Origin of the sequence: Pseudoalteromonas sp. Ld20 (assembly GCF_045064175.1) — a bacterium.
Lineage (GTDB): Bacteria > Pseudomonadota > Gammaproteobacteria > Enterobacterales > Alteromonadaceae > Pseudoalteromonas > Pseudoalteromonas neustonica.
In genome coordinates this window covers 230,687-288,357 of record NZ_JBISHB010000043.1, presented here as the reverse complement: position 1 = coordinate 288,357, position 57,671 = coordinate 230,687, and the positions used below count along the sequence as shown (strand labels likewise).

The following is a 57,671-nucleotide window of genomic DNA, read 5'->3' as shown; positions in this document are numbered from 1 at the left end:
ATAAACGTAAAAGCTTGCTTTTGACGATAAAGACATCAGCGCAGACCGGTAATATCGTTGATTCTCAAGTTCGTATCGAAGCTAGTAATGAAGATGCTGGCAAACTCTTAAATAACAGTGAAACGCAAAATACATCTATTGTTGCAGGTGTAGATGTTGCCATAACAAATTTAGTTTCGTTACCTACCACTGTGTATGTGGATGAGAACTACAAATACCAAATCACGATACAGAATAATGGCCCGGATATAGCTAAAGGGGTTGAGTTTACCCATGTTTTACCTAGTACAGCACGTTGGGTTAATCAGTCTGTTAATGCCCAAAAAGGTTGGGCGTGTTCTGGCACGCAAACGATTCGCTGTTTAAAAGATGAGCTTGAACCTAATGAACGCCAAAATCTTGAAATTCATGCTCGACTTTCAGGAGTAGGTAGCGGCACGGTAACTGCTACATCAAGCGTTAAGAGTTTGACCGCAGAAATCAAGCCTGAAAATAACCAGCGAGCAGTCAATACCAGCGTCAGTGAGCATGCAGATTTGACTGGGTCAATTGTGTCATACCATAAAGACGGATACGAATCGCGATGGTTAACTGTCAGTGATAGTTTTAGTTACAGAGTAAACGTTGTTAATAATGGCCCAAATAAGGCGGTTAACCCTGCATTTACTATTAGGCTACCGGCTGGCGTGACAGATATTGCTGCTGTACAAATCCCTAATTGGAATTGTTCTGCATTTAATAACCAAAATGAAATGAGATGTAGTTCAACAAGTGAGTTGGCGAGTAATGCGAGCGTTCCATTTACTATTTCAGCAACGACTCCATCGATTGCTGCTGCTTATCAGTCTACTTTGAGTGTTGAATCATCTACGATAGATAGAAATACCAATAATAATACGATTACACATACGTTTACTGCGCAACAAGGTAATCAAACTAATCTTGTTAGTTTTTCAAAAACGCTAGAGGGAAGAGCTACACAATTTAAAATCGGTGATGAGATCACTTTTAATCTGAGCGCGATTAACAATGGTGATGAAGTACAAATTACTCGAATCTCTGATGACTTACCAACAGGCCTTGATTTTGTCAGTGCTGTATCTAGTGACTTCAACTGTACTTTTAAGTCGCCAACGGTAACGTGTTTACCAGTAAATGGATCTTTTAAGAAAGATCAAGAAGTTAAAATCACCCTAAAAACAAAGGCAAAGCAGGCTGGTCCTTATACGAATACCGCTACACTTACCCTTGATACAGGTTCACCAATATCTAATTCAGCTAGTTTTACAATTTTATCTTCTGAGGCCGATGTTCGAATTACAAAAACGTCAGACTTAGCTTGGAATAATAAAAATGAGATGGGCAAAGTCTTTAACTTTATTATTAGCGTAAGTAATGTAGGTTTAGGTGCGGCTAATAATGTAGTTATTTCTGACACATTAATAAACGGTTACACCATTGCTGGACCTGTTACCGTAAACCGAGGGAGTGCGAGCGCCTCAGACTGGTCCTGTACTGTAAGTGGGAATACCCAAGTTGTTTGTGAAAGCGCTAGCATGGCAAGTAGGGATGCGATAAGTGTAATAATCCCAGCGAAAACGCCATTCAGTGAAGCAATGCCAAGGAATACCGCATCAGTCACATATGATGGTTTGACTAACGCAAATTCATTTACATATGAAGGATGGGGGTTTCAACCTAGTAATCCTGTTAGATTAAGTTTAACGAAAGTTAAAAAGTCTCGCTTAACAGATAATACTCAGTTAGTGACACAAAATGCTGAAATATTAAATGAATTCACCGTTGCAAATAATGGCGAAAGAGCAACGGGAGGTACTATCAGGGTTGATGATGTGTTACCTCAAGGTGAGCAATTTATTGCTAATAATCAATATGGTACAGATTGGCAATGCTCACTCTCTGAAGCGTTGAGTGACGGTACTGGAGGTAAGGTAAGTTGTTTATATACCCCCAATCCAGTAGAGGGGCTATCTGGCGTTGCACCTTTGTTGGTTATAACGACTCGTGCCGTAGGTTTAGGGGGGTTAACTAATAATGCAACATTGATTGATGAGGGTGGCTTCCCTGGTATTGCACGGGCATCAGCGACAATTAATTCAGTGTTAAGTGCTGATTTAAAAGTAACAAAAGCAGCTCAACTCAGTGCCGATCAACGTTTAATTACATATACAATAAAAGCAGAACATCTATCTGGTAGCACAATTATTGGCGATGGCGCTAATACATTAGTGATCACTGATACTTTTGCGGGTACTTTTATCGCGAGAAAAGGTGTAATTGCCACCACGATAGATTTCCCTACTACAATCACTAGTAATCGCAATAGTCAATTTACTTGTTCACGAAGCGATAGTGGCTTATATGAGCAAACGGTATCCACTATTAAATGCGTATTGGCATCGGGTGAAATTTTTCAAGTAGGTGATTTTGTTGAGCTTGATATAACAGCAAGTCGTCCATTTACAACGGTTAATAATCAGCTTACAAACAGGGTAAATGTAAGCTCGTCTTCGTTTGCAGATACAGATCCTAGTAATAACCAATCAGCGGTAACAACGACCTTACAGCCTAGGTTTGATGTGGCGGTTAACGCAGTAACTTATGCTGCTAATCCAGTTTTAACAGGTGACGAATCATTATTGACTATTGAGATCCATAATCCCGCGTCGAGTGAAGCCAATGGGGTTGTCTTAGAGCATCAATTTAAACCAAATATTAGCCGTAAAATACAGTTTTTAAGCAGTAATTTTTCGCGCCTGGGTCAGCGTAATGTGTGTGTCTTTAATGACGTTACCTTACAGTTACGATGCGAAATAGGTGTACTTGCAAGTAATGAAGTACAAACAGTGACTTTACGTTTTATACCAAAAAGTGATATTAGCGGACAGGATTGGAGATTACCAAGTATTAGCACCATTTATGCAGATAATATGGCGCAAGATCTTAACTCATCTAACAATACTCAAACAGCAGAACTACTTGTTGAAGCACGAGATGCAAATTTAAAAATAGAAAATAATGATGTGCTAGATCCAATTGCATGGGTGCCATCTCCTCGTGATTTCCCCGTATCACTTGATAATGTTGTAGTTTATAAGGTTGATCTAGAGTATTTATTTGATAATAAAGGTGATTTGTCAGTAGCCAGCGGTGTGCGTTATGACTTTAACATGACTCCATCCGGTGCGAATAGACGTATCCAATTTTTATGTGATAGCGATAATGATAAATCATGTACGGCGCAAACAGCACGTTGTGACAGTATTAATGCGGTTATTACTCAAAAGTACACAATAAAATGTGATGGCCCAGAAAATGAAAATAATAATCTTGAGCCGCTTGAGTTAAAAGAAAACCCCAATGGTAGTACAGAAAACATATATACCCGTTATTTGTTTTTTAAAGTCTTATCTCGTCCAAGTACAGCAGGTGAAGTAAGTGCAACAAACGTAGTTATTTATTCAAATGAGCGCGATCCTGTCTTGGGTAATAACGAGGAGAGAGAGCAAACATCAATTCGCGTAGCCGTTGATTTAGCGTTAACAAAAACGGCATCTCAAGCGAGTGTAGCGCTTGGTAGTGAATTTGATTTTTATATTGATGTATTTAATGCGGGTCCAGGTGACAGTGCTGAAAATGTTATTTATGACTTTTTACCAACAGAGGTAGAAGTTAACGGTACACCAACAGTCGAAAATGGCCTGTGCTTGGTTGATAACGCTGTAAAAAGCGGCGAATCAGTATCTAAACAACGCGTAATATGCCTAGTTGATGAAATTGCTTTGGGTGACTCTGTGCGAGTTACAATCCCTGTGAAAGTAGTTGAAATTCCGACTTCTAAGCTAATAACTAACCATGCTTGGGTTGAGACAAAAGGTTTTGATATTGATAAAACTAATAACGAAGATACAGAGACAGTTAGAGCCGTTGATTCAGCGTTATCAGGTAAAGTGTTTTTTGACTTAAATAACGATGGTGTTCAACAAGCTGCAACTGATGCAGGGCTTAGCGGTATTACTATTGCGCTTTCAGGTGTACGTAGTGATAACTCTATTATAGGTACTCAAACAGTAAAAACGACAGCCAGCGGTGAGTTTACTTTCATTGATCTTGAACCGGGTGTTTATCAGTTGTCGCAAGTAGATCAAAGCGAACTGATCAACTTTAAAGATGGTAAAGATAGTCGTGCAGGTGTGTTGATTGTTAACAGTGAGCAGTCAGATATTATCGCAGGTATTACTATTTCAGGCCAAGGAAACTCAGATAATCACTTATTTGCTGAGATCGGTTCGAGTGAAGTTGCTGGCCTTGTTTGGTCTGATTTAAATGACAATGGCGTGCAAGAGGTTACAGAGGTAGTAGGTCTTGAAGGTGTTGAATTTGAATTAGTTGGTACAGATGAAGCCGGTTTAGACGTTTCTTTAAACACGCTAAGTAATAAGCAAGGTCTTTATTCATTTAATGGCTTACGTGCTGGTATCTACACGTTAAGGCAACCAGTTCAACCCGTTGATTTTAGTGATGGCTTAGAAAGTGAAGATGGTGCGGTACTTGAAAATAGCCGCACAACAGACATGATTACTCTAGGGCGTTTGAATAATAATCAACGTTTTTTACAAAGAAACTTTGCTGAGGTTCCGACGCTGCTTTCTGCGATTATTCAAGGAGTGGTTTACCTTGATATTGAACAAAATGGTGTAGTCGATACCAATGATAAATTGCTGAAAAACGTTGCTATCAACCTCACTGGTAAAGATGCAAGAGGGGCGAGTGTTTCCCTAACCACCACCACAGATGCGCAAGGTAACTATCGTTTTGAAAATGTACTTACATCAGACGTAACAGGTTACACATTAACGCAAGTACATCCTGCTTTGTATAAAGATGGTGTAGAGAGAAATAGTGACGGTGCGATCAAAGATTCTGATACAACGGATGAGATCAGCAAAATCATTATCACAGATAGCACTACAAAAACGTATGATTTTACAGAGCAAAACCCAGACACAGCAAGCGTGTCTGGGCGTGTGTATTTTGATGCAAACCAAGACGGCACCATTACAGATAATGACAAGTTACTAGCCAATGTAGACATTACCTTAACGGGTAAGGATATCTTCGGTTCAACAATCTCGTTAACGACGCAAACGAATGCGCAAGGTGAATACACGTTCGCTGATTTATTTGCCTCAGATGCCAATGGATACACAGTAACGCAGACGCAACCTGCGCTTTATAAAGACGGTGTTGAGCGTAATAGTGCAGGCATGATTGCAGGCTCTGATGTAACAGATACGGTTACCGTTGCGCTTTCTACAAACAACCAGCTTGTTGACTTCACAGAGCAAAATCCAGACACAGCGACTATTTCAGGGCGTGTGTATTTTGATGCAAACCAAGACGGCACACTTGCAGATAACGACACGTTATTAGCGAATGTCGATATTACCTTAACGGGTAAAAATATCTTCGGGACAGACATTAACCTGACAACGCAAACGAATGCGCAGGGTGAATACACGTTCGCTAATTTATTTGCTTCAAACGCCAGTGGTTATACCATCACGCAGACGCAGCCTGCGCTTTATAAAGACGGTGTCGAGCGTAATAGCTCGGGTGCTATTACAGGCTCTGATCTAACAGATACAGTGACTGTTGTGCTGACCACCAACAACGAGTTTGTTGACTTCACAGAGCAAAACCCAGATACAGCAAGCGTGTCAGGCCGTGTGTACTTCGATGAAAATCAAGACGGCACCATTACAGATAACGACACGTTATTAGCGAATGTCGATATTATCTTAACGGGTAAAAATATCTTCGGGACAGACATTAATCTGACAACGCAAACGAATGCGCAAGGTGAATACACGTTCGCTGATTTATTTGCTTCAAACGCCAGTGGTTATACCATCACGCAGACGCAGCTTGCGCTTTATAAAGACGGTGTTGAGCGTAATAGCTCGGGTGCTATTACAGGCTCTGATCTAACAGATACAGTGACTGTTGTGCTGACCACCAACAACGAGTTTGTTGACTTCACAGAGCAAAACCCAGATACAGCAAGCGTGTCAGGCCGTGTGTACTTCGATGAAAATCAAGACGGCACCATTACAGATAACGACACGTTATTAGCGAATGTCGATATTACCTTAACGGGTAAAAATATCTTCGGGACAGACATTAATCTGACAACGCAAACGAATGCGCAAGGTGAATACACGTTCGCTGATTTATTTGCCTCAGATACCAATGGTTACACAGTAACGCAGACGCAACCTGCGCTTTATAAAGACGGTGTAGAGCGTAACAGCTCGGGTGCTATAGCAGGCTCTGATTTAACAGATACGGTTATTGTTAATTTGACTGCAAGCAACCAGCTAGTTGACTTCACAGAGCAAAATCCAGATACAGCGACTATTTCAGGGCGTGTGTATTTTGATGAAAACCAAGATGGCACGATTGCAGGTAACGACACGTTATTAGCGAATGTCGATATTGCCTTAACGGGTAAAAATATCTTCGGTTCAAGAATCTCGTTAACGACGCAAACGAATGCGCAGGGTGAATACACGTTCGCTAATTTATTTGCTTCAAACGCCAGTGGTTATACCATCACGCAGACGCAGCCTGCGCTTTATAAAGACGGTGTCGAGCGTAATAGCTCAGGTGTGATTGCAGGCTCTGATTTAACAGATACGGTTATTGTTAATTTGACTGCAAGCAACCAGCTTGTTGACTTTACAGAGCAAAATCCCGATACAGCGACTATTTCAGGGCGTGTGTATTTTGATGAAAACCAAGATGGCACCATTGCAGATAACGACACGTTATTAACGAATGTCGATATTACCTTAACGGGTAAGGATATCTTCGGTTCAGACATTAACCTGACAACGCAAACAAACGCGCAAGGTGAATACACGTTCGCTGATTTATTTGCTTATTTGCTTGGTGACAATAGCGTTTTGGACCCACCTGATCCCATGCCGAACTCAGTAGTGAAACGAAACAGCGCCGATGATAGTGTAGCATTTGTTATGTGAAAGTAGGTCATCGCCAGGCTCCAAATTAAAAGTCGCATTGCGCAAATATAAAAATAAGAAAATAGAAAAGAATTTTCTTGGTGACAATAGCGTTTTGGACCCACCTGATCCCATGCCGAACTCAGTAGTGAAACGAAACAGCGCCGATGATAGTGTAGCATTTGTTATGTGAAAGTAGGTCATCGCCAGGATTTAAATTAGAAAAAGCCGCTTCAGAGATGAAGCGGCTTTCTTTCGTTTGGAAGAAAGTGATGTAACCGGCCAATTAAAAAATAAACAGACTCATACCAATCGGCTTAAACATTTAACCATTCTAGCGGACTAAATAAAGCGCTAACTGCGTTAGTAATTTTTCATGTACGACTGCATGTATGCAGGAGGTAGAGCAATGCAGGAGCAATTGCCGAGAACAACACCATGTCAAAATATCTGCCTTGTTATCACTGTATTTATCTTTCGCTATAAATGGTCATTAACTTAACACGATTGGTATCAGTCGTAGCATGAGGGATTGCGGCCGAACACGAGAGAATTGAAAGGAAGGTTATTATACCAATCTGCATAAATATTTGAACAATTTAACGAATTAAATCAAGACTATAATGTCGTTAAAGATTTTTTATTTAGAACAACTAGGGCGTGTTGACCTTTCGTGATTGATTTTGCAGCAGTATGTTTGGTATTTAGGCAAGGCAGAGCCTATGTCGTGTGGTTGTTCCCCATAAATAGGCGATAACGCAGTATAAATGCCAAACATGCGCTGCCCAAAGGGTTCTTCCTAGGGGCGATTGACTCTTTGTTGCTCGGTTTTTACTTAGCCCGCTAGGTTACAAACCTCGCGCCGCGATTAAATCGCCCCTAGATTGACCAAATTTCAATCCACAAAGGTCAACACGCCCTAGATATAAAAATTTTTGCCTAGTTATAGCGCAATTTTCTTGTCATTAAATAGACCCCATATCTACGCAGATTGGTATTACATCAGAGATATACCCTATAACAGGATGAAGGGTGATGTAGCTTTTTAATTTTGAAGAACTTTTTCTTTGTGAAATTTACAATTAGAGTAACAAAGTTACCTCGTTTGAAGTTAACATGATAGAATTTTATCTCTCTTTACAATTCCAGTGAGGGTCAAATTGCCTACCTCTGATTATCAACAAGTATTAAATGACATCACCGCAGATGTACAGCCATTACTCTCACAGGGTAAAGTTGCTGATTATATTCCTGCGTTAGCTGAAGTGGATGCTAATCAATTTTCAATTGCGATTTACACAACTGACGGTCAGACATTCTGTGCTGGTGATTGCTCCAAACGTTTTACAATTCAATCAGTCTCCAAAGTGATGACTTTAACGCTAGCGTTACAACGCTATGGTGACGAGTTATGGGAGAGAGTAGGTAAAGAGCCATCAGGAACTGCATTTAACTCGCTAACGCAGCTTGAGTTTGAAAAAGGTATACCACGTAACCCTTTTATTAATGCAGGTGCGATCGTGACCTGTGATGCGCTATATAGTCGATTATCGGCACCGATGCATTCCATGTTAGAAGCGTTTAGAGCTTTATCAGGAAATAAAACGATTCGTATCGATAAAAAAGTTGCTAGCTCTGAGTATGAGTTTCGTCACCGTAATGCCGCGATGGGGCATTTGATGAAGTCCTTTGGTAACTTTAATAATGAAGTTGATGATGTATTGTGGGCATACTTTAACTTTTGTGCGATAGAGTTAAACTGCATTGAACTAGCTAAAGCGTATAATTTTTTAGCAAATAAGGGGGTTGATAATACTTCAAACCGCCAAGTCCTTTCTAGCCTTCAGAGTAAGCAACTAAATTCATTGTTGTTTACGAGTGGCTTATATGATGCAGCTGGAGACTTTGGTTATAGGGTTGGAATGCCTGGAAAGTCAGGTGTGTCAGGAACAATTTTAGCCGTTTTACCTAATAAATTTACAGTGGCTGTGTGGTCCCCTGGGTTAAATTCATTTGGTAATTCTGTTGCGGGAATAGCAGCATTGGAGCTGCTATCTAATAAGCTTGATATCTCTATATTTTAAATAAATACCAAGGGGGCTATTGTTCCCAATAAACTTGTTCAAGGCAATCTTCTCGCTCCGGTAAGCCACGAGATAGACGAGGGGAGTGCTGAACCAATACTTCAAAGCTAGCTCGGTTAGCATACTTACTTATTTGTGATAATGATGAGTAAGTCATTGCTGGTTGTTGGTGCTTAGCTGAATTACCTACATTGAGTTTATGATAAACATTTGCAGATAAGTCATGTAATACGGCTGCTAATGCGCAATCACCTGCACCATTGGTATTTTTAATCGAGTCTGGGCCACCCATAAATGGTGCTGTGTGGCTATATGCACGGGTAGGCTGTTGACAGTCAACTTTGCGCATAGCACGAGAAAATTCATAGCGATTGAAATCTGGTATTGCGCCAGGTAATAATGGGTACTCAGTTTCTCGTTTAAACTGCTCATCGATATAGCCCGCCATAAATAAGCCTTTCTCACCTGCGGTACAGATCACTAAATCGACCCAATCAAGTGCTTTATCTGCGGCGAGCAGAGGGTCTTCAAAGCCTGTTATTGCAAGCCCTTCTTCCTCATTCATTGCCAAAATATCAACGTGCTTATCGACAAAGTTCGCCCACCAAGTAGGGTCTTGTTCGATTAAGAATTTAGTCCCTAATGTAAGTACTACCGGTACGTCGGCATCATTGGCATATTTGACCGCTTGCATTGTAGCTTCGGTCATAGTTTCATTGCCTTGTGTACGCATAAGGTAAGCACTTATCACTAACGCAGATGAGTTTTCGATGAGGTTTTGATCGATTGATTCAGGACGTAAATGATTCATTAAACCTGCGCTGATCGCAAAGGTACGTTCACCAGTATCGTCAATGAGTGTGAAACAACGACCGATTGGACCATCTACAGGTTGCAGATAATCTAGATCTACGCGACTTGAGGTGTTGCATAAAAAACGATAGGCGTAGCTACCAATTTTAATATTTTCGCTCATCACGCCCAACAGTACAGAGCGATCATCTGCTAGTACTGAGTAGTTGTGCATGGTATTGCCAATGGTACCACCGGCAAACTCATAATCGATCATGTCGTTGAGTTTTAAACGATCATATAATGCATTGGTTATGTCATTATCAATAACCTGCGACATACCTCGGCGCAGTTGAAATTCGTCTAGGAAAGCTTGATCGACTTTAGCTTCTATATCAACTACGATTTGATCTATACCTGTGATGTAGCTGCGGTGCAACCTATCACTGGCATTGAGTTGATTAGTAAGTGGATCTTTTGCTTCCACTGGAAAATAATGTTTATGCCTGCGGCGTCCAGGAAATTTCATTTGCTACCCGTGTGTTGTGAGCTAAATAAAAAAAGCGAGGGATTATATCGCAAGTTGCACTGTATGAGCCATGCTAAAGCGGTTTTAATTTGTTTTATTTTTATCACTAATCAGTATGGTTATGATTTTATATCTCTAAATGAGTATAATTAAACAATAATTAGCAAAAGATTAAGTCAATGAGTGAGCTATTGAACGACCAATACTGGATGGCACAGGCCTTAGAGTTCGCAAAAAAAGCTGAGCAGCTAAATGAAATTCCCGTCGGTGCGGTGCTGGTCAAAGACAACCAGTTTATTGCTGCTGGTTATAATCGATCTATTACAGATAATGATCCTTCAGCACATGCTGAAATGATTGCGATACGTGAAGGCGGTAAGGTGCTTAATAATTATCGCCTTATTGACTGTACGTTATACGTAACCTTAGAGCCTTGCTCTATGTGTGCAGGATTATTGGTACACAGTCGGATTAAGCGTTTGGTATTTGGTGCAGCGGATGAAAAAACAGGATCTGCCGGCTCTATAATGAACTTATTGCAAGATTGTAGATTAAACCATCAAGTTGAAGTTGAAGCTGGGGTATTAAGTGATTTATGCGGTCAAACCATTTCAGATTTTTTTAAACGTCGCCGAGGAGAAATAAAAGCTGCAAAGCAGGCATTGCGAGACCTGAAGGTTTAACCTACAGGGGCTGCAACGTTTAATTCCGCCATTTGTTGCATGGCAAACATTCTACGACGCCAAATTACTTTTTTCTGCAGGTTACGTAGCATTATTCTGCGACGGGTAGATGATGAATAAATAACATTCCGTTTAAACGAATGTGTGCGACGACGTTTCAGCATGGTTTCCCCTGAAAATGTGAGAGTGAGAAAGATATAATTTAATTATATACTTGATACTACACATTAGTGATCATTTGGTGACAAGTAAATAGATATTTTAGTTTGTACTGTTTTATCTTATTTAAAGTTGTGTGAGTCGCACTATGCTCTACTTTATTGCTTACTTTTAGTCATTACAGGTGCTTTTATTTGATCTTTTTTAGGTTCCGCCTTGTCATTATTTAGAACTGTAGGAGCTAGCAGTATTGGTGCTTCATTAATCGCATTATTTTCATCCAACCAAACTAACGCATCATAATAGCGACGAATATTGTCTACATACTTAACTGCAACATCACCGCGAGAATAGCCATACTTGGTTTTTCGGTAATAACGCTTTTTAATGAGTAGCGGCAATCGTTTTTTCACATCAGCCCATTTATCAGGGCTGGCGCCTTGTTGCTCCGTTATTATGCGGGCATCATTTACATGACCCCAACCAATATTGTATGAGGCTAAAGCCAACCAAGTACGATCAGGTTGTGGAACTCTATCTGGAATTCTTTTTACAAGTTTAGCTAAGTACTCAGAGCCTCCTTTTATATTTTGCTCTGGCGCTAGGCGGTTAGTTACACCCACTTGTTTTGCTGTATTACGCGTTAGCATCATAATACCGCGCACACCTGTCGGCGACCTCGCTCGTGGATTCCACATGGACTCTTGATAGCTTAAAGCCGCTAATAAGCGCCAATCTAGGCTGCCAGCATATTGCTCAAACCAAGGTTGATATTTAGGGAGTGTTTCTTTAATTGCCTCTATATAGGCAAGCGTATTCACATAATTGAACTGACGTACATGACCAAAGTATTTCTCTTCTAAAACATATAGTTGATTGTTTTGTTTGGCATCACCAAAAAATGGCACCATTAACGCATATAAGGAATCATCACCATCTTTACGCAATAACCACGCAATAGGATCGTTGCGAGTAACAGAAAAACCAATACTTAGATTGGGGTGGTAACGTCGAAATAGTGAAAGCGTATGAGAATCTGCAAGTGTGTAATCTATTTCGCCATCTATCACTGCTTGTAATAGCTCTTCTTCATCAAGATCTTCAGTTTCTTGCCAACTAATATCTGGGTGCGTGTTTTTTATCTGCTGCAATGCTAATGAATGGCTACTTTTTGAAAGGACCGTTAGGTTACCTGTTAGATCATCAAAGTCACGTGGGCGAACTCGACCTTGTTTATAAACAAGCTTTTGACTTATTGTGCGGTAGGTTGGACCAAATCGATAGTCTTGGGCTCTGACTTTATTATAGGTTAAACCAGAGGCTATTAAATCTAAATCACCACTATCAAGGCGTGAGAACATATCTGATAAATTAAAAAACGGCACCATTTCCAGTTCAACACCAAGGTGATTAGCAAACTCTTGCGCAAGTTCGTATTCAAAGCCTTGCTCACCTTGGACTGCTTGGTAATAGTTACTTGCGCCCGCGAGGGTGCCTACTCTGATTTTATTTTGAGTTTTTATCTGGCTGAGTTGAGATTGTTGCTGCTGCATATCGCATGCACACAAAAACATTACTAACGTAATGATTGTAATTAGCTTTTGTTTGAACATAGCGAGCCCCTTAAATCCAATAATACACTTATATCAAAACTAAGTGATGACGTCACTTGGCGATTGGTTTTATTGCGTTTATTCCCTGTAGTATAAAATTTAGAAGATAATTTGATGAAAAGTGTAATTTTGAGTTAAATATGAACCCTATTTGAACTATAATGGCCGTCTAAAATATCGTTCAATCCCTAACCCCGGATGAAAATACCTATGTTGATCCTTCGTGGTGCACCAGCACTTTCCGATTTTAGAGTTCAGAAAATTTTAGCCCGTTGCCAACAGGCGCAACTTCCAGTCACTAATGTATACGCTGAGTATGCACACTTTGCAGATCTAACTGCAGAGCTTTCAAGTGACGAGCAAATTAAGCTTGAGAAGTTACTTACCTATGGTCCAACGATTGCCGAACATACACCAGCAGGAACATTGGTGTTAGTAACACCTCGTCCTGGCACAATCTCGCCATGGGCTTCAAAAGCGACGGATATTGCACATAATTGTGGGTTAACTCAAGTACACCGTGTTGAGCGTGGCATTGCTTATTATGTTGAAGGCGATTTAAACGCCGAACAATTAAACCAAACTGCCGCTTTATTACACGATCGTATGACTGAGGCAACGCATAGCGCATTTGATGACGCTGCTAAGTTGTTCCGTACCGACGCACCGAGCCAAATGTCATCGGTTGACATTTTAGGTGGTGGACGTGAAGCACTTGCTAAAGCAAACGTTGAGCAAGGTTTTGCGCTTGCTGATGATGAAATTGATTATTTGGTAGAAAACTTCCAAAAGTTAGGGCGTAACCCGAACGACATCGAATTATTTATGTTTGCACAAGCAAACTCAGAGCATTGTCGTCATAAAATATTTAATGCAGATTGGACTATTGATGGTGTAGTACAGCCAAAATCACTGTTTAAGATGATTAAGAACACTTATGAGCTTAACCCTGAAAACGTGTTATCTGCTTATAAAGATAACGCAGCAGTAATGAAAGGTTCTAAAGCAGGTCGTTTCTTCCCAAATGTTGAAGGCGAATACGCGTATCATCAAGAGAATATTGAAATCCTGATGAAAGTTGAAACGCACAATCACCCAACAGCAATAGCCCCATTCTCTGGTGCAGCAACGGGGTCTGGTGGTGAAATTCGTGATGAAGGCGCAACGGGTCGCGGCTCTAAGCCTAAAGCGGGTTTAGTTGGCTTTACTGTATCTAACTTACGTATCCCTGGTTACGAGCAACCGTGGGAAACTGATTTTGGTAAACCTGCGCGTATCGTTACTGCGCTAGACATTATGACAGAGGGGCCATTAGGTGGCGCTGCGTTTAATAATGAATTTGGTCGTCCAAACTTAGTTGGTTACTTCCGTACCTATGAAGAAGAAGTGACAAGTCATAATGGTCTAGAGGTACGTGGTTACCATAAGCCTATTATGCTGGCTGGTGGTTTAGGTAATATTCGTACTGATCATGTGCAAAAAGGTGAAATCCCTGTTGGCGCTAAGCTGATTGCACTCGGTGGCCCTGCGATGAACATTGGTTTAGGTGGCGGTGCTGCTTCATCAATGGCGTCAGGCCAATCAAACGAAGATTTAGATTTTGCTTCAGTACAACGTGAAAATCCAGAAATGGAACGCCGTTGCCAAGAAGTAATCGATAAGTGTTGGCAGTTAGGTGATGATAACCCAATCGCGTTTATCCATGATGTGGGCGCAGGCGGTTTATCGAATGCATTCCCTGAACTTGTAAATGACGGTGGCCGTGGTGGTAAATTCCAGTTACGTGATATTCCGAATGATGAGCCGGGCATGGCACCACATGAAATTTGGTGTAACGAATCTCAAGAGCGCTATGTACTTGCTGTAGGCGTTGAAAACTTTGACCGTTTTGAAGCTATTTGTAAGCGCGAACGTGCACAGTATGCCGTGATTGGTGAAGCCACTGAAGAGCGTCATTTAACTGTTGCTGACAGTCATTTTGATAATAACCCAGTTGATTTACCATTAGATGTATTACTAGGTAAAGCACCTAAAATGCACCGTGAAGCACAATCAAAGCAAGTTGTAGGTCAAGCACTAGACACAACGAGTATTGATGTAAGTGAAGCGGCAACACGTTTATTACGTTTGCCAGCGATTGCTGAAAAAACGTTCTTAATTACCATTGGCGACCGTTCAGTAACAGGTCTAGTAGCACGCGACCAAATGGTTGGTCCGTGGCAAGTACCAGTGGCTAACTGTGCAGTGACAGCTGCTACATATGATACTTACCATGGTGAAGCTATGTCACTTGGTGAGCGCACGCCAGCGGCATTACTTAACTACGGTGCATCAGCACGTTTAGCGGTGGCTGAGTCATTAACTAATATTGCGTGTGCTAATATCGGTAGCCTTGAAAACATTAAGCTTTCAGCAAACTGGATGGCTGCAGCAGGTCACCCAGGTGAAGATGCTGGTTTGTATGAAGCAGTAAAAGCTGTGGGCGAAGAACTTTGTCCTGCGCTTGGCTTAACTATTCCAGTGGGTAAAGACTCTATGTCGATGAAAACCCAATGGGATGAAAGTGGTGAGCAAAAATCAGTAACCGCACCATTATCATTGATAATCACTGCATTTGGCCGTGTTGATGATGTGCGTAAAACGGTTACTCCGCAACTACGTACAGATAAAGGCGAAACGTCACTTATCTTAGTTGACTTAGGCGCGGGTAAAAATCGTATGGGCGCATCAAGCCTTGCGCAAGTTTATAAGCAATTGGGTGATGTAACACCTGATGTTGATAGCCCTGAGTTATTAAAAGGCTTCTACAATGCAATGCAAGCGCTAGTCGCCGATAGCAAGCTACTTGCTTATCATGACCGTTCAGACGGTGGTTTATTTACCACTGTAGCTGAAATGGCATTTGCGGGTCACACCGGCGTTACTGTAAACCTTGACGGTTTAACAGGTTCAGATATCGAAGCGCTTTACAACGAAGAGCTTGGTGCTGTTATTCAAGTAGCTAATAGTGATTTAGCTGCTGTGAATGCGGTATTTGCAGAGCATGGTATTACTGCAATCAGTCATGAGATTGGTACGCTAAACAAAGATGATACCGTGGTATTTAATCGCGGTGGCAACGCTGTATTAAGTAATACACGTACAGAATTACGTACTACTTGGGCTGAAACAACGTACCAAATGCAAGCACGCCGTGATAACCCTGATTGCGCTAAGCAAGAATTTGATGCAAAATTTGACGCAACAGACCCGGGCCTTAACGTTAAACTTAACTTTGACTTAAACGAAGATGTTGCAGCACCTTATATTGCTACAGGCGCTAAGCCTAAAATGGCCATTTTGCGCGAGCAAGGTGTTAACTCGCATTTAGAAATGGCAGCAGCGTTTAACCGTGCTGGTTTTGCAGCCGTTGATGTACACATGAGCGACATTCTTGAAGGGCGTTTAAGTCTTGAAGAGTTTAAAGGTTTAGTGGCATGTGGTGGTTTCTCTTACGGTGATGTACTCGGCGCTGGTGAAGGTTGGGCTAAATCAATCTTGTTTAATGATATGGCACGCGATCAGTTCCAAAGCTTCTTTGAGCGTCAAGACTCATTTAGCTTAGGTGTATGTAATGGTTGTCAGATGCTATCAACACTTAAAGAATTGATCCCTGGTACTGAGCATTGGCCACGTTTTGTGACTAATAAATCAGAGCGTTTTGAAGCACGTTTTAGCTTAGTCGAAGTGCAAGAAAATCCGTCTGTATTCTTTAATGGCATGGCTGGTTCTCGTATGCCAATCGCTGTTTCACACGGTGAAGGTCATGCTGAATTTGCAAACGATGCAGCTGTTAAAGCGGCGCTTGAGTCTGGTACTGTGGCAGTGAAGTTTGTTGATAACCACGGTAAACCAACAACGCAATACCCTAACAACCCGAATGGCTCGCCAGAAGGTATTACAGGTATCACATCAGCGGATGGTCGTGCAACAGTAATGATGCCGCATCCTGAGCGTGTTTTCCGTGCTGTTGCTAACTCTTGGCACCCAGATGAGTGGAAAGAAGATAGCCCGTGGATGCGTATGTTCCGTAACGCACGTAAAAATGTAGGTTAATTTACATTTATACAAGCTAGGTTCATACTTTAGCGATAAAATAAAAGGCTGCATTGTGCAGCCTTTTTTGTTTAACTTGTACAAAGGTCAACGTGACTATTTTAAGGATAATATGCTAAAGCGTGTTGGTTGGGGGTTATTAGTTTTATTGATGAGTGTGATCACACTTGGCTATGTTTTTCGTATGCCGATCACTTTACATTTTATAGCGCCAACATTGAGTAGCTCTGGCGTCGAGCTGCATTGCTTAGACTGGTCATTAACGACTAAATTAGATTTACACGTGCAACGGGCATGTGTGATTTATCAAGGGCAACAGTTAGAGTTAGCAAATATTACAGTAAATACCCAATACATTACGATTGACCGTGCGAATTTAATACTCTCAAATTCTGATACTTCAACAGAGTCGTCAACAGCTAAAAAGCTTGTATTGGCGTTACCGCAAAGTCGCCCGTTATTACATATAAACCGATTAGAGATCACGCAAGCTCAGTTACAAAAACCGTTAACTCTCAGTATTAATGAGTCAGTGATCAATGAGTTTTTTGTAGCTGGTGACGTAAAAGCGGATGTTAAAATAACAAAGACTAAAGTATCGGGGCATATTGAGCTTAATGATACGCTACTAACTAAAATGAAAGCGACAACAGCAAATTCACTCGCAGGCCTTAATTTCACGAGTCAGCATAGTTTTACTTTTGATGGTATTGAGTTGAAGTTAAAGTCTAAGCTAGATGCTGGTTTCTCCTCTGTCATTGATAGTTGTCCGATGACCGTTAAAAGTAACGGCGATGTAAGTAGTTACTATCACTTAAATACTAAATTAATAAATGTAAATGCTCAGCAATTAACAAGCACATTCAATGTTAAAAACGAGTGCTTACAAGGTTTAAGCGGTGTTATTGCTAATCCTGCGCAGCAGCAATTTATCGCTGACCAAATACCGTTAAGTTGGCAATTAACTTTACCCAACAAAATCACTCTGCAAGGCACTCAATTGACAGCGAATGAACTAACTTTGCAGGGAGAGTCACACGTACAGATGCGTATTCAGCAGTTAGCTGTGGACATCAATAGCGCCTTGGAGACTCTATCAGCACAAGTGGATTTACTATTTACCAGCGATGATATTACCCAATTGAAAATAGCCGCGAATACTAGCAACAATCATGTTGATGGTAATTTCCAATTGAAAATGGCTACGCTACCTGATTTTATCGCTGTTGATTTACAAAAAGTGAATACGCAAGGGCATTTTTTAATAAGTAACGCATTGGGCGAACAACCTAAAGTTGAGTTATCAGCAGAGCTGGCGCTAGCGCAACTAAAAGTGGACGATATCCGCCTTGATAATTACCACGCTACATTTAAAGCTAAGTTGCAAAGTGATCAGTATTTAACAGCGAGTTTATCAAGTAAGTTAGATACCGTTAAAGTAGGGAGTATTAAACTGACTCAACTTACTAATCAGTTAACCGCAGCGGGAAGTTTATCTGTTGGGGAGCTGTTTTTTGATTTAACCAGTGAAACTAAGTTGGCCATGTTGCAAAGTGACGAGTTCAAATTTAAAAACATTCGCATTAGTTCACAAGGTTTGCAAAGTAGAGCTTTACAAGCGTCACATCACATATTTATAGACGGCATCGAGTTAGTTGCCAGCCATAATATGAGCAGTACTGCTCACCCCTTTGAAGTTATAATATCGGATCAATTAGTGACTAAGCTTAATCCACTGCTTCATCAGTTTGAACCGTTAGCAACCTTAACTGATGGGACTATCAGCGGGCGTATTACTGGCGATATAAATCTGCAGCAGGCAGATATCTCCTTACAGGTTACGGGTGTTAGTGGTTTGTACACAGACTACCTTGCTAAGCAGCTAAATACTCAATTTACGGGGCGGTATGATTCAGGGCAGCTTAATGTTGAACCTACTACATTTGAGCTTAATGAATTACGTGCAGGCGCAGTTGTTGAGCAACTTAATGGGTATTGGCAAGTTCAGGAAAACGTGCCTGCGCTTTTAAATGTCTCTGGCAATGTTATGGGTGGGCATTTTTTACTTGATGAGTATCGTTTAACAAATCAACCCCAACAAGCGTTGGTTAAGTTTGATAATATCGACGCAAGTAAGCTGATCACACTTGATGAAAAATCGGGGATCAGTTTAACCGGTAGAGTCGCAGGTCAACTACCTGTTTACTTTACTGACGCAGGCATTGAAGTGCGAGGCGGTGAACTTGTCAATAAAGGAACAGCAAAGTTGCTGATCACAGATAACGCAGCATTCAATGCGGTTAAAGACCAGCAGCAAGAACTTGGCCCAGTACTGGGCTTGCTGGAAGATTTGGACATTAAAAAAATTAATAGCAGTGTTAATTTAAAGCCTGATGGTTGGATGACTTTGGGAGTAAACTTACAAGGTTATAATCAACAGCAAGCGCAACAAGTTAACTTTAACTACAATCATGAAGAGAACGTTTTTACTTTACTCAGAGCCTTGCGTTTAAGTGACGAAATTACGCAAAAAGTTGAACAAGAGTATTCAACAAAAGGAAGCAAGAATGACTAGATGGTTAGTAATTATATCGGCGTTGGGGCTACTAAGCGCGTGCACACACCGCGTTGAAGTGGCAGCTAAAGAACCAATAACAATTAACTTAAATGTGAAAGTTGATCATGAAATTCGCGTTAAAGTTGATAAAGAACTCGACAGTTTATTTAGTGATGACAGTGAATTATTCTAAGGAGCAATGATGAGTATATTTAAAAATAAAAAGCTAAATTTTATCACACTTTTGAGTGCCGCTTGTTTGTCGTTCTCTGCATGGGCTATTAGTTTAGATGATGCAAAAAGCCAAGGCTTAGTCGGTGAAGATAGCTCTGGTTATTTAGGATTAGTAGTTCAAAACGCTGAAGCTAAAACAGTCGTTGATGAAATTAATGCAAAGCGTAAAGCGCAGTATTTAAAACTCGCTAAAAAGAACAATCTATCACTTGCGCAAGTAGAGGCGTTGGCAGCTGCAAAAACGATTGAAAAAACCCGAGCAGGGCACTTCGTTGAAGTTAATGGTGAATGGGTTAAAAAATAAACTCAGTGATTACTTAAGGGCATTAAAAACCGAGCTCACATGCTCGGTTTTTTACAGTTCTCTAATAAGGCTTGCCAAAAATCGATACCTTTACGACGTGCTAGGTTAATGTTGTGCTCTGGAATTGACTCAGGCTCGTTGTACTCATCTAACGCGGCACTCATACTCGCCTCGCGAATTAAATGTAAGGTTGGGAAGGGCGCGCGGTTAGTATAATTGGCTGCGTCGCTATCATCACTGTCTGCAAATACATAGTCAGGGTGAAAGTTCGCTATTTGGTATTTACCTTCAAACCCTTGAGCGACTAACAGCGCATTAGCTAAATCAACGAGATCTAAAAATTCTTCAAAATCAGTAAAACCTTGTTCAAACATGAGCAATGTAGTTTCACGCTCAGGCAGCTGATCGAGTTCAATACATTGCTCAAGCATTTCCATAACAGCATCATCAATGCTGGTGGCACCGCTTGTTTGATAATGTATGCAGTTACTCTCAACTTCTTTACGGGCAAATGGGCAAAAATTGTATTTAACAATGACGCTTGAAACCCACTCGCGGGTTTGTTGCTCTGGTAAACTTAGGTTTATTAATTCAGTCATTACGTGGCTCTAAATGTTCATTAATGATAGCGGTAGTCCTAGCGATAGCACCTTGGTTATTTGCAACACACTGTGCAGCGCGTTCGCCTAGCTGTATACAAAGTAAAGGTTGCTGACAAAGTGTAATAAGTTGCTGGCTTAATTCCTCGGTACTCGTGATTTTTTTAGCGCCACCCAGTGCAATTAGCTCAGGGTAAACATGATTAAAGTTATAAGTATGAGGGCCAGTTAAAGCGCCAACTGAGAAAGCGGCAGATTCGAGCGGGTTATGCCCGCCGCGCTCAATTAAACTACCGCCAATATAACTTATATCAGCCATACCGTATAAACACTGTAGTTCACCTAGAGTATCAGCAAGAAGTACGTGTTCGCCCTGGTAGTCATTGTTACTACGGCGGCTGAAGCTCAATGCTGAGTCTTCAAGTAATGTAGCTACTTTATCAAACTGTTCTGGGTGGCGTGGTGCAATAACCAGCAATGCATCTGGGGAGTGCTTTAAAAGCTGTTTATGAGCATTCAAAATTAACGCATGCTCTATAGGATGCGTTGAGCCTGCCACCCAAATGAAGCGCTGGTTGTTGTATTGCTTTTTTAAGTGTTTTACCTTATCTAATTGCTCGATTGTTGGGCTAATATCAAACTTAATAGAACCAGTGATATGAATATATTCTGCATTTAAGCCCAGTTTAATAAAACGGTTTGCATCATCTTGGTTGTGGCTTGCTAAAGCGGTTATTGAGTCCATGATAGCTTTACTTAATGGAGCAACCTTTTGATAACCTTGCAGTGATTTTTCTGAAAGGCGAGCATTGAGTACAAGTACGGGAATACCTTGTTGCTTACACTGAGCCATTAAATTAGGCCAAAGCTCGGTTTCTAAAATACACAGCATGGCGGGCTTCGTACGTTTTAAAAAACGGGCTGTTGCGCATGGAAAATCCATCGGTAAGTAAGATAGGTGCACCGATGAATTAAAATTATTCTTTATTTGCTCTCTGCCAGTCGGTGTATTACACGTAATAAGTAAAGGCGTGTTTGGTAATTGCTGTTGTAATTTTTTAATGAGAGGCGATGCGGCAAGTACTTCACCTACTGACGCACAGTGGATCATAACAGGAGGGTTAGTGGAGAGATTAGCGTTTATAAAACCAAAGCGCTCCATAAAATGATCACGATAGGCGGGATTTTTTCTACCGCGCAGTATATAGACGTAAAAAACAATAAGTGGGCTTAGTAGGTAAAGAACAAGCGAATAAAAAAAACGTGCCATTTTTAAGCCTCAAATAATAAAGTGTAATGATAACGTGGATAACCGAGAAGCAAAATATGAAATTGTTAAAAAGCGTTATATCAAAGAGTTTTGGGTGTTTAGTTAGCGCTAATTTGGTAATATTTCGTTATCTTTGCAAAAATAATAATAGTGTTGGTATTTAAATTCGCTATAAAAAGCCGAAGCTCGCTTTGAATGCATCATTATAGGGCTCCTAATACGACAAACCATTTTAGTAATAGCCGCAAATAAAATATATAAAACTGCTTCGCACACAGTGATAGTGGTTTAGTGAAGACTATGCTTGTTTATCAGTAGCGCCTTTTTGATAGTAGCTAGTCAGACTAATTTTGAGAGGATTATAAATGTCTAATGTTGATTCAGTAGCAAGCAGCTACCTTGAAAGTCTAGCACGTCACCAAGCATTGTTTGAAACAATGCAAATGTACCATCCACAAGTCATGCAATTGCTTGAAGTGTGTCATAGCGCACTCGAAGCTGGTGGCAAAGTGGTATGGTTTGGTAATGGTGGCAGCGCAGCAGATGCGCAGCATTTAGCCGCAGAATTTGTTGTGCGTTATAAATTAGAGCGTGGGCCATTGGCATCAATGGCACTAACAACCGATACGTCAATTTTAACGGCGCATAGTAACGACTATCATTTTGACACTGTATTTGAGCGCCAAGTTCTTGCACTGTGCAAGCCTGAAGATTTAGTTATAGGTTTAACAACCTCAGGTACTAGTGCCAACATTAATTTAGCGTTAGCGGCTGCAAATGAGATTGGTGCTTACACCGTTGCGTTAACTGGGCGTGATGGCGGTAAAGTAAAAGATATTGCTAAGCTACCGATCATAATCAAAGATGATGAAACCGCCCGTATTCAAGAGGCGCACATGTTTATTGGCCATTGGCTTTGTGAAGCGATTGATATGGTTGTAGCGGGGAAAAGTTAATGGATTTAGCGCTATTTAAACATTTATCAAATGCGAGAATACTGGTTGTTGGCGATGTAATGCTCGATCGCTACTGGCATGGTGATTCAGGACGTATCTCACCTGAGGCTCCAGTTCCCATTGTTAAAGTTAGTAAATTTGAAGACAAAGCGGGTGGCGCTGCCAATGTGGCAAAGAACATTGCTCGTTTAGATGGCAAGGTAGGTCTGCTTGGGTTGATTGGTGAAGACGAAAGCGGTCAAATCCTTGAAAATATACTGGCAGATGAGCGTATTGACTCACAACTTGTGAGTGTATGCGATTTGCCGACTATTTCAAAAATGCGTGTTATTAGCCGTCACCAACAAGTAGTGCGCTTAGACTTAGAAGAAATGTTTACAGGGCAGCATAGCCAGTTGTTGTTGAATCGCCTAGAGTTGGTACTAGATCAGTATGATTTTGTATTGTTCTCTGATTACAACAAAGGCTCACTTTCGTTGATCCAGCAAATGATCACAATGGCAAAAAAAGCAGGTAAAACGGTATTAATTGATCCTAAGTCATCGGATTTAAATCTTTATCGTGGTGCTGATTACATTACTCCTAACTTAAATGAATTTAAGCTAGCTGGTGGTAAAACTGACTCTGAGAAAAACCTTACTGACAGTGCGCGTCAGTTAATCAAAGATGCGGGCGTTGCAGCAATGCTACTGACTCGTTCAGAGCAAGGTATGTCGCTTATTAGTGCTAATGAAAAACATGATTTTGCAGCACAGCAGCTTGAAGTGAGTGATGTAACTGGCGCGGGTGATACTGTAATTGCAACCCTCGCTGTTATGCTTGGTGCGGGCATGAAGCCTAAAGATGCGGTAGAAATAGCGAACCTTGCCGCGGGGATTGCGGTGAGCAAATTAGGCGCTGCAACCGTGTCGCCTGAAGAGCTGAGCCGTAAACTAGGTCAGTATTTACAAAAAACGGGTGAGCATTATCAAACCCCATTTGATGATGTGCTTCAGCATATTGAATTTGCTAAGCAAAATGGCGAAACAATTGTATTTACGAATGGCTGTTTTGATATTTTACACGCAGGTCATGTACGTTATTTAGCACAGGCAAAAGCACGAGGTGATCGTCTAGTTGTTGGTTTAAATAATGACGAATCAATTACTCGCTTAAAAGGCCCTGAGCGCCCAATCAATCCGCTTGATGAGCGCGCAATGGTGTTAAGTGCACTGGCTTCAGTTGATTGGGTTATACCATTTGGTAGCTTAGATGAAAACGACACCCCAGCTAAATTAATCGAACAGATCAGTCCTGATATTTTAGTAAAGGGCGGCGATTACACGGTTGATCAAATTGCAGGTGCGGAGCACGTACTGCGCCATGGCGGAAAAGTAGAGGTGCTTGAATTTTTAAATGGCTGTTCTACATCTAAAGTGATCAGTAAAATTAAAGCTTAACTATTTTAATTAGTTACCTTGGGCAATTAGCTTAAGTTAATCCCTTAAGGCTGACTGGTACGCATATTCAAGATGCTGCCAGTCGTTTTGCTGCCAATGCATCACTTGGTTACGACCTTGCTCTTTATTGAACGAACGAGCAAGGCGGGCCATATTAGCTTGCTGCCATTTTTTTGCCGGTGTTTTTAGTTCGCCGCGATCAAAGTCGATAATATAGACCTCACCTGTTTCATCAAACAGGATGTTATTGATATTCAAATCTGCGTGATACACGCCATGGTTATGAAAGTTAGCAATCGTATCTGCTACTTTTGTTAACTCTTGCTCGGTGAAAGGGCGTTGCTTTAAAACATCAAGTACACTTTGTGCGCCAGCTATAGCTTGGGTAATAATATCACCACGGTAAATTAAACCACATTTTGAAACTTTAGCTGCAATTGGTTTTGGTACATTTAGGCCTAACTCAGTGAGTTTTATCATCAAATTAAACTCTTGATAAACGCGTGTTTTTTCAAGGCCTAAATACAAGTATTGATCGCTCAATACTTTACCTACTAAACCTCCTCGCCAATAGTGCCTGAGTACCGCTGTTAATTTGTCATGACAAAAAAACCATGCTGTTGCGCGGCCTTTTTTTGTACCGACAATTTTTTTTTGCTGCTGCCAATATTCATTATCAAACCAGTTTAAGCTAACTTGGGCGCTGTGCTCTGGATGACTTAAAAGAATGTGTTCATTAATGGTTTGTTGGTTAAACATAGCGTATTTACTTTATAACAACCGATAAGGGTATATTAACCTGTTTTAAAGCGGAGCATAAGTGCTTGCAATAGCGAGTGGTTAATTTAAGATCAAGCCATAGTTTATTGTTAAGTGAAGAGCGCCAGTGAGCCAAATTCCTAGTTATTCAGACATCTGTATTTTAAGACTTTCAGCAATTGGTGATGTGTGCCATGGCGTTTCAGCGGTACAAGCAATTCAAAAAGCACACCCTAATGCCAAAATAACTTGGGTGGTAGGAAAAATTGAGGCGATGCTCTTAGCTGGTTTACCTGGCGTAGAGCTGGTGGTGTTTGATAAAAAGCAAGGTAAAGTAGCTTATCAGCAGTTAAAGCAACAATTTAAAGGTCGCATGTTTGATGTTTTGCTGCATATGCAAGTTGCATTGCGCGCGAACTTAGTGGCACGTTGTATTCCTGCAAAAACAAAAGTGGGTTTTGATTGGGCGCGGTCAAAAGAGTTACATAGTTTATTTATTAATAAGCGTATAGCACCTGCGAAGCAAGCACATGTATTAGAAGGCTTTAAAGGCTTTACTCACGCCATCGGTGTACCTGATTATAAGCCTACTTGGAAGATGCCCGTAAGCTGTGAAGATCAGGCTATTGCGGATCAATTACTTGGCGCTGAGCGTTTAGCTGGGCGTATTTTTGTAATATCACCAGCTGCCAGTAAAAAAGAGCGTAATTGGTTAGTAGAGCGTTACGCAAAAATGGCTGAACATGCACATAGTAAAGGGTTTAATGTCGTTATTACGGGCGGACCTACTCCTTTAGAAATTGAGCTTAGCGCGCAAATTATTGCTAATACGCAAACACCTATTTTAAATTTAGTGGGTAAAACGAAGCTCAAAGAGCTTTTATGTGTATTAAAACGTGCTGAATTGGTGCTTGCTCCAGATACGGGGCCTGCACATATGGCGGTTACAGTGGGTACTCCAGTGATAGGCTTATATGCACATTCAAACCCAAAACGCACTGGGCCGTATTTATACCAAGACTATGTGGTTGAGGTGTATCATCAAAATTTACTTAAACAAACAGGCAAAACAGCGGAACAATTACCTTGGGGCACGCGTATTAAAGGCAGTGAGTTAATGAGCCAAATACAAGTTGATGATGTGATTGTCATGTTTGAAAGGGTTGTTCTTGAAATAAATAATGATATAGAGCCACCATTATGAATCCCAATAAAGCATTGTTTTTAGACCGTGATGGCGTGGTTAACATTGACCATGGCTATGTTTATGAGCCTGAAAAGTTTGAATTTGTACCCGGCGTTTTTCAAGCCTGTAAAGCATTTGTAGATGCTGGATATAAATTAATTATAGTGACTAATCAGTCAGGTATTGGCCGTGGATATTATAATGAGGCGGACTTCAACGCTTTAACACACTGGATGATTGCACAATTTAATCAGCACAATGTGCGAGTAACCGATGTGTACTTTTGCCCACACCACCCTAAAAACGCACAGCCAAATTATCTTAAAGAGTGCGACTGTCGTAAGCCGGCTCCAGGCATGTTATTACAGGGTATTAAAGAGCATAATATCGACCCTGCGCAAAGTATTATGGTGGGGGATAAGATCAGTGATATGCAAGCGGCAAGTGCCGCGAGTATTGCAACGCGAGTACTTGTACGATCTGGGCAACGTTTTGAGATGAGTGTTATTGAGTCTGCGCACCATGTTTGCGATTCATTAGCTGATTTGCCTCATATATTGTTACCTCAATAATGATCATTAATGGCAGCCTATTTTTTCTGCGACGAACTACAAACAGTGCATTTGTTTAGCTAAACTTTTACAATAGCCACAAAGATGAGCTGCGCGTTATATTATTCGCGCTAACCCCGTTCAATAAATTGGAGACTACAGATGAGAGCATCTGCATTTTTTAGCCAACTTCAACAGCAAATTGAAGATGTTAAAGCCGAAGGCCTATATAAAAACGAACGTATAATTACCTCTCAACAGCAAGCGCAAATTGAAGTTGCTTCTGGAGATAAAGTAATTAACTTTTGTGCAAATAACTACTTAGGCTTAGCCAATAGCCCTGAATTAATTCAAGCTGCGCAAAATGGCTTAAATGATCATGGGTTTGGTGTGGCATCTGTTCGCTTTATTTGTGGTACACAAGATATTCATAAAACGTTAGAGAAAAAAATCAGTGAGTTTTTAGAAACTGAAGATACCATTTTATATTCTTCATGTTTTGATGCTAACACGGGATTATTTGAAACGATTTTGGGTCCTGATGACGCGATTATCTCTGATTCATTAAACCACGCCTCAATTATCGATGGCGTACGTTTGTGTAAAGCTAAGCGTTTTCGTTACGCTAATAACGACATGGTTGACCTTGAAAAACAACTTATTGCAGCAGACGAAGCCGGCGTTAAAAATAAATTAATTGCAACTGATGGCGTGTTTTCAATGGACGGTGTTATTTGTAATTTAGAAGCCGTTTGTGACCTTGCTGATAAATACAATGCATTAGTAATGGTTGATGATTCTCACGCAGTAGGCTTTGTTGGCGAAAACGGCAAAGGAACACCTGAATATTGCAATGTGTTAGATCGTGTTGATATTATTACAGGCACATTAGGTAAAGCGCTTGGTGGCGCATCGGGTGGTTATACATCGGGTAAAAAAGAGATTGTCGAATGGCTACGTCAGCGTTCACGTCCATATTTATTCTCTAATTCACTAGCCCCTTCAATTGTAACGGCCTCAATTAAAGTGCTTGAAATGTTAGCGGATGGCAGTGAGCTTCGTGCTAAATTATGGTCAAATGCTAAGTACTTCCGTGAACAAATGGAAGCCGCAGGTTTTACGTGTGCAGGTAAAGATCACGCGATTATTCCAGTGATGTTAGGTGATGCAAAAGTCGCATCAGCTATGGCTGATAAGTTATTGGCTGAAGGTATTTATGTTACAGGTTTTTCATTCCCTGTTGTGCCAAAAGGCCAAGCACGTATCCGTACGCAAATCTCTGCGGCGCACAGCATTGAACAACTAGACACCGCAATTGCAGCCTTTACCCGCATTGGTAAAGAAATGGGTGTTATCTAATTTATTATTTTAAGCCGCGCTTTTGTCGCGGTTTTTTATTGAGTGTGATTCATGAAAGCATTATCTAAATTAAAAGCAGAACCCGGTATTTGGATGACAGATGCGCCAAAACCTGAAGTTGGCCATAACGATTTATTAATTAAAATCCGTAAAACTGCAATTTGTGGTACCGACGTACATATTTATAAATGGGATGAGTGGGCGCAAAACACCATTCCAACACCTATGGTTGTTGGCCATGAATATGTAGGTGAAGTGGTTGATATGGGCCAAGAAGTCCGTGGTTTTAGTGTTGGTGATCGCGTTTCAGGCGAGGGTCATATTACATGTGGGCATTGTCGTAATTGCCGTGCTGGACGAGTACATTTATGCCGCAACACCACGGGTGTTGGTGTAAACCGTGAAGGTGCGTTTGCTGAGTATTTAGTGATCCCTGCATTTAATGCATTTAAAATACCGGATAATATCAGCGATGAATTAGCCTCTATTTTTGACCCATTTGGTAATGCAGTGCATACCGCATTGTCGTTTGATTTAGTAGGTGAAGATGTTTTGATCACCGGTGCTGGCCCGATCGGCATTATGGCTGCTGCCGTTGCTAAACATGTGGGTGCTCGCCATGTAGTTATTACAGACGTAAACGAATATCGCTTGGATTTAGCACGTAAAATGGGTGCTACTCGCGCCGTTAATGTTGCCAATGAAAAGCTTGAGGATGTAATAAAAGAGCTAGGTATGACAGAAGGCTTTGATATTGGTCTTGAGATGTCAGGTGTACCAGTTGCATTTAATGGTATGTTAAATAACATGAATCATGGCGGTAAAATTGCCATGTTGGGTATTCCTCCATCAGATATGGCTGTTGATTGGAACCAAGTGATCTTTAAAGGCTTGGTGATTAAAGGTATTTACGGCCGTGAAATGTTTGAGACATGGTACAAAATGGCCAGCCTTATTCAGTCTGGTTTAGACCTTAATCCAATTATCACTCATCAGTATTCAATTGATGACTTCCAAGCAGGCTTTGATATGATGATTTCAGGCCAATCAGGTAAAGTTATTTTAAATTGGGATTAGCTCAATTTAGATTTTAAAAAAGGGCGGCTTAGGTCGCCTTTTATATTTAGAGAGTATTATGGCATTTAAGCATATTTCAATTACACAGACGCAAGCACTCCTTAATAAAGAGGATGTAGTGATTGCAGATATTCGTGATCCTAACTCATTCCAAGCAGGGCATATCCCTGGCTCTGAGCATTTATCAAACGCGAACATTAGCGAATTCATGATGAATAAAGAGTTTGATCAACCTATTATTATCGTGTGTTATCACGGTATGAGCTCACAAGGGGCTGCCAGCTATTTAACAGAGCAAGGGTTTGAAGATGTGTACAGTATGGATGGTGGTTTTACGCAATGGGAGGCACAATTGCCGGAGAATGTAGAGCGATGATTGAATTAGGCAGTATTAATAATCCCCGCGCGGCACAAGGCTTTATAGATTATGTAAAAAGCAAAGGCCTTGATGCGCAGTTACGTTCTAGTAATGGACAAGCAGTGATTATTTGTATTGCCTCAAGTGATTTTCATCAAGCCCAACCATTATGGGAAGAATTTGTTGAAAACCCTCATCATGAACGCTACCAGGCTGCTTCATGGCAAGTGGGCAGCACGCAATCTGTTTTAAGTTACCAAGGGCAGTCGCTTAATTTAAAAGCGCGCTTTAAAGCGCTAAGCTGGTTAAATCAGACGGTAACGTTATTATGTGTTGCTATTTATATCGCGTTTACACTCGGTGGATTTGAGCCAATTTATAGTGTGTTGCAGTTTAACCCAAATCAGCCACTAACATGGTTAACGCCTGCTATAGTGCATTTTAGTGCCGTGCATTTGTTGTTTAATATTATTTGGTGGATAACCCTTGGTAATGGTATAGAAAAACTGGCAGGTAAGAGTACTCTAATAGGCCTTTTTCTTATTACAGCGCTATTGAGTAGTTGGGCTGAGTTTATTATGGTTGGCCCTAATTTTGGTGGCTTGAGTGGGGTCGTATACGGTTTACTTGGCTATTGCTGGATTTATCGCGAATTTAATCCTAAACAACCGGAGTTAGTCAGCAATGGTATTATTGGATTTATGCTTGTGTGGCTAGTACTAGGCTTTGGAGATATGTTATTTGTAAGTATGGCCAATTGGGCGCATTTAGGCGGCTTATTAAGCGGTATGGCTTATGCCTTCACCGCTCAATTATTTACAGCAAAAAAATCTAGTGATAAAGATATTTAGTAAAGAGTACTTCGCGAATAACTTCTTGCCCTGTTTCTTGCTTTAATAGGGCTTTTAGTTTTTCAGCACAGCGTTTACGGATCTCTTCACGGCCGGTAAGTGACTTTACTTTTTCTTCAGGCTCTTTCGATAAAATCCCTACAATCGCATCACGTAACAGCGGTGTGTGATGTTCGACGATGGCAATGTTTGCCATATCGCTCAGCATTAAATCGACGGTAATACGCACATAACCGAGTTTTTTGTTACTTTGGCCAATATAGTTGGTAATAATGTCTGGTTCAAAGCCAAAATAGCCTACCGTTGTTTCTGCACGACTCGCAAAGCTGCCAAATAAACTAAGCAACAAGGTGCTAATTAATATACTAGCGTAAAGCGTTTTTTTCATATTAAGTAAAGAGTCCCGTATTTAATTACCATTAGTTTATACGTAATACTGGTCAAGATACAGGCTGAAGGGGTTATTATATTCATTAATCATCACTTTTTCCAAACCGCAGGCAGTGGTATCATTTATCTGGTTATTATTAAACAGAGCTATCGTGATCACATACCCACTACCACTCATTGCCAATTGGCAGCGGGGCGCAGCATTAAATTCATTGTCAACAACTGAGCAAAGCTGGTTGCTTGAACCCGGTTCACTGACCGCTAAATTAAAGTCCCATGGGCGTGATTTTTCAGTACAGGTTTTAAGTGAGTTACAGTGTATTTTAACTCTTGAGCAGCAGCAATTATTGGATTGTTCACATGAAAAAATAATAAACCGTGAGGTACTACTGTGGTGTGATGGCCTGCCTATGGTCTATGCACAAAGTTGGTTGCCGGTTACGGATGATATGCAACAGCAGCAATTACTCGTGCTTGGTAATAAACCTCTGGGCGACATTATCTTTCAACACCCAGATTTAAAACGAACAGAAATTGAAGTTGCATGTTTTGATCGTCAGCATTGTATCCAGCAGCTAGTGAGTCAATATTCTTCAACAGCCACGGATTTGTGGGGACGCCGAAGTGTTTTTTCGTTAATGAAAAGCCGATTCTTGGTCTCTGAAATATTCTTACCTGGAGCCTTTATTTACACATGAAATTAGCCGCATTACAGCAAGCCCACATTCCTTATTACAAACAACTAATGCGCACAGATAAGCCAATTGGCACGTTGTTGTTGTTATGGCCAACATATTGGGCTTTATGGTTGGCAAGTAATGGAACGCCTAGCTTGGTTAATCTAATTGTGTTTAGTTTGGGTGTATTTGTAATGCGCAGTGCGGGTTGTGTGATCAATGATTATGCCGACCGCGAAATTGATGGCAGTGTAAAACGTACTGAGCAACGGCCACTTGCCGCAGGACTGGTGTGTAGTGGTGAGGCATTAAGTTTATTTTTGTTATTGATCATTATTGCCTTTGGTTTAGTTTTATTGCTGAGCTGGCCAACAATGCTATTATCCGTAGGGGCGCTGTTATTGGCTTTTAGTTATCCATTTATGAAGCGTTATACGCATTTGCCACAAATGGTTTTAGGTGCTGCGTTTGGTTGGGCAATACCGATGGCATATATGGCGGCTACAGGAGATGTCCCCCTTCAAGCGTGGTTATTATTTACTGCTAATGTCCTGTGGACTATGGCGTACGATACTATGTATGCAATGGTCGACAGAGATGATGATTTAAAGATCGGGGTTAAATCTACCGCTATCTTATTTGGTCATTTTGACAGGTTAATCATCTTTATCCTTAATACGGTGTTTATTGTTTTATTAGCTGTAGTCGGGGTTATTAATGATTTAGATACCCCCTATTGGCTAGGTGTTTTAGTTGCATGTGGCTTTTTAGTCTATCAACAATCCCTAATTCATACTCGTGATAGAGAGCGTTGTTTTAAGGCTTTTTTAAACAACCACTATGTTGGTATGGCTGTTTTTGTAGGCTTAGTGGCATCCTTGCCACTTAATATATAATTTAGCGTGGTGGATCTATAACACCGCTGATTGATGCATTTTTCCTGAACCATCCTGCGATAGAATAGCGATCATTTGCCGTTGGAAGTACTTCATGCATAAAGCGTTCGCTTTCAAACATTACAAGCGTACCCGACTTTGGTTTAAGGGTTATTTCAGTGTCTTTACTTTTAGGTTTATAAATAACTAACTCACCACCTGATTTTGGAGTGTTTAAGTAAAGTACAGTTGTAAATACACGGTTGGAGCGGCCTTTAAACGCATCGTAATGTTTTTTATAAAAATCGCCTTGTTGATACTTTGCATAATGGCACTCGTAATCAAATAAGCCGAGAAAAAAATAACGGTTAAGGTTGTTACGCATCTCTTCCATTGCGTTCAGATATGCTGTTTGTGCTTGACTACTATGATCAAACCAATAGGTCTTATCGGTACGAATAGATTTATCGACTTGTAAATTTTGCTGACGACCAATACCCGCTAATTTAAACTTAGGGTTAATACGGTGACAGTCATCTAATAACGCATTTATAAAAGTACTATCAAAAGCGTCTTCAATGACAGCATAACCTTTGATTTCAATATCATCTAGGTAGCATTGTGAGGGGGATTTTAAAGTCATTATTTACAGAGTGAGCTTAAGGTGCGTAAGTTTAGCGTAAGGGGGGGGATAAGCTAGCTTTTTCGCTTTTAAGCCCCCTAACCAGATAAAGACCCATGGCTGAGTTTTAGTGAGTAGATGTTTAGTTTTACAGGGGGCTATTGTAATAGGGGATGGTTTTTTAAGTTATTGAAAATAAATTAAAATAATCTTATTGCTGTTGAGGTGTTCACTCTGATTTCGATTGTATTACTTCTAGATTGAACAAATTTTAATTCTGAAAAGTCAACACACCCTAAATAATGTGTAACTACGGCAGATGTGCTTGTTATTTATAACTAAGCACATCATTTGAAACGCTAAAATACCGCGGTTATAACCAACTAAGATTATGAATTAGCTGACAGCGCTGTCTTTTCGATTAGTGACAGTAATTGATTCACGTGATCGCCAGGTGTTACTTGTTGGCTCGTTTGTACAATTAATTGTTCATGAGCTAAATCTTTATTAGTTTTCAGTTGTACTAAATCGTTGTTTTCAGCAACTGTATTTGCATGTTCGATACTTGCAATCGCAAAATGGTTCGATTTACATAGGCCATCCATAACTTGGTCAATGCTACCGACTTTTATACTGGCGGCTTTATTCATACCATCGATTGCTTCATTGAGCATAGTTTGAATTTGTTTTGACTGTGAAAAGCAGCCATACATTGGGTAATCGCTTAAGTCTTGTTTACAAATATCACTTTTATTTGCGAGCGGGTGAAATTTAGAAACAAATAAAATAAGCTGATCCGGTAAGTGAATATCGCTACCGATACTGTTTATTGCTTGAGAGCATACGCTAATATCAATTTCGCCCAATTGTAGCTTACGGACTAATTCACTTTGTTCTTGCAGTTGCATTTCAATTTTAACGTGTGGATATTGTGCTAAAAATTGACCACATGAAATAGGAACTATTGCACTGGCTTTGGTCGTATATCCGATAATAAGCTTTTCATTTGAGCAACCATTAAGAGATTTAAATAAGCGCTTTTTTGTATCTTCTAAGCCTGATAGGGTTTGTTGTGCATATTCTAAAAACAGCTCCCCTTCAGACGTTAGTTTTACCGATCTAGTTGAACGCTTGACTAATTCATAGCCAACTTCATCTTCAAGTGTTTGAATGCTGCGAGTTAAGGCTGATGTGCTAATTTTTGTCGTTTCAGCCGCTTGGCGAAAATGTCGTAGCTGGCCCAAAGCTACAAATTGCTCTAATTGTTCAAATCTCACTTTTATAGTCCTTTGTATAAGTAAGCCGCGCTAATGGCGAACATAAATAGTATTATTTTAATAGATAGTAATGCATTGTACCTAATTTGAAAAGTGCATTTTACACAATTGTTACAATATTTAATCAGGGTAACGTTCTTTTATCTCGAGGAAAAGCTCTAAATTGTTAATAAATATGTCGACTAACTTAGGTTCAAACTGTTGACCACTTTGCTGTTTTATTAAACTAAGTACATCATCTAATGGCCATGCTTTTTTATAACAGCGGTCACTGCCCAGCGCATCAAATACATCTGCAAGAGCTGTAATTCTTCCTACAATATGTATATCTTTACCCGAAAGTTGGTTAGGATAGCCACTGCCATCCCATTTTTCATGATGTAAATGCGCGATCATAGAACCGCATCGTAGTACCTCATTAGACGAACCACTGAGAATATCATAACCCACTTGCGCATGAGTTTGCATGATCTGCCATTCTTTAGGATCAAGCTTGCCAGGCTTATTTAAAATTTGATCAGGAATGCTTATTTTTCCAATATCATGCAGTGGTGAAGCTAGTTTAATTATTTCCGATTCAAAATTATTGAGTCCATATAATTTTGCGAGCAGCTCACTATAAAGCGCAACACGCTTGACGTGTGAACCTGTTTCCTTGGAACGTTTTTCAACAGCTTCACCTAAAATATAGGAAAGTTCTTTTTGTGACTCTTTGACAATTTCACGCAGTTTTAAATTATCGTAGGCTAGGGCAATGTTATTTGCGAAAAATTCCAATAGCTGATGTTCAGTTGGGTCGAGTTGTGAGCCTTTGTGAACATAGAGCATCGTTTCAAGGCCTGCTTGTGTTGGAAAGTAGCCAATATAATCATGCGAGGTTGCCTGCGTGGATTTACGATTGTGAGCTTCTACAAATAAATTTTTAACATTTTCAGGGATTGTATTGTTACTAGGTTGAGTCTCTACACCTGAAACCGCAAGTAGTTTAAAATCTGTAGCTGGTGAAGTTTGTTGGTTTACAGCGGCTGCACAATATATTTCAGCATCATCAAGGCCCATTACGCTTGTGACATGGGATAAAATCGTTGATGCGAATTCATGGACACTTTCACACTTTAAAAAAGAGCTTGAGGCATTAATAATTTTTTCCAAGCCTTTTTTATGTCGTTCAATAATTTGAATATCTCGGTGGGCACGAAGAGCAGAATACAATAATGTTTTCATCTTTATTGCTGTTAATTCTGTTTTATTTTTATAGTCATTGATGTCGTACTCACGGATCACTGATTCTTCAGGTGCCTCACCGGGTTGGCCTGTACGAAGTATTAAGCGGATATCGTGGTTATTAATTTCATCACGAATGAATTTAATAAGATCAAGGCCTGCATGGCTGGTTTCCATAACTACATCAATTAACCCAACTGAAAAATCGAGATCTTGCTCAAGTAATTGTTTTGCGGCTTTAGCCGAATAGGCATGATGAAAACGTAGTGCTTTATCTTCAAATGTGAATCCAGAGAGCACTAGTTTGGTTACTTGGTGGATGTCATCTTCGTCATCTACGACTAGTATTTCCCAAAACGCATGCTCAGTCTGGGCAGTCGACTCTTCAGTAACTACATCTTCAGAAAATAAAAAGTCGTTCACATCTACACCCTTAGTTTTATCATTCACCTAAGTAGTATAGTGCTTGTTTTTTAGTCTGCCTTATTGCTTAATGGTTTTTTTTCAATGTTTTTAAGTTCTATTTCAATTGCATCACAAGAAATATGTATTTCATATAACGAAGTCAATAAAGAGAGGGCGAGGCAGGCTAAGCTGGTGCCAAATAAAATGACACCGGTAGTGTCAAACTTTATAAATAATGCAAACATTGAAAACGTACACATTAAAAATGAAGCAACACCATATACTTGCATTGTTCTTATGAGCTTAATGCGTTTCCTTAGGTTTGTAATTTGTGCTACAACGAGAGGGCGAATAGTATCACCTTCGCGGGCGTTTAATTCCCGAATTAATTGTGCTAACACTAAAAACCGGTTGGTGTATGCCAACAGCAGTAAAGAAATAGCAGGAAAAAGTAGTGCAGGTGTAGTGAGGGTCATGATGACTTCCTAGATAAGAATTACCTTGCTTAGAGTAGCTTAGGGTCAATTAATCACAAAGTAAAAAGAGGTTCGTATTGCAAAATAAAATAACGAATGACAGCGCAGAACAAGCACCTTTTGAATGGTTAACGGTCTATTCTGCGGCTGATGCTATCGAAGCGAACATAGTTAAAGGGTTATTACTAAATAGCTCCATTGAATGCCAGTTACTCGGTGAGTCTTTGCAAGGAGCTGTTGGAGAAATCCCTTTAGATCAAACTCAGGTGAGGGTACAGGTTTTTGCGATAAAAGAGCGCCAGGCGCGCCAAATATTGGTAAACTACGCGCAAGTAAAACAATCCGCTCCTGATTGGGTATGCCCCAATTGTAATGAGCATAATGGACCAACATTTGAAATATGTTGGTCTTGTAGGGCGTTACAGAATGACTAAAGCGAATAATTTTCAGCGTATACGAGAGCTTAACTATTTACAACAAGCGGTATTAGCCGGTGCACTTATTGAGCGTATGCTCCCTAATTACGGTTTGTTCAGTGAGGCAACAGGGTTTGGTGACGAAGCAATATTGCGCAGTGCGCTTAACGTATGTTGGGAAAAAATTCTCTTACCAAAAAGTAAAATCGATTTAGAAAAGCAAATTGAGAAAATAGAGCCTAATGTTCCTGAATTAGCCGATTTTGATATGTTTGGTACTTACCCAGCGATTGATGCAGCTACCGCTTTATTGAGTTTGATGCATGGTTTGATGGCTCAAGATGAGCAAGAATTTATTAGCATTAGTAAAATATCACAAGCGACAGTTGCTCGATTTATTGAGTATCAACTGACAGTAGAAGGTGAGATTGCTGATAATCAAACTATTAGAGAGCATCCGTTAATGCAATATGAAATCGAAGTGCTAGGTGAAATGATCGATTTTGTAGAGCAAATGGGGCGAGTGACATCTGAGAGCACTAAAGCATTAAAGCAGTTGGCAATCGCTGATGGTCAAACCAATATTGGCATAGCTTTATAAAATTAAGCAAAGTATTTGCAAGAGAATAGATTTGGTTTAGGAGAATACAGTCGTGCGAATTTTAGGTATTGAATCATCGTGTGATGAAACTGGTATTGCAATTTACGATGATGAACAGGGTTTACTTGCCCATCAGTTATATAGTCAGGTTAAAGTTCATGCTGATTATGGTGGTGTTGTTCCTGAACTTGCATCACGCGATCATGTTCGTAAAACGTTACCATTAATAGATGCTGCATTTGAGCAAGCAGGATGCGGCCCTGAAGATATTGATGGTATCGCTTATACCGCAGGTCCTGGGTTGGTAGGGGCATTATTAGTGGGTACTTCTATTGGTCGTTCACTTGCGTACGGCTGGAATATTCCAGCCGTTGCAGTACATCATATGGAAGGGCATTTATTGGCACCAATGTTGGAAGAAAACGTTCCTGAATTCCCATTTATTGCTTTGTTGGTATCTGGTGGGCACACCATGATGGTTAAGGTTGAAGGTATTGGCCAATACGACGTTTTAGGTGAATCAGTAGATGATGCAGCTGGCGAGGCATTTGATAAAACAGCAAAACTACTGGGCCTGGATTATCCAGGTGGCCCAAGGTTAGCTAAGCTTGCAGAGCAAGGTGTTGCAAAGCGATTTGTTTTTCCACGTCCGATGACAGATAAACCAGGATTGGACTTTAGTTTCAGTGGTTTAAAAACTGCAACAGCAATAGCCATTCGTAATAATGACGATGATGAGCAAACTAAAGCGGATATTGCACATGCGTTTCAAACGGCAGTGATCGATACGTTAATGATTAAATGTAAGCGAGCGTTAAAGCAAACGGGCATTAAACGTCTTGTGATGGCGGGTGGGGTAAGTGCAAATGTGCAATTACGCGCGCAATTAGCACGTGTGATGCAAGGCATGAAAGGTGAGGTTTACTATCCGCGTACAGAGTTTTGTACTGATAACGGTGCAATGATTGCTTATGCAGGTATGCAGCGTTTAAAAGCAGGGCAGTTTGCAAGCCTTGATATGAAAACTAAACCTCGCTGGCCAATTGATAGCTTAGATCCTATTTAGTCGGTGTATTATTAGGTGGCGACTTTTTCTTGTCGCCAATCTTAGGTTCTTCACCACTAAATAAGCGTTTAATATTTGCGCGGTGGCGAAAAATAATCAAAATAGTTAAAAATGTAACTGGCAGAGTGTAAAGTGGCTTAATCCACCATGTGTAGAGTGGCGCTAAAGAAACAGCGACAAGAGCACCTAAAGATGAGTAACGTGTAATTGCAACTATAACAACCCATGTTGATATTAGTAACCCACCGAGAGATAAGCCAATTGGTAGTAATGTGCCAAAAGCGGTTGCAACAGCCTTACCGCCTTTAAAATGAAAAAACACAGGGTACATGTGGCCTAAACATGCAGCAACACCAATTAAGCCCAGTGTTAATGGATCTAATTGTAAAAAATAAGCACCCCATACCGGAATGGTACCTTTTAGGATATCAAAGACTAAAACTAAACAAGCGGGTAATGTTCCCCCTAGACGGTAAACATTCGTTGCGCCGGGGTTATTTGAACCATGAGTACGAGGATCGGGCAGTTTGAATAGCCGTGACACTAGGATAGCCGATGAAATCGACCCTAGTAAGTAGGCTAAAACTAACATTAAAACGGCTATCACGCGCTTCCTTATTTTTAAATCATTCTTTTTCGGCTATCATTGGCCGCAAAAATAGCCTTGCATATATTTGCGATTTCAATATCCGCGTACTTAATTGTGCCTATAGGCTATTGTATGGTTAATTTTTACATAATAAAACACACTTGAAGTGTATAAGCGTTATAAATACAAAATATAGCGTATGTAAACTCTTAAATAGAGTTTGAATCTTTGTAAGTTGGAGCAGTTATGGATAAGGTTTTTATATCGCAACTACATGTTGACACTATCATAGGTGTATACGATTTTGAAAAAGAAACTAAGCAGAGTTTATATTTTGATATCGAAATGCTGTGTGATATTAAACCCGCGGCAAAAACAGACGATATCAATTTAGCACTTGATTACTCAAAGGTGAGTGAGCGTGTTATTGCTCATACAACAGCAAAACCATTAGAGTTATTAGAAACATTGGTTGAACAATTGGCTGCAATTATTTTGGCTGAGTTTAATACTGATGAAGTAACTATTCGAGTTAGTAAGCCGGCAGCGGTAGCACAGGCAAACACTGTAGGTGTGCAAATTACCCGTCGCAAGGCAAGTTAAGATGGCACAGATTTATATTAGCCTTGGTTCGAATGTTAATAAAGAACATTATATTCAACAAGCGTTACTTGCCCTTAAATCGTATTTTACTCCTATTGAGCATTCTTCAGTGTTTGAAAGCGAAGCTGTTGGCTTTGCTGGTAATAATTTCTTTAACTCTGTAGTTGGCGCGCAAACAGATATGCCGTTATTACAGCTGTGTGAGTTATTAAAAAATATTGAACGAGATAATGGCCGTACTCTAAACGATAAAAAGTTTAGCCCAAGAACACTCGATCTTGATCTACTTTTTTACGATGATATAGTTTGTGATTCGCCAGCTCAGTTGCCTCGTGATGAAATAACAAAAAATGCATTTGTACTTCAGCCGCTGGCTGAGATAGCCCCTGATTTTTATCATCCTGTAGCTAAGCAAACGATCGCGCAGTTATGGGATACATACAACAACCCCAAGCAAAAACTATGGAAGGTGGAGTTTATTAACCCATGAGCATTATTGAAATTATTGTTTTAGCCCTTATCCAAGGATTGACCGAGTTTTTACCTATATCAAGCTCCGCTCATCTTATTCTTCCTTCACAAATTCTTGGCTGGCAAGATCAAGGCTTGGCCTTTGATGTAGCTGTACATGTTGGAACGCTTATTGCGGTTGTTATTTACTTTAGAAAAGAAGTCGTCGAAATACTCGGCGCATGGTTTAAATCATTTGGTGCGCAAGGCACAACAGACGACAGTAAACTAGGCTGGTGGATTATTTTAGGGACTATACCAGCTGCAGTACTGGGTTTACTTTTTAAAGACTTAATTGAGCTTTATTTACGCAGTGCCTGGGTTATCGCCATCACCACAATTTTATTTGGCTTATTACTGTGGTATGCGGATGCAAAAGGCAAGCAAACCAAAACAATTTACCAGTTAAATTGGAAGTCGGCACTAATGATAGGTATGGCGCAAGCCATGGCCATGATCCCGGGTACATCACGTTCAGGCATAACCATGACGGCAGGCTTGATGCTCGGTATGAATAAGCAAAGCGCAGCGCGTTTTTCATTTTTGCTGGCAATTCCTGTCATCACGATGATGGGGCTTTATTACACAGTAGAGCTTGCATTAGGCGATGAGATAGTTGATTGGACTACGTTAATTTTAGGCGCTGGTTTATCATTTATTTCAGCGTATGCCTGTATTTTCTTATTTTTGAAAATCATCGAGCGTATGGGAATGATGCCGTTTGTGATCTACAGATTACTACTCGGTGTAGGTCTAATTGCTTTTTTGATGATTTAACAGTATTGGAATTGAGATAAAATTAGGCAATTTATCTGAGAAAAAACACCTCGATTTCGTAGGTGTTTTTTTTTACTTTTTTGGCTAAACTGAAGTGGTTTTTAATAATTGATTATAAAAGGGATACAAATGGAATTTAAAAAATCATTGTTAGCATTAAGTGTAGTTGCTGTTCTATCAGGGTGTGGAGGGTCTTCAGACAATAAAAAACCAGAAATAACGGATCCTGTTGTTACCGATCCGGTCACCCCAGTTGTAAGTGAAGCACAAGTAAAAGGCGTGGCTTCTAAAGGGACATTAAAGAATGCACAGCTGACATTTTATAAATATGAAAACGGTGAAACCATTGAATTGACGGCTGATGAGCTTGGAGATTCTAGTTTAGTTACAGATGAAACGGGTCACTATAGTGTTTCGTTGAAGGGTGTTGCAGGGCTTGTTAAAGTTAAAGTATCAGCCAGTCAAGACACCGCATCACCGACAATTATGGTATGTGATGCCCCCGTAGGTTGTGGGAAAAATGAAGCAGATCAAACGATAGCTTATGGTGATGACGTTAACTTAACGGTTCAAGATCCTGAGTTTTCACTTACATCGATATTAAACCTGCCGCAAGGTGAAAGTAATAGCGAGAACACATCTAACATCACTCCACTAACGCATATTGCCACTGAGCTTGCGCAAAGTCGTGGTGCAATTACTGAGCAAACAATAAGTGATGCACATTCTCAAATTGCGAATGTATTTGGTCTGATCGGAGCATTAAATTCATTAGCGCCTACCGCAATTGAAAATCCTTCAGCGATTTTAAATGAAGAGAATATCTCTGCAGTACGTTATGCGTTGATCAATGCTGGTATTGCAAACGCATTATACTCTGATGCTGGGACAGATAACGTAAGTGCTAAATTGAGCTCAGCAATTACTGATTTAGTCGCCGCTGATGGCGGTATTTTAGTTACTAATGCAGCAGATGATGATGACGAGTTTGAATTTTCAGTCGAAGATGTTTTGTCTGGTGCTGAGCAAGCTACATTGCAATTAATTGAAATAATAAAAAAAGACCCTCAATTAGTTACAGAGTTAAGTGGTTTAGATGCGCTTGAACAGTTAGTAACAAATCTCGTAAACGAAAAAAAGGCTAAGGCCGCAGAAGCGGGCGACAGCGGTCGTATTAAAGGCAAAGTTAGCGATCAAACACAAGGTGATGCTATCGCAAAAGCCGCGGCTATGGTTAATGATATTCGCCTGTTTGCTAATCTATTTGATGTTACTAAATCGTCAGGAGCAGACTTTGAATCTGAAGGTGAAAAGTTTGTTTCTTTAGTTGAGTCTGCAGGAGATATGGTTGCAGAGCAGGGTGATAGCTTTGCGTTATTAAGCGATGTAATAGAGGCAATTACACAAATTAATCAACAAAGACAAGAAACTGATAATTCAGCAACTATGTTTGATTTAAAAGATTACTTATCAACAGGTGGCACAGGTACAGTCATACTTGATGAAGAAAATCTAACGTTTAAAGTAACCGCAGCGGCAGGTACAGAGTCACTGACACTTGATATCGCGATCAATGCGTTACAAGATAATCAGCAATATCAATTAGCGCTGTCTGGTATGGCTGAAAATGATGCAGTTAAATTTGAGATTACACAGGGTAGTCATGCAACAATCAGTTTAGACCGTGCTGTAACACGCGCGCAAATTGAAGCGGGCGATGTGGATGCAGAGCCGATTAAAGGAGAACTGAGCCTAACTGTTGAACTGGCACAAAAGTCGACAGAGACAGTGACTAACCCAATTAGTTTTAAAGGGGCGCTCACGGGAGAGCTCTTACCTGTCAATGTTTATAGCGCGGATACTTCTAACTATGATGCAGAAACTGCATGGGATTATACATTAGAGCAAGACACACTTATCTTACCAAAAATGGTTAGCTTAAGTGGAGAGTTTTCATCACTACAAGGTGAAATGATCAAAGCAACCGCGACAGTTAATATTAAAGATTTAGCGGCTTATACACCGCCAGAACTCAAGGGTTTTGGTAAGTTAAAAGAAGATATTGCAGCTGTTGTTGTGAACGAAGCGAATTCACAGCTATCACTTTCTGTTAATAATGATGAAACTGTAACCGACTATACTTATAGCAAAACGAGTGAGCAAGCTGGCAACTGGAAAATTGAAGCGCAGCGAACCACCGATATTGAAGGTTACTTCCAAGGTGAATTTAAGCGCGAAGTATTCACTTTTGATGGGGTGCAGTATTATTACTACAATTTTCATAATACCAATAATGATCAGACCTACGGTTTTGTTGAATACATAGAGCAATCTGAATCTTCACAGTTATTTGTTATTAGGCAGACTTATCAATACTTTACAGATTATCGTGATGGTGTATTGACCACAAAAAGCGGAAATGAAGTTAACGTTGATGAACTTCATTTCTTTCGCAGTCAAAATGAATTTTTTAGCTATGATGAGGCCGTTAATAACTTACTAATTAGAATAAACGCAGATCCTGCCACATTGAATAATATCAGTGATTACTTTAATAACGAATTAAACGGTGGGTTTGGCGTTGCTGTTGGTGGTGAAGGAGATTATCGTTTAATTAATGATGACGCTCAGATCAGCGCCGGGGCTAACGTAGATTTAGATGCTTACCTTGTATCGCCAATCTTAGATGAATTGTTGACTATAGGTGTTAGCAATAACGCCAATAACCTGACAGCTACAGTGGAGGGTAGTAGTAGCCAAGATGTTGTTAGCGTAGTGCGCACCGATGAGTTCAATGTTAGCGTTAACAGCACGCGAACCTATTCAGGTGGCGAGTCAACTCAATCACAATTGGTATCATCGAGCAAAGCAACGGCTCTAGGTGATGAGTTATTGGTGGCTTCATGGCGTTCTTATAATCAACAACCGACTCTCCAAATGGGTCAACTTTATCGTCCAATAGATACCAATGCTGATCAAATAGCTGATCATTATCAATGTTATGGAGCTGTTTTTAGCAACGAAGCGGGTGAATACGTTGATGGTAGCGGCCAATTAATAGATTTTGATACCTATGAATCCTATTGCGGTGAATATGAGTCGTTAGCTTCAGCGATTCGTTATGATAGTGAGATTGGCAGCTTTGGTATTAACAGTAATTTTGCAACGTTTACAGCTGTTGATGTTTTTACTGCTCAAATTGGTGGTTTCAGAGGGCCGTGGCTACCACAGCCTAATGAAGGCGATTCATTCCAAGCACGCACTTTCTATGGGTATGTTGATGGTTTAGGTAAAGTTGCAGCTGATTTTACAAGACCTGAACACATGGATTGGGCTGTCGATGGTGAATATAAAATCGATATGTATTTGGCTCAACCTGAACTTGGAACGGTTGTTGAAGATGAAGATACATTCTTAGATATCAATGCTGCACTTAATGTGCAGGTCAAGGTCGGTGAATATAATCTTGATTTAAATTTGAGCGGCGAAAGAACGGACCTTGATGATGGTAAGCTGGCTCTTGATGTGAAGTATCAGCTTCCTAATAGCGATAAACAACGAAGTTTCATGGTCAAATATGATACTAAACTTGAAACCTTATCTGCAGTGAACGCTGAAAATGTGACTTTGATGTTAGCTGAATCTGACGGTGGTGATACAGCAGAGCAAGTGTTAGGAACTATTATGGTTGGTGATGAAAAGGCAGCTGAAATAGTTAAGCGAGAAGGGCTTGTTCTGATTGTTTATACTAATGGTACAGTTGAAAGTTTATAGTTAGCTTATTGTGAGTCTGGGCCAGCTTTAGCTGGCCTTTTTTATAAGAAATAAAAAATGAACATTAAGAGTTTTTTTAGTTGTACTTTATTGTTTAGTTCAATGCATGTAATTGCGCAGCATGAAGTATCAACCTATGTATATTCAAATAGCTTTAGCAATATAGCGCCTGTTTTGGAGCTTGCTAAAGATGAATGGCAAACACCACCAAAAACCGACGCAGACAACGGTTTTTCACAAACGCGGATTGGCTTAAGTTATCAGCCGAGTGATTGGCAGCAATTTACTTTTCATATAGAGCAGCGGTTGGACTACTTTGTAAAAAGTAACCCTGACACTGCTTTAGGCTACTATCAAGAAAGTAATAAAACGCCCTTACTGAGCAAAGAAAACTACCAGGCTAAACTAGACTACTTTGCAAACCGAAGTAAAGGGCTTGGTATTACATTTGAACATCAGTTCGAATTATTTCTACTTGGTGTAAAAGGGAGTTACTGGGGGGTTGATTATTTTAGGCACTCATTCGTGAGCGGCAATGTTCAAGGTCGCGAAGATAATAGTTTATTAGGCGAGTTAAATTACCAAGAGTACTACACGCACAATAACTTTTTAAAACGTCCAAATAATGGAGGGTGGGATAACAGTGGCAGTGGTTATTCATTTGATGTATTCACAGAGTTTATGCCATGGGAAAATGTGTTAGTTCGCGCAAGTTTTATTGATATTTATAACCAATTTACAGTTGATAATGTCGGTTTTACGCGTGCCAATATTAATACAAAAGGTAGTTTTGTTGATAACCAAGGGTTTAGTAGTTTTCGCCCACTCCTAAAAGGATTTGAGGGAGAAAGTGAACATGATTTTAGGATCCCAGAACACGTTGCTATTGAGTTGTCATATAAACAGCGAGAGCTGAGTTATGTTGCCAACTTACTCCGTCAAGGTGATATCAATTTTGTACAGCTTGGTGTTCAGCTGCCCTGGGGAGAAAGCCAGATTAAACTACTTATAGACCCTGTTAACTTAGTACCTAAACTGGGTTATGAAAGTGAGTGGTTTGATTTTTCGCTTGCCATGGATAAGTTAAACCCGAATAAAGCGATGCAGTTATCGTTAGCTGCGCGTATAAGCATCTTATTTTAATAAGCTTGCTGTGATTAAAATAAAACGCCTTACTCGACGAGTAAGGCGTTTTTTATTGCTCTAAAACACGTTTAAATTAGAACGTGTATTTAGCACCTAGTGATATACGGCGTCCTTTCACGTCAAAGAACTCACCATCATCGTAAGTGAACGGATTACGTGGTGGTTCACGGTCTAGAATGTTGTTAACACCTACACGTAATTGTAGCTCATCTAAGATGTTTGTTTTATACATAAAATCAAACGTCGTGTAAGATGGGATATCATTATAGTTATTCTGTTCAATGCTCCAGTCGTTGTCATTAACAGTTGCATGACGATAATTCATTGTTAATACGTAAGCTGAGTCATCATGTGAGTACACAGCATTAAAACGACCTTTCCAACGTGGAGAGGCTATTTCACCTACATCACTACGAAAATCTTCAGCACGACCAGTTGAGTTACTGTTGTCGTCAATTAGGTAGGTTGCAGTTAATTTTAGTGCTAAGTCACCAGAGAACAACTCAGTACGGTATGCTGATTCAACATCAACACCTTTTTTATTAATAACAGCGGCATTAATTGGGCGAGTGAAGAAGTTTTCAATTTCACCCGTTTTTTCATTACGCACAACGTTACTACAGAAAGGGTTATCTAAAGATGATGACTCATAACATAGTTCAACACTATTACGGCCAAAATACTCAATGGCGCCTTCCACTTCGAATGACCAATAATCAAGAGTTAGATCTAAACCTTCAACAAACTCAGGAGTATAAATTACACCAACGGTGTAATCGTTAGATGTCTCATTTTTAAGGTTTTGGTTACCCTGAATATAGCCCGGTAAGCTGCCGGCTGCTAGCCATGCGTCCGAAGGTTTCCATCCTTCAGCTAAACCTGCTGCTTGACAGTTTTTAATTACGTTTGCTTTATACTTACTACCTGATGTAGCAATTGAGTCAGCTCTACAGACATCCGCGCGGCCTGAGCTAAATGTTTTTGAGTTAGGTGTAAATAAATCACCTATATTTGGTGCACGCACTGATTTAGAGCGATTTAAACGAACGCGAAGTTCATCTGTTACACCCCAGTTAAGCGCCAATTTCCATGCATTATCTTCACCGGTGACTGAGTAGTCCATGTAACGTAAAGCTGTTTCAAATGTTAAGTCAGTTGCTAGAAATACATCCTCTAGTAACGGGATGGAAATCTCAGCTGATAACTCATTGACATCAATTTCGCCATCCATTGGTAAGCTTGAATTACCAAAGATTAAGCCTTTTTGCATATTCTCAGATGGTGTTGTAGTTGCTGATTCACGACGGTGCTCTGCGGTGAATGCGGCTGCAACGTAACCAGCTGGAAGTTCAAAAAGTGAACCGTCTACAGTTAATGCAAAAACAACTTGGTCGTGTTGTGCAAAGCGGGTTGCGGTAGTACCAATATAATCTACTTGTGCTTGCGTTGCTGATGTAGCCCCCATAGTATTAAATGGTGTACAGCCTTCAATTGCGCCAATTACTTCGCCATCATCATTACGTTTAGCACAAACAACATTACCTTGATATTCAACGGCATCAATAGAGTTTGCTAGATTTTGCGTTAATACTTCACCAGTCCACAGTGTGTCTTGCTCAATACGACCAAACTGCGCATATGTTGAATAGCCCCAATCATCGCTTATGATGCCTTCAACGCCAATAGAGGTACGGAACACTTCACGCTCTTGGTTATATGCGCGGTCGCCCCATAGATTTTCATTGGCTTGACGAAGAGTGACTGATTTTAGTTCGTTATCATCCATTAACTTAGCCATGTCATTTTTTACAAATGCATTATCACGGCGAATAGTATGACGGAAGAAAGCCGGTGTACTTTCAGTAGTCGATTCAGTGTTTGAGTAAGTAAAGTCAAACGTTAATGTATGATCATCATTTAGTTGATAAGTACCGTAAGCAGAAGCAATAAGGCGCTCTAAAGGAGTTTGAAAGTAGCTTTTATAACCATGACCAAATACGCCGTCACCATTGCCGCCTTCAAAATAGCTATTTGATGGATTTGCAAGCTTGTTCTCGTGATCAATCAATGCTTGGTTTGGATTTGGGATGCGACCAGAGCCCATCTGAAAAGGACGAATATTTCCATTTTCATCAAAGGTATAGTGGTGGTTGTTGTAACCATCATCTGTAAAGGCACCTTTTGAGAAGAAATCACCGCCTTCAGAATAATAAGCAAGGCCTGTAGGTCTACCTAAAATAATACGCTCAGGAATACCATCTGTACCATTTAAATTGGCAGGATTAATATATGTGTTAACTGGGTTTCGGTAAAAGTCACGACTTAGCTTGCCGTAACTTTTATTCTCAGTGTAGTTAACTGATGCAATGAACGATAATTTATCACCTTCCATACCACCGGTGATAGAGAAGTTATTTTGCTCACCACCACTTTGCTCAGGGCGAACAGTTGAAACGTCAAGCTCAATACCGTCCATTGATTTTTTAGTGATGATATTTACAACACCGGCAACAGCGTCAGCGCCATATACAGCTGCAGCACCACCGGTTGCAATTTCAATGCGTTCGATCATCGTCGTTGGAATGTTATTTAAATCAACAGCGGTGTCGCCAATAGAGCCTGGAACAAAGCGACGACCATTAACAAGCACCAATGTGCGTTCTGAGCCTAAACCGCGAAGGTCAGTAGTATTTAAGCCTGACGCGTAAATTGAATTGGTTGTTGTCTCTGGTGAAAGGCCAACAGTCGCTTGCGGCATGTCAGCAAGTAAATCATTTACATTGGTGATACCTTGGTTTTCTAGCTCAACACCGCTTATCACAGTAACAGGAGTTGGAGAGGTCAAATTAAAACGTTTTATTTTTGACCCTGTTACTTGAATGCGCTCAACGGGTTTTACGTCAGTAGCTTCTTGTGCAAATGCACTTGATGCGCCAATTGTGCCAGTAATTAATACTGCGTTAACTGCTGCTGTAATAAGATTTAATTTTTTCAACATAACACCTTTTTATTTTGACAAGGTTTGCCCGCAGGGCAATTAAACTTGATTGAACTTGCAAAGGGTCAACATTGTTAGCCATATTAACTTTGACGTTAAATATATGCCTTTCAATGTAACCAAATGTAATTTAGCGCTATGTTTTATCACAGTCCCTAAATGGAGTCTTTTATGTGGCGAATGTGAGTTTTGTTGCTAAAAAGTGCTTTTTGTTTTTATTGTGGGTATATGTTGGTATTACATTGTTTTTTATTAATATTATTTGTAATCATAGATTTACACATTTACTTTTTGTAATTTATTAAGTTGTTTTTATATTTTACAATTAACTATTTTGCAATTGTACGTCAATAACTTTGCTTTAAAATTGAACTGCAATGTTAATTTTGCTCAAAAAGTGACGAGTGATATTTGAGCAGTTGAGCAAGAGTAGGGGAACTTTTTAGTTTATATGCTATTAGTTACCATCTAGCACAAGTGTTGTGTTAGATGGTAATGGTAACTGAGCACTATTTTTGGCATTATGTCAGCTTCATTTTTTATCTCTTTTTTAGTGCTGCATAAGCTATTTTTAGCGGCAAAGGAATAATATGCATATTCATATTTTAGGTATTTGTGGCACTTTTATGGGCGGTATTGCGGCGATTGCTAAGTCGCTTGGGCATACTGTAACGGGCTCAGATCTAAACGTGTATCCACCAATGAGCACACAACTCGAAGAGCTAGGTATTAAATTAATGCAGGGCTATGATGTCTCTCAGTTAGACCCTGCGCCAGACATGGTTGTGATTGGTAATGCAATGAGTCGCGGTAACCCATGTGTTGAATATGTATTAGATAAAGGGCTACCTTATACCTCTGGCCCTGAATGGTTGAAGCATAATTTGCTGCAAAATTCATGGGTACTGGCTGTTGCAGGTACTCACGGTAAAACCACTACCGCAAGTATGCTGGCCTGGATTTTAGAGTATGCAGGTTTAAAGCCGGGTTTTTTAATCGGTGGCATTGTGCAAAATTTTGGCTTGTCTGCCCGAGTTGGCGAAACGCCATTTTTTGTTATTGAAGCCGATGAGTACGACACTGCATTTTTTGATAAGCGCAGCAAGTTTGTTCACTACCTACCACGCACGCTTATTTTAAATAACCTTGAATTTGATCATGCGGATATTTTCGACGATTTAAACGCCATTAAAAAACAATTTCATCATTTGATGCGTACTCTACCAAGTAGTGGCAAAGTAATTTGGCCCCAGCAAGATAACGCATTGCAAGCTGTGGTAAAGCAAGGCTGTTGGAGTGAAAGTGAAACACTCGGCGCAGATTGGGACTATCAGCTTATCAAGGCTGATGGTAGCGAGTTTACTGTGTTACTTAATGATCAGAGTCAAGGCACTGTAAAATGGCAAGCGTTTGGTGAGCACAATGTGAAAAACGCGATTATGGCAATTGCTGCCGCGCGTCATGTAGGTATTGCTATCCCGCATAGTATTGCGGGGTTAGGAGAGTTTATTAGCCCAAAACGCAGAATGGAGCTTAAAGCGGATATTGCCAATATTAAAGTGTATGACGATTTTGCTCATCACCCTACGGCTATCACTACAACACTTGCAGGGCTGCGCGCAAAAGTGGGTGATGAAAAAATTATCGCTATACTCGAGCCGCGTTCAAACACTATGAAAATGGGTGTGCATCAACATACCTTATTAGCGTCGTTAGTCGATGCTAATGATGTGTATCTATTTGAGCCTGAAAATTTAGCATGGTCATTAAGCGAACAAGCAAAAATGGTATGCTTAAGCAATATCAATGAGATCATTGAGCAAGTCGTTGCAAGCGCTCAGCCACAACAACATATTTTAATCATGAGCAATGGCGGCTTTAACGGCCTTCATGATAAGTTAATTACCGCTTTGCAGCATAAATTTATACAGTAATAAACCGGAGCGACAGTGCAATATAAAGAAACCATTACGCTTGCCTTTAGTGGCGCGTCAGGTGCGCCATATGGCTTACGATTACTTGAAGTATTGCTCGCGCAGCAGTTTCGCGTGTATGTGTTGATCTCAAGTGCTGCTCGTGTAGTACTTGATACTGAATCAAACATAAAGTTATCAGGTAATGAAGATAAGGCGACCGAGCAATTAAGTACATTATTTAATGCACCAGCAGGTCAGTTACAAGTATTTGGTAAAGATAACTGGTTTAGCCCGGTAGCGTCAGGCTCTGCCGCACCGAAAAAAATGGTTGTATGCCCGTGTAGCGCAGGGTCAGTCTCTGCGATTGCAATGGGGGCGTCAGATAATCTATTAGAGCGTGCAGCAGATGTAGTGATTAAAGAGCGCGGTCAGTTAATTTTAGTGCCACGAGAAACACCATTTAGTGAAATTCATCTTGAGAACATGCTAAAACTCGCCAAGCTTGGGGTGACCATAATGCCTGCGGCACCAGGTTTTTATCATCAGCCACAAACCATTAATGACTTAGTTGACTTTATGGTTGCGCGTATTCTAGATCATTTAAATATTGAACATACCCTCACTAAGCGTTGGGGTTATGGGGAAGGGAAATCATGAGTAAAGCACTTGCTTTGAATATTGAAGGCCTTACTAAGGTTTATAAAAATGGTGTTGAAGCAGTCAAAGGCATTGATCTGCAAGTGTATGAAGGCGATTTTTTTGCATTACTTGGGCCTAATGGCGCGGGTAAATCAACGACCATAGGCGTGATTTCGTCATTGGTTAATAAAAGCCAAGGCAAAGTGGAAGTATTTGGTCATAACATTGATACCGATTTAGAAGCCGCTAAATCGCAGCTTGGTCTTGTACCGCAAGAATTTAACTTTAGCCAGTTTGAAACCCTTACACAAATATTAGTTAATCAAGCCGGTTACTATGGTGTGCCGCGAAAATTAGCCCATCAGCGAGCTGATAAATACTTAGCACAATTAGGCTTACTCGAGAAAAAAGACAAACAAGCGCGTACTTTATCGGGCGGTATGAAGCGTAGGTTAATGATTGCCCGTGCGTTAATGCATGAACCAAAACTGCTTATTTTAGATGAGCCAACAGCGGGTGTTGATATTGAGCTGCGCCGTTCTATGTGGGATTTTTTACGCCAAATTAATGAGCAAGGTGTAACGATTATCCTTACGACACATTATTTAGAAGAAGCTGAATTATTGTGTAAAAATATCGCTATTATTGACTCAGGTATTATCGTTGAAAATACCACGATTAAAGCATTGCTTGCCAAATTAGATAAAGAAACGTTTATTCTGGATTTAAAACAACCTGTACAGCCGGTTACAGTCACGCTTGATGGCTATAAATTTACAATGGCTGATGATCATACCATTGAAGTAGAAGTGGCAAAATCACAAGGTTTGAATGCGGTATTTACAGCATTAACTGAGCAGGGTAATACCGTACTTAGTATGCGTAATAAAGCGAACAGGTTAGAAGAGTTGTTTGTCGGTTTACTAGAACAAGGGCGGGGCAAGTAGATGTTTAAATATGGCGTAGCCTTAAAAAGTTTATGGTTTAAAGAATGCATTCGATTTTTACGTATTTGGATTCAAACCTTAGTGCCACCTGCGATTACCATGAGTTTATATTTTGTGATTTTTGGTAATTTAATAGGCTCTCGTATCGGTGATATGGGCGGTTTTAGCTATATGGAGTTTATTGTTCCTGGTCTAATCATGATGTCGGTGATCACTAACTCCTACTCTAATGTGGCTTCAAGTTTTTATTCAACCAAGTTTCAAAAAAGTATTGAAGAGCTATTAGTCGCACCAGTGCCTAATTATATCATTGTGCTGGGTTACATGGGCGGCGGTATGACGCGTGGTATGCTGGTGGGGTTAATTGTTACGTGTGTATCTTTGTTATTTGTTGATATTCAAATCCATAACGTATTTGTGATCATAGCGACGGTAATATTAACATCAGCGGTATTTGCATTAGGTGGTCTGATTAATGCTATTTACGCGAATAGCTTTGACGATATTAGTATTATTCCTACCTTTGTTCTAACACCGCTGACTTATTTAGGTGGGGTATTTTACTCAATCACGTTATTACCAGAATTTTGGCAGGGGGTATCGCAGATTAACCCAATTATTTATATGGTTAATGCCTTTAGGTATGGCTTTTTAGGCGTATCAGATGTTGATTTATCTGTTGCATTTGGTGTGTTGTTGTTATTTATTACAGCACTATTTACAGTCGCGTTGACGTTAATTAAAAAAGGTGTGGGGTTAAGACACTAATGAGTGATGCAAATTCACGAAGTATTGTATCTAATCAACAAGGCTTGCATGAAAAGCTGGATGAGATAGTTAATAAACATTTAACTGCTGAGTTTAAAAAACCCATTGCAGCGCATACGCAAATGGCATTTGATCAAGTAAATGAAAAAGTGCAGGCTTTTGCTGGGCCCATTATTTTAGATTCGTGTTGTGGCGTAGGCGAAAGCACTGCTAATTTAGCAAAGCGTCACCCAGATGCGTTAGTGATAGGTATTGATAAGTCATCACATCGTTTAGATAAGCATGACATTGAATACAAGCAAACAGACTCGGGCCAGTATATTTTAGTGCAAGCTGACCTTAATGATTTTTGGCGTTTAGCTGTCGCTGCCAATTGGCAGCCAACGCACCATTATTTGTTGTATCCAAATCCATGGCCTAAAGCTAAGCATATTCAACGGCGTTGGCACGGCGCTGCTATCTTCCCATTCATCGTTAAGTTAGGCGGGTTACTCGAAGTTCGCAGTAACTGGGATATCTACGTAAAAGAGTTTGCTCAAGCATTACAGTTAACTGGGCAGCATTGTGAGGTAGAACTATTTAGTAGCGATACCGCCATTACTCCGTTTGAGAGAAAGTATTGGGCGAGCTCTCAGCAGAGCCACCGATTAGTGATTGCGCTGTTATAGTCTTTTTTAAACGACTACTTATTTGTGGCGCTGGTTCGGCAAAGTAATAACCTTGCATCAGCGTCACATTTGCCTTTAACAAGGCATCGACAATCGCTTTATTCTCTACCCATTCAGCAATCAGTTGTAAGTTTAGTTGCTTTGAAAAGCTGGCAATGTGCTCAATATAGAGATATATATCTTTATCGTGAATTATTTGTCTGATCAATGTACCGTCTAGTTTAATGCCATCAACTTCTAATTTTAAGACATTAGATATATTAGAATACCCAGTACCAAAATCATCAATGAAGACCTTTACGCCTCGTTGCCTAACCATTGCAATAAACGCTTTAACTTCAGAAAAGTTAGCGATAGCTTCTGTTTCGAGTAACTCTAAGGTGATATTTCTAGGTTGAGGATAACGTTTTAGTTCACTTTCTAAAAACTCACTTAAACCGGGGTCAAGCATATCTTGGGCGGTAATATTTATACTCCAGCATATACTGGTTTTTCGGAATCGTTCAAAGCATTGCGTCAGCATAGATCGCGTTAACATGCCGTCCATGCGCGAGCGGTTTACAACATTTAAAAATGCGTCAGGTTTTAATATTTCACCTTGGCAAGTAATCATCCGAGCTAAGCATTCATATTGGATTATTTTGTTATGCGTACTGTCATAGATTGCTTGAAAATAGGGAACAATGCGGTTGTTTTCAAAGGCCTCTCTAACTTCTTTTGCCATTTCAACATTGTATTGGTATTGGCTTTTTACATCATGTAGAGCTTTTGAGTAATTAACAACAGTATGACGCCCTTGCTTTGCTTGTAGTGCGGCAATGTGGGCATTCTCAAGTAGCATAGATTTATTGCCGTTAGCGATACCAGCGCATAAAGTAATATAAATAAATGGGTTAGTAAGTAGTGGGGTGCTGCAATTATACTCTTCAATAATGTTAACAAAGCTGTTGTTATTATCATCGAATGAAGTAAGTAGAACAATCTTATTCGTTGCTAAACGAAATATTCGGCTGTCGGTTGGCCGGCGTTTATTAAAGTGCTCTAACAGGTTTTTCATTACTCTGTCGCCAACTTCGGTGCCATAAAAGCTATTTATATCTTCTATTTCATTGACCCAGATAACAGCAAGTTGCATATGGTGAAGTGGTGATTTTTTGATGAAATATTCAAGCGCAATATGATTGGCAAAACCACTAGCTGAATCAGTCGATATGGCACGCTTTAATAAAAATATATAAATGCCAGCAACCAATAACGCAATGAAAAAGAAAAAGCTAGCCATAGCAGCTGCTTTTGAAGCACTTAACTGTAGACGTTGATTTAGGTCATAAATAGTAATATCGGCACCAGTAATATAAGTAACACCATTACTATCAACAAAAGGAATAAAGATTGTTTTAAAGTGGCCCCATTGATCTTTTGATATTTCGAATATAGGTTCAGTAGAATAAAAAGCGCCTTTATTAGCATCGGTTGCTTCAGGATAGAGGTCAAGAAGCTGTGTTACTTTCCCGGTATTTTGATCCTTTTGGGTATAACTTGAGGCGCTGAAATGGACTTGTCCATCTTTTAAAATCATCGCGTAAACATAGGCAATATCGAGAGTATTGGCAAACTCTGATAGTTGGCGACTTTTTTGTTGATATTCGCTGCGGCTGACATGTAGCCCCGCATTGAGTTGACGATGATAATCATCACCCAATATATGCTTTACGCTTAGTGCCGCATTAAGCAAACGAGTATCAACACTTTGCATAATATCATTACGCGTGCTGTGGTATGTGTAGTAAACGTAAGCAAGTAAGCTGATAACAAAAACGACAAAACCGGCCATTATCCATTTGGTTCGTATACTTCCTTTTATCATGTGTGCCTCTTTTGTGGTCGCTACACCATTATACAAAAAATGGCTGTCTCAGCTATAAATAAATTACGGCGCATTTTAGCAGCAAATATTAATCAATTTATCATTAATTTGTCATGCAATTGACTGCTTTTATGGCTTTATACGAGACATTACTACTCTATTGCAGTAAAGTTAACGCATTTCGTAGAATCATTGTAGCTGGCGTTGTTTATGCTAAGGGCCTTTAATTGGGTCTTTGGATAAAAGAAAGCTACATTTACTGGGTATAAAGATGGATCAAAAGCGTTGTGCCGTCGCCTCTAAAGAAACTCTGATGCGTATATTTACCGTGCCTGAAGCACCTGACTCAACTTTGAGTAAAATCGAACTTGAGATTTCGAGCAACTTAGCAGGTTTTTTGAATGAGAACATTGCGGCAATTGAAAAGCCATTGCATGAAATTGAAAAAGATTTTCAATCAGCGGTGATCCCAGAAGATCCAACTTTTGTTTCAGCTTATGCGCAGGACATTATGGAGCAACTTGTTGCTCATTCAGTGCATACAGCCGCGCCAAGCTTTATTGGCCATATGACTTCAGCGCTACCGCATTTTGTGCTGCCACTATCTAAGTTGATGGTGGGCCTTAATCAAAACCTGGTAAAAATTGAAACCTCCAAAGCATTTACTCCCCTTGAACGCCAAGTACTTGGCATGATGCATCATTTAGCATACGGGCAAGATGACGGTTTTTATAGTAAATGGATGCACAGTGCTAAAACATCACTCGGTGCATTTTGCTCTGGTGGCACAATTGCAAATATTACCGCGTTGTGGATTGCCCGTAACCGTTTGCTTAAAGCGGATGGGGAATTTAAAGGGATTGGTACACAGGGTTTAATTAGTGCCATGCTGCATTATGGTTATAAAGGCTTAGCGGTATTGATTTCTGAGCGTGGCCATTATTCATTGGGTAAATCAGCTGATTTATTAGGTATTGGTCGTGATAACTTTATAGCCATTAAAACGGCTGATAACAATAAGGTCGATGTTGATGCAATGCGCGCGAAAGCACATGAGTTAGAAGCGCGAGGCATAAAAGTGATGGCCATAGTAGGCGTAGCGGGCACTACTGAAACCGGCAATATTGATCCACTTGATGCCATGGCTGATTTAAGTGCAGAGCTTAACTGTCATTTTCATGTAGATGCTGCCTGGGGTGGGGCAACTTTATTATCGCAAACTCACCGATCACTTCTAAAAGGTATTGAGCGAGCAGATTCAATTACTATTGATGCGCATAAACAAATGTATGTGCCAATGGGGGCGGGGCTCGTGTTATTCAAAGACCCCACAGCGACGGATGCTATTGAGCATCATGCTGAATATATTTTACGCAAAGGCTCAAAAGACTTAGGTAGCCATACGCTCGAAGGCAGTCGCCCAGGTATGGCGATGTTAGTGCATGCTTGCTTACGAGTAATTGGCCGTAAAGGCTATGAAATATTGATTGATAAAGGCATAGAAAAAGCACAGTATTTTGCTGAATTAGTTAAAGCGGATGACGATTTTGAGCTGATCTCAGAGCCTGAATTATGTTTGCTAACATACCGTTATGTACCAAAGAAAATTAAGCAAAAAATAGCAGAAGCAGACGAGCAAACACGGCTAGATATTTTTGCCTCACTAAATCGTTTTACCGCCAGTATGCAAAAACGTCAACGAGAAGCAGGGCGCTCATTCGTTTCGCGTACACGTTTAACACCAGCTCAGTATGATCATCAACCTACCGTGGTATTTAGAGTGGTACTTGCTAACCCACTTACATCACAGAGTATCTTAAAAGATATTTTGGCTGAGCAAAAAGAACTGGCTAAAACAGATCCTGTCTTTAAAAAATACTTATCTAAGTATATGAAGTAATAATTAATGGTGTTAGTTATGTAATTAACACCATTAATG

Annotated in this window: 46 protein-coding genes, 2 rRNA genes and 1 pseudogene (1 of these 49 cut by a window edge); 33 read left to right on the top strand and 16 right to left on the bottom strand. The window is 40.2% G+C overall.

Translation table 11 applies throughout. The features are described from left to right. Nucleotides 1–5,288: pseudogene (locus ACJJVX_RS18390) on the top strand (SdrD B-like domain-containing protein) (its annotated part extends 259 nt beyond the left edge of the window); the annotation flags it as partial. Here ACJJVX_RS18390 and ACJJVX_RS18385 read toward each other — a convergent pair. Continuing rightward, nucleotides 5,255–5,503 carry a hypothetical protein gene (locus ACJJVX_RS18385; RefSeq protein ID WP_405632829.1) on the bottom strand — a complete coding sequence of 83 codons (249 nt, stop codon included), beginning with the start codon at nucleotides 5,501–5,503 and terminating at the stop codon, nucleotides 5,255–5,257. The pseudogene ACJJVX_RS18390 and the gene ACJJVX_RS18385 overlap by 34 nt on opposite strands. Before the next feature lie 1,155 nt (nucleotides 5,504–6,658). Continuing rightward, entirely contained in the window at nucleotides 6,659–6,907 is a 249-nt protein-coding gene (locus ACJJVX_RS18380) for a hypothetical protein (RefSeq protein ID WP_405632826.1), read from the bottom strand. A 64-nt stretch (nucleotides 6,908–6,971) separates the two neighbouring features. Here ACJJVX_RS18380 and rrf (ACJJVX_RS18375) point away from each other — a divergent pair. The 3 genes from rrf (ACJJVX_RS18375) (at nucleotide 6,972) to glsB (ending at nucleotide 9,130) form a co-directional block, all read left to right on the top strand. After that, a 5S ribosomal RNA gene (gene rrf / locus ACJJVX_RS18375) occupies nucleotides 6,972–7,086 on the top strand. Between the two features lie 57 nt (nucleotides 7,087–7,143). After that, nucleotides 7,144–7,258 (top strand): 5S ribosomal RNA (gene rrf, locus ACJJVX_RS18370). Nucleotides 7,259–8,206: 948 nt separating this feature from the next. Further along, nucleotides 8,207–9,130, top strand: coding sequence for a glutaminase B (gene glsB, locus ACJJVX_RS18365; protein ID WP_054204374.1), 924 nt, complete (start codon nucleotides 8,207–8,209; stop codon nucleotides 9,128–9,130). 16 nt (nucleotides 9,131–9,146) lie between these two features. Here the strand turns inward: glsB and ACJJVX_RS18360 are convergent, their stop codons facing one another. Then, nucleotides 9,147–10,451, bottom strand: a complete 1,305-nt coding sequence (locus tag ACJJVX_RS18360; protein ID WP_054204373.1) for an inosine/guanosine kinase — start codon at nucleotides 10,449–10,451, stop codon at nucleotides 9,147–9,149. A 179-nt stretch (nucleotides 10,452–10,630) separates the two neighbouring features. Here ACJJVX_RS18360 and tadA point away from each other — a divergent pair, with 179 nt between their 5' ends. Further along, nucleotides 10,631–11,134: a tRNA adenosine(34) deaminase TadA gene (tadA, locus tag ACJJVX_RS18355; RefSeq protein WP_405632823.1), complete on the top strand. Its 504-nt coding sequence runs from the start codon at nucleotides 10,631–10,633 to the stop codon at nucleotides 11,132–11,134. On the opposite strand, the gene ACJJVX_RS18350 is transcribed toward tadA, so the two are convergent. Together ACJJVX_RS18350 and mltF are read right to left on the bottom strand one after the other, a co-directional pair. Continuing rightward, entirely contained in the window at nucleotides 11,131–11,298 is a 168-nt protein-coding gene (locus ACJJVX_RS18350; RefSeq protein WP_405632820.1) for a hypothetical protein, read from the bottom strand. The two genes, tadA and ACJJVX_RS18350, sit on opposite strands and share 4 nt — an antisense overlap. 153 nt (nucleotides 11,299–11,451) lie before the next feature. Continuing rightward, nucleotides 11,452–12,906, bottom strand: a complete 1,455-nt coding sequence (gene mltF / locus ACJJVX_RS18345; protein WP_405632817.1) for a membrane-bound lytic murein transglycosylase MltF — start codon at nucleotides 12,904–12,906, stop codon at nucleotides 11,452–11,454. A gap of 210 nt (nucleotides 12,907–13,116) precedes the next feature. Here mltF and purL point away from each other — a divergent pair, with 210 nt between their 5' ends. From purL to ACJJVX_RS18325, 4 genes are all read left to right on the top strand, one after another. Further along, entirely contained in the window at nucleotides 13,117–17,001 is a 3,885-nt protein-coding gene (gene purL, locus ACJJVX_RS18340; RefSeq protein ID WP_405632814.1) for a phosphoribosylformylglycinamidine synthase, read from the top strand. Between the two features lie 112 nt (nucleotides 17,002–17,113). After that, entirely contained in the window at nucleotides 17,114–19,576 is a 2,463-nt protein-coding gene (locus ACJJVX_RS18335) for a YdbH domain-containing protein (RefSeq protein ID WP_405632811.1), read from the top strand. After that, on the top strand, nucleotides 19,569–19,751 hold the full coding sequence (locus tag ACJJVX_RS18330) for a YnbE family lipoprotein (RefSeq protein WP_054204369.1): 183 nt from the start codon (nucleotides 19,569–19,571) through the stop codon (nucleotides 19,749–19,751). The genes ACJJVX_RS18335 and ACJJVX_RS18330 overlap by 8 nt, the downstream gene beginning before the upstream one ends. A 9-nt stretch (nucleotides 19,752–19,760) precedes the next feature. Next, nucleotides 19,761–20,096 carry a YdbL family protein gene (locus ACJJVX_RS18325; RefSeq protein WP_054204368.1) on the top strand — a complete coding sequence of 112 codons (336 nt, stop codon included), beginning with the start codon at nucleotides 19,761–19,763 and terminating at the stop codon, nucleotides 20,094–20,096. Between the two features lie 35 nt (nucleotides 20,097–20,131). Here the strand turns inward: ACJJVX_RS18325 and ACJJVX_RS18320 are convergent, their stop codons facing one another. After that, entirely contained in the window at nucleotides 20,132–20,695 is a 564-nt protein-coding gene (locus tag ACJJVX_RS18320) for a DUF1415 domain-containing protein (RefSeq protein ID WP_405632807.1), read from the bottom strand. After that, nucleotides 20,688–21,965 carry a lipid IV(A) 3-deoxy-D-manno-octulosonic acid transferase gene (waaA, locus tag ACJJVX_RS18315; RefSeq protein WP_405632804.1) on the bottom strand — a complete coding sequence of 426 codons (1,278 nt, stop codon included), beginning with the start codon at nucleotides 21,963–21,965 and terminating at the stop codon, nucleotides 20,688–20,690. The genes ACJJVX_RS18320 and waaA overlap by 8 nt, the downstream gene beginning before the upstream one ends. Before the next feature lie 365 nt (nucleotides 21,966–22,330). Here waaA and ACJJVX_RS18310 point away from each other — a divergent pair, with 365 nt between their 5' ends. Together ACJJVX_RS18310 and hldE are read left to right on the top strand one after the other, a co-directional pair. After that, the gene (locus ACJJVX_RS18310; RefSeq protein WP_054455089.1) at nucleotides 22,331–22,921 is read left to right on the top strand and encodes an SIS domain-containing protein; all 591 of its coding nucleotides are present in this window, start codon (nucleotides 22,331–22,333) and stop codon (nucleotides 22,919–22,921) included. Next, complete coding sequence (gene hldE, locus ACJJVX_RS18305) at nucleotides 22,921–24,360, top strand: bifunctional D-glycero-beta-D-manno-heptose-7-phosphate kinase/D-glycero-beta-D-manno-heptose 1-phosphate adenylyltransferase HldE (protein ID WP_405632801.1); 1,440 nt, start codon at nucleotides 22,921–22,923, stop codon at nucleotides 24,358–24,360. The genes ACJJVX_RS18310 and hldE overlap by 1 nt, the downstream gene beginning before the upstream one ends. A 36-nt stretch (nucleotides 24,361–24,396) precedes the next feature. On the opposite strand, the gene ACJJVX_RS18300 is transcribed toward hldE, so the two are convergent. Next, the gene (locus tag ACJJVX_RS18300; protein ID WP_405632798.1) at nucleotides 24,397–25,119 is read right to left on the bottom strand and encodes a 3-deoxy-D-manno-octulosonic acid kinase; all 723 of its coding nucleotides are present in this window, start codon (nucleotides 25,117–25,119) and stop codon (nucleotides 24,397–24,399) included. A gap of 127 nt (nucleotides 25,120–25,246) precedes the next feature. On the opposite strand from ACJJVX_RS18300, the gene ACJJVX_RS18295 reads away from it, so the two are divergent. From ACJJVX_RS18295 to glpG, 6 genes are all read left to right on the top strand, one after another. Then, nucleotides 25,247–26,323, top strand: coding sequence for a glycosyltransferase family 9 protein (locus tag ACJJVX_RS18295; protein WP_405632795.1), 1,077 nt, complete (start codon nucleotides 25,247–25,249; stop codon nucleotides 26,321–26,323). After that, nucleotides 26,320–26,877: a D-glycero-beta-D-manno-heptose 1,7-bisphosphate 7-phosphatase gene (gene gmhB, locus ACJJVX_RS18290; protein WP_054204361.1), complete on the top strand. Its 558-nt coding sequence runs from the start codon at nucleotides 26,320–26,322 to the stop codon at nucleotides 26,875–26,877. The genes ACJJVX_RS18295 and gmhB overlap by 4 nt, the downstream gene beginning before the upstream one ends. A 141-nt stretch (nucleotides 26,878–27,018) precedes the next feature. Continuing rightward, on the top strand, nucleotides 27,019–28,215 hold the full coding sequence (locus ACJJVX_RS18285; protein ID WP_054204360.1) for a glycine C-acetyltransferase: 1,197 nt from the start codon (nucleotides 27,019–27,021) through the stop codon (nucleotides 28,213–28,215). A gap of 51 nt (nucleotides 28,216–28,266) precedes the next feature. Then, on the top strand, nucleotides 28,267–29,292 hold the full coding sequence (gene tdh / locus ACJJVX_RS18280) for an L-threonine 3-dehydrogenase (protein ID WP_054204359.1): 1,026 nt from the start codon (nucleotides 28,267–28,269) through the stop codon (nucleotides 29,290–29,292). A 58-nt stretch (nucleotides 29,293–29,350) separates the two neighbouring features. Continuing rightward, a complete protein-coding gene (glpE, locus tag ACJJVX_RS18275) occupies nucleotides 29,351–29,668 on the top strand; it encodes a thiosulfate sulfurtransferase GlpE (RefSeq protein WP_054204358.1) in 318 nt (105 codons plus the stop codon). After that, complete coding sequence (gene glpG, locus ACJJVX_RS18270; protein ID WP_054204357.1) at nucleotides 29,665–30,501, top strand: rhomboid family intramembrane serine protease GlpG; 837 nt, start codon at nucleotides 29,665–29,667, stop codon at nucleotides 30,499–30,501. The genes glpE and glpG overlap by 4 nt, the downstream gene beginning before the upstream one ends. Here the strand turns inward: glpG and ACJJVX_RS18265 are convergent. Next, nucleotides 30,482–30,889 (bottom strand): flagellar basal body-associated protein FliL, encoded by a 408-nt coding sequence (locus tag ACJJVX_RS18265; RefSeq protein ID WP_054204356.1) that lies wholly within the window; start codon nucleotides 30,887–30,889, stop codon nucleotides 30,482–30,484. The two genes, glpG and ACJJVX_RS18265, sit on opposite strands and share 20 nt — an antisense overlap. A gap of 154 nt (nucleotides 30,890–31,043) precedes the next feature. Between ACJJVX_RS18265 and ACJJVX_RS18260 the strand changes: the two genes are divergently transcribed. Further along, nucleotides 31,044–31,589, top strand: a complete 546-nt coding sequence (locus ACJJVX_RS18260) for a chorismate lyase (protein WP_054204380.1) — start codon at nucleotides 31,044–31,046, stop codon at nucleotides 31,587–31,589. Beyond that, nucleotides 31,586–32,464 (top strand): 4-hydroxybenzoate octaprenyltransferase, encoded by an 879-nt coding sequence (gene ubiA, locus ACJJVX_RS18255; protein WP_054204355.1) that lies wholly within the window; start codon nucleotides 31,586–31,588, stop codon nucleotides 32,462–32,464. Before ACJJVX_RS18260 ends, ubiA begins: the two co-directional genes overlap by 4 nt. A gap of 1 nt (nucleotide 32,465) precedes the next feature. On the opposite strand, the gene ACJJVX_RS18250 is transcribed toward ubiA, so the two are convergent. The 4 genes from ACJJVX_RS18250 to ACJJVX_RS18235 form a co-directional block, all read right to left on the bottom strand. Beyond that, nucleotides 32,466–33,086 (bottom strand): 2OG-Fe(II) oxygenase, encoded by a 621-nt coding sequence (locus ACJJVX_RS18250; protein ID WP_054204354.1) that lies wholly within the window; start codon nucleotides 33,084–33,086, stop codon nucleotides 32,466–32,468. A gap of 368 nt (nucleotides 33,087–33,454) precedes the next feature. Next, the gene (locus ACJJVX_RS18245; RefSeq protein ID WP_054204353.1) at nucleotides 33,455–34,342 is read right to left on the bottom strand and encodes a LysR family transcriptional regulator; all 888 of its coding nucleotides are present in this window, start codon (nucleotides 34,340–34,342) and stop codon (nucleotides 33,455–33,457) included. A gap of 120 nt (nucleotides 34,343–34,462) precedes the next feature. Further along, nucleotides 34,463–35,989 carry a DUF3369 domain-containing protein gene (locus ACJJVX_RS18240; protein WP_054455107.1) on the bottom strand — a complete coding sequence of 509 codons (1,527 nt, stop codon included), beginning with the start codon at nucleotides 35,987–35,989 and terminating at the stop codon, nucleotides 34,463–34,465. A 50-nt stretch (nucleotides 35,990–36,039) separates the two neighbouring features. Then, the gene (locus ACJJVX_RS18235; RefSeq protein ID WP_054204352.1) at nucleotides 36,040–36,447 is read right to left on the bottom strand and encodes a DUF2721 domain-containing protein; all 408 of its coding nucleotides are present in this window, start codon (nucleotides 36,445–36,447) and stop codon (nucleotides 36,040–36,042) included. Nucleotides 36,448–36,524: 77 nt separating this feature from the next. Here ACJJVX_RS18235 and ACJJVX_RS18230 point away from each other — a divergent pair, with 77 nt between their 5' ends. From ACJJVX_RS18230 to tsaD, 3 genes are read left to right on the top strand one after another with little or no spacing between them, the layout of a single operon-like run. Next, complete coding sequence (locus tag ACJJVX_RS18230; RefSeq protein WP_054204351.1) at nucleotides 36,525–36,881, top strand: DUF2007 domain-containing protein; 357 nt, start codon at nucleotides 36,525–36,527, stop codon at nucleotides 36,879–36,881. After that, complete coding sequence (locus ACJJVX_RS18225) at nucleotides 36,874–37,464, top strand: YjaG family protein (protein ID WP_054204350.1); 591 nt, start codon at nucleotides 36,874–36,876, stop codon at nucleotides 37,462–37,464. The genes ACJJVX_RS18230 and ACJJVX_RS18225 overlap by 8 nt, the downstream gene beginning before the upstream one ends. Before the next feature lie 52 nt (nucleotides 37,465–37,516). Continuing rightward, nucleotides 37,517–38,530 carry a tRNA (adenosine(37)-N6)-threonylcarbamoyltransferase complex transferase subunit TsaD gene (gene tsaD, locus ACJJVX_RS18220; RefSeq protein ID WP_064435225.1) on the top strand — a complete coding sequence of 338 codons (1,014 nt, stop codon included), beginning with the start codon at nucleotides 37,517–37,519 and terminating at the stop codon, nucleotides 38,528–38,530. Here tsaD and plsY read toward each other — a convergent pair. Continuing rightward, nucleotides 38,523–39,137 (bottom strand): glycerol-3-phosphate 1-O-acyltransferase PlsY, encoded by a 615-nt coding sequence (gene plsY, locus ACJJVX_RS18215; protein WP_054204348.1) that lies wholly within the window; start codon nucleotides 39,135–39,137, stop codon nucleotides 38,523–38,525. The two genes, tsaD and plsY, sit on opposite strands and share 8 nt — an antisense overlap. 228 nt (nucleotides 39,138–39,365) lie before the next feature. Between plsY and folB the strand changes: the two genes are divergently transcribed. From folB to ACJJVX_RS18190, 5 genes are all read left to right on the top strand, one after another. Beyond that, nucleotides 39,366–39,722 (top strand): dihydroneopterin aldolase, encoded by a 357-nt coding sequence (gene folB, locus ACJJVX_RS18210; RefSeq protein WP_054204347.1) that lies wholly within the window; start codon nucleotides 39,366–39,368, stop codon nucleotides 39,720–39,722. Between the two features lies 1 nt (nucleotide 39,723). Continuing rightward, nucleotides 39,724–40,212, top strand: coding sequence for a 2-amino-4-hydroxy-6-hydroxymethyldihydropteridine diphosphokinase (gene folK, locus ACJJVX_RS18205; protein WP_054455114.1), 489 nt, complete (start codon nucleotides 39,724–39,726; stop codon nucleotides 40,210–40,212). Further along, a complete protein-coding gene (locus ACJJVX_RS18200) occupies nucleotides 40,209–41,009 on the top strand; it encodes an undecaprenyl-diphosphate phosphatase (protein ID WP_054204345.1) in 801 nt (266 codons plus the stop codon). Before folK ends, ACJJVX_RS18200 begins: the two co-directional genes overlap by 4 nt. A gap of 129 nt (nucleotides 41,010–41,138) precedes the next feature. After that, nucleotides 41,139–44,783: a hypothetical protein gene (locus ACJJVX_RS18195; protein WP_405632783.1), complete on the top strand. Its 3,645-nt coding sequence runs from the start codon at nucleotides 41,139–41,141 to the stop codon at nucleotides 44,781–44,783. A gap of 57 nt (nucleotides 44,784–44,840) precedes the next feature. After that, nucleotides 44,841–45,926 (top strand): hypothetical protein, encoded by a 1,086-nt coding sequence (locus tag ACJJVX_RS18190; RefSeq protein WP_054455118.1) that lies wholly within the window; start codon nucleotides 44,841–44,843, stop codon nucleotides 45,924–45,926. Nucleotides 45,927–46,002: 76 nt separating this feature from the next. Here the strand turns inward: ACJJVX_RS18190 and ACJJVX_RS18185 are convergent, their stop codons facing one another. Continuing rightward, nucleotides 46,003–48,927 (bottom strand): TonB-dependent receptor plug domain-containing protein, encoded by a 2,925-nt coding sequence (locus ACJJVX_RS18185; RefSeq protein ID WP_405632780.1) that lies wholly within the window; start codon nucleotides 48,925–48,927, stop codon nucleotides 46,003–46,005. 590 nt (nucleotides 48,928–49,517) lie between these two features. On the opposite strand from ACJJVX_RS18185, the gene mpl reads away from it, so the two are divergent. Genes mpl through ACJJVX_RS18160 form a run of 5 tightly spaced genes read left to right on the top strand, consistent with a single transcriptional unit; the run spans nucleotide 49,518 to nucleotide 53,865 of the window. Further along, nucleotides 49,518–50,861, top strand: a complete 1,344-nt coding sequence (mpl, locus tag ACJJVX_RS18180) for a UDP-N-acetylmuramate:L-alanyl-gamma-D-glutamyl-meso-diaminopimelate ligase (RefSeq protein ID WP_405632777.1) — start codon at nucleotides 49,518–49,520, stop codon at nucleotides 50,859–50,861. 15 nt (nucleotides 50,862–50,876) lie between these two features. Beyond that, complete coding sequence (locus ACJJVX_RS18175; protein WP_054204340.1) at nucleotides 50,877–51,500, top strand: flavin prenyltransferase UbiX; 624 nt, start codon at nucleotides 50,877–50,879, stop codon at nucleotides 51,498–51,500. Further along, nucleotides 51,497–52,429, top strand: a complete 933-nt coding sequence (locus ACJJVX_RS18170; RefSeq protein WP_054204339.1) for an ABC transporter ATP-binding protein — start codon at nucleotides 51,497–51,499, stop codon at nucleotides 52,427–52,429. The genes ACJJVX_RS18175 and ACJJVX_RS18170 overlap by 4 nt, the downstream gene beginning before the upstream one ends. Further along, a complete protein-coding gene (locus tag ACJJVX_RS18165; RefSeq protein WP_054204338.1) occupies nucleotides 52,430–53,197 on the top strand; it encodes an ABC transporter permease in 768 nt (255 codons plus the stop codon). It begins immediately after the preceding gene. Next, complete coding sequence (locus tag ACJJVX_RS18160) at nucleotides 53,197–53,865, top strand: tRNA (guanosine(46)-N(7))-methyltransferase TrmB (protein ID WP_054204337.1); 669 nt, start codon at nucleotides 53,197–53,199, stop codon at nucleotides 53,863–53,865. The genes ACJJVX_RS18165 and ACJJVX_RS18160 overlap by 1 nt, the downstream gene beginning before the upstream one ends. Here ACJJVX_RS18160 and ACJJVX_RS18155 read toward each other — a convergent pair. Next, nucleotides 53,795–55,732: a GGDEF domain-containing protein gene (locus ACJJVX_RS18155; protein ID WP_054204336.1), complete on the bottom strand. Its 1,938-nt coding sequence runs from the start codon at nucleotides 55,730–55,732 to the stop codon at nucleotides 53,795–53,797. The genes ACJJVX_RS18160 and ACJJVX_RS18155 overlap by 71 nt on opposite strands. A gap of 271 nt (nucleotides 55,733–56,003) precedes the next feature. On the opposite strand from ACJJVX_RS18155, the gene panP reads away from it, so the two are divergent. Then, nucleotides 56,004–57,632 carry a pyridoxal-dependent aspartate 1-decarboxylase PanP gene (gene panP, locus ACJJVX_RS18150; protein ID WP_064435230.1) on the top strand — a complete coding sequence of 543 codons (1,629 nt, stop codon included), beginning with the start codon at nucleotides 56,004–56,006 and terminating at the stop codon, nucleotides 57,630–57,632. The last annotated feature ends 39 nt before the right edge of the window (nucleotides 57,633–57,671 follow it).

Excerpts from the sequence above, each read along its gene's own strand:
- ACJJVX_RS18385 (WP_405632829.1), bottom strand. The coding sequence starts at position 5,503 with ATGTCTGTCCCGAAGATATTTTTACCCGTTAAGGTAATATCGACATTC.
- ACJJVX_RS18380 (WP_405632826.1), bottom strand. The coding sequence starts at position 6,907 with ATGTCTGAACCGAAGATATCCTTACCCGTTAAGGTAATATCGACATTC.
- ACJJVX_RS18360 (WP_054204373.1), bottom strand. The coding sequence starts at position 10,451 with ATGAAATTTCCTGGACGCCGCAGGCATAAACATTATTTTCCAGTGGAA.
- tadA (WP_405632823.1), top strand. The coding sequence starts at position 10,631 with ATGAGTGAGCTATTGAACGACCAATACTGGATGGCACAGGCCTTAGAG.
- ACJJVX_RS18350 (WP_405632820.1), bottom strand. The coding sequence starts at position 11,298 with ATGCTGAAACGTCGTCGCACACATTCGTTTAAACGGAATGTTATTTAT.
- mltF (WP_405632817.1), bottom strand. The coding sequence starts at position 12,906 with ATGTTCAAACAAAAGCTAATTACAATCATTACGTTAGTAATGTTTTTG.
- purL (WP_405632814.1), top strand. The coding sequence starts at position 13,117 with ATGTTGATCCTTCGTGGTGCACCAGCACTTTCCGATTTTAGAGTTCAG.
- ACJJVX_RS18335 (WP_405632811.1), top strand. The coding sequence starts at position 17,114 with ATGCTAAAGCGTGTTGGTTGGGGGTTATTAGTTTTATTGATGAGTGTG.
- ACJJVX_RS18330 (WP_054204369.1), top strand. The coding sequence starts at position 19,569 with ATGACTAGATGGTTAGTAATTATATCGGCGTTGGGGCTACTAAGCGCG.
- ACJJVX_RS18325 (WP_054204368.1), top strand. The coding sequence starts at position 19,761 with ATGAGTATATTTAAAAATAAAAAGCTAAATTTTATCACACTTTTGAGT.
- ACJJVX_RS18320 (WP_405632807.1), bottom strand. The coding sequence starts at position 20,695 with ATGACTGAATTAATAAACCTAAGTTTACCAGAGCAACAAACCCGCGAG.
- waaA (WP_405632804.1), bottom strand. The coding sequence starts at position 21,965 with ATGGCACGTTTTTTTTATTCGCTTGTTCTTTACCTACTAAGCCCACTT.
- ACJJVX_RS18310 (WP_054455089.1), top strand. The coding sequence starts at position 22,331 with ATGTCTAATGTTGATTCAGTAGCAAGCAGCTACCTTGAAAGTCTAGCA.
- hldE (WP_405632801.1), top strand. The coding sequence starts at position 22,921 with ATGGATTTAGCGCTATTTAAACATTTATCAAATGCGAGAATACTGGTT.
- ACJJVX_RS18300 (WP_405632798.1), bottom strand. The coding sequence starts at position 25,119 with ATGTTTAACCAACAAACCATTAATGAACACATTCTTTTAAGTCATCCA.
- gmhB (WP_054204361.1), top strand. The coding sequence starts at position 26,320 with ATGAATCCCAATAAAGCATTGTTTTTAGACCGTGATGGCGTGGTTAAC.
- ACJJVX_RS18285 (WP_054204360.1), top strand. The coding sequence starts at position 27,019 with ATGAGAGCATCTGCATTTTTTAGCCAACTTCAACAGCAAATTGAAGAT.
- tdh (WP_054204359.1), top strand. The coding sequence starts at position 28,267 with ATGAAAGCATTATCTAAATTAAAAGCAGAACCCGGTATTTGGATGACA.
- glpE (WP_054204358.1), top strand. The coding sequence starts at position 29,351 with ATGGCATTTAAGCATATTTCAATTACACAGACGCAAGCACTCCTTAAT.
- glpG (WP_054204357.1), top strand. The coding sequence starts at position 29,665 with ATGATTGAATTAGGCAGTATTAATAATCCCCGCGCGGCACAAGGCTTT.
- ACJJVX_RS18265 (WP_054204356.1), bottom strand. The coding sequence starts at position 30,889 with ATGAAAAAAACGCTTTACGCTAGTATATTAATTAGCACCTTGTTGCTT.
- ubiA (WP_054204355.1), top strand. The coding sequence starts at position 31,586 with ATGAAATTAGCCGCATTACAGCAAGCCCACATTCCTTATTACAAACAA.
- ACJJVX_RS18250 (WP_054204354.1), bottom strand. The coding sequence starts at position 33,086 with ATGACTTTAAAATCCCCCTCACAATGCTACCTAGATGATATTGAAATC.
- ACJJVX_RS18235 (WP_054204352.1), bottom strand. The coding sequence starts at position 36,447 with ATGACCCTCACTACACCTGCACTACTTTTTCCTGCTATTTCTTTACTG.
- ACJJVX_RS18225 (WP_054204350.1), top strand. The coding sequence starts at position 36,874 with ATGACTAAAGCGAATAATTTTCAGCGTATACGAGAGCTTAACTATTTA.
- folB (WP_054204347.1), top strand. The coding sequence starts at position 39,366 with ATGGATAAGGTTTTTATATCGCAACTACATGTTGACACTATCATAGGT.
- folK (WP_054455114.1), top strand. The coding sequence starts at position 39,724 with ATGGCACAGATTTATATTAGCCTTGGTTCGAATGTTAATAAAGAACAT.
- ACJJVX_RS18200 (WP_054204345.1), top strand. The coding sequence starts at position 40,209 with ATGAGCATTATTGAAATTATTGTTTTAGCCCTTATCCAAGGATTGACC.
- ACJJVX_RS18195 (WP_405632783.1), top strand. The coding sequence starts at position 41,139 with ATGGAATTTAAAAAATCATTGTTAGCATTAAGTGTAGTTGCTGTTCTA.
- ACJJVX_RS18190 (WP_054455118.1), top strand. The coding sequence starts at position 44,841 with ATGAACATTAAGAGTTTTTTTAGTTGTACTTTATTGTTTAGTTCAATG.
- ACJJVX_RS18185 (WP_405632780.1), bottom strand. The coding sequence starts at position 48,927 with ATGTTGAAAAAATTAAATCTTATTACAGCAGCAGTTAACGCAGTATTA.
- mpl (WP_405632777.1), top strand. The coding sequence starts at position 49,518 with ATGCATATTCATATTTTAGGTATTTGTGGCACTTTTATGGGCGGTATT.
- ACJJVX_RS18170 (WP_054204339.1), top strand. The coding sequence starts at position 51,497 with ATGAGTAAAGCACTTGCTTTGAATATTGAAGGCCTTACTAAGGTTTAT.
- ACJJVX_RS18165 (WP_054204338.1), top strand. The coding sequence starts at position 52,430 with ATGTTTAAATATGGCGTAGCCTTAAAAAGTTTATGGTTTAAAGAATGC.
- ACJJVX_RS18160 (WP_054204337.1), top strand. The coding sequence starts at position 53,197 with ATGAGTGATGCAAATTCACGAAGTATTGTATCTAATCAACAAGGCTTG.
- ACJJVX_RS18155 (WP_054204336.1), bottom strand. The coding sequence starts at position 55,732 with ATGATAAAAGGAAGTATACGAACCAAATGGATAATGGCCGGTTTTGTC.
- panP (WP_064435230.1), top strand. The coding sequence starts at position 56,004 with ATGGATCAAAAGCGTTGTGCCGTCGCCTCTAAAGAAACTCTGATGCGT.